General features: G+C 74.1%; 43 protein-coding genes and 1 riboswitch (1 of these 44 cut by a window edge). Of the genes, 30 read left to right on the top strand and 13 right to left on the bottom strand.

Going from position 1 to position 57,671, the window contains the following annotated elements:
- Positions 1–254, bottom strand: partial view of a trypsin-like serine peptidase gene (locus AC07D6_RS11795; protein ID WP_479043525.1) — the 5' end (the start) only. Its footprint begins 925 nt before the window's first position; 254 of the gene's 1,179 nt are visible here — the first part of the coding sequence; it begins with the start codon at positions 252–254; the stop codon falls past the left edge of the window.
- A gap of 415 nt (positions 255–669) precedes the next feature.
- Between AC07D6_RS11795 and AC07D6_RS11790 the strand changes: the two genes are divergently transcribed.
- Together AC07D6_RS11790 and AC07D6_RS11785 are read left to right on the top strand one after the other, a co-directional pair.
- Entirely contained in the window at positions 670–864 is a 195-nt protein-coding gene (locus AC07D6_RS11790) for a hypothetical protein (protein WP_479043523.1), read from the top strand.
- A 142-nt stretch (positions 865–1,006) separates the two neighbouring features.
- A complete protein-coding gene (locus AC07D6_RS11785; protein WP_479043522.1) occupies positions 1,007–2,974 on the top strand; it encodes an ATP-dependent DNA helicase in 1,968 nt (655 codons plus the stop codon).
- A gap of 66 nt (positions 2,975–3,040) precedes the next feature.
- Here the strand turns inward: AC07D6_RS11785 and lexA are convergent, their stop codons facing one another.
- Positions 3,041–3,832 carry a transcriptional repressor LexA gene (gene lexA, locus AC07D6_RS11780; RefSeq protein ID WP_315878859.1) on the bottom strand — a complete coding sequence of 264 codons (792 nt, stop codon included), beginning with the start codon at positions 3,830–3,832 and terminating at the stop codon, positions 3,041–3,043.
- 511 nt (positions 3,833–4,343) lie between these two features.
- Here lexA and nrdR point away from each other — a divergent pair.
- Both nrdR and AC07D6_RS11770 read left to right on the top strand, forming a co-directional pair.
- Positions 4,344–4,853, top strand: coding sequence for a transcriptional regulator NrdR (gene nrdR / locus AC07D6_RS11775; protein ID WP_315878858.1), 510 nt, complete (start codon positions 4,344–4,346; stop codon positions 4,851–4,853).
- 158 nt (positions 4,854–5,011) lie between these two features.
- Complete coding sequence (locus AC07D6_RS11770) at positions 5,012–7,882, top strand: vitamin B12-dependent ribonucleotide reductase (protein WP_479043520.1); 2,871 nt, start codon at positions 5,012–5,014, stop codon at positions 7,880–7,882.
- A 194-nt stretch (positions 7,883–8,076) separates the two neighbouring features.
- Here AC07D6_RS11770 and AC07D6_RS11765 read toward each other — a convergent pair whose 3' ends face one another.
- The gene (locus AC07D6_RS11765) at positions 8,077–8,604 is read right to left on the bottom strand and encodes a TerD family protein (RefSeq protein WP_479043518.1); all 528 of its coding nucleotides are present in this window, start codon (positions 8,602–8,604) and stop codon (positions 8,077–8,079) included.
- Positions 8,605–8,737: 133 nt separating this feature from the next.
- Between AC07D6_RS11765 and AC07D6_RS11760 the strand changes: the two genes are divergently transcribed.
- Complete coding sequence (locus AC07D6_RS11760; protein ID WP_479043517.1) at positions 8,738–9,343, top strand: YdbC family protein; 606 nt, start codon at positions 8,738–8,740, stop codon at positions 9,341–9,343.
- 30 nt (positions 9,344–9,373) lie between these two features.
- Here AC07D6_RS11760 and AC07D6_RS11755 read toward each other — a convergent pair whose 3' ends face one another.
- Positions 9,374–10,036: a TetR/AcrR family transcriptional regulator gene (locus AC07D6_RS11755; protein WP_479043516.1), complete on the bottom strand. Its 663-nt coding sequence runs from the start codon at positions 10,034–10,036 to the stop codon at positions 9,374–9,376.
- 122 nt (positions 10,037–10,158) lie between these two features.
- Here AC07D6_RS11755 and AC07D6_RS11750 point away from each other — a divergent pair, with 122 nt between their 5' ends.
- From AC07D6_RS11750 to AC07D6_RS11735, 4 genes are all read left to right on the top strand, one after another.
- Positions 10,159–11,769, top strand: coding sequence for an ABC-F family ATP-binding cassette domain-containing protein (locus AC07D6_RS11750; protein ID WP_479043515.1), 1,611 nt, complete (start codon positions 10,159–10,161; stop codon positions 11,767–11,769).
- A 41-nt stretch (positions 11,770–11,810) separates the two neighbouring features.
- A complete protein-coding gene (locus AC07D6_RS11745) occupies positions 11,811–12,722 on the top strand; it encodes an ADP-ribosylglycohydrolase family protein (protein ID WP_479043514.1) in 912 nt (303 codons plus the stop codon).
- A gap of 252 nt (positions 12,723–12,974) precedes the next feature.
- Entirely contained in the window at positions 12,975–13,685 is a 711-nt protein-coding gene (locus AC07D6_RS11740) for a ribonuclease HII (RefSeq protein WP_315878851.1), read from the top strand.
- Between the two features lie 91 nt (positions 13,686–13,776).
- Positions 13,777–14,409, top strand: a complete 633-nt coding sequence (locus tag AC07D6_RS11735; protein ID WP_315878850.1) for a hypothetical protein — start codon at positions 13,777–13,779, stop codon at positions 14,407–14,409.
- Positions 14,410–14,501: 92 nt separating this feature from the next.
- On the opposite strand, the gene AC07D6_RS11730 is transcribed toward AC07D6_RS11735, so the two are convergent.
- Positions 14,502–15,131: a hypothetical protein gene (locus AC07D6_RS11730; RefSeq protein ID WP_315878849.1), complete on the bottom strand. Its 630-nt coding sequence runs from the start codon at positions 15,129–15,131 to the stop codon at positions 14,502–14,504.
- Between the two features lie 786 nt (positions 15,132–15,917).
- On the opposite strand from AC07D6_RS11730, the gene AC07D6_RS11725 reads away from it, so the two are divergent.
- The 8 genes from AC07D6_RS11725 to AC07D6_RS11690 all read left to right on the top strand — a co-directional run bounded on the left by AC07D6_RS11725 (position 15,918) and on the right by AC07D6_RS11690 (position 29,506).
- On the top strand, positions 15,918–18,077 hold the full coding sequence (locus AC07D6_RS11725) for a RecQ family ATP-dependent DNA helicase (RefSeq protein ID WP_479043566.1): 2,160 nt from the start codon (positions 15,918–15,920) through the stop codon (positions 18,075–18,077).
- 605 nt (positions 18,078–18,682) lie between these two features.
- A complete protein-coding gene (locus AC07D6_RS11720) occupies positions 18,683–20,152 on the top strand; it encodes a DUF4192 domain-containing protein (RefSeq protein ID WP_479043513.1) in 1,470 nt (489 codons plus the stop codon).
- 115 nt (positions 20,153–20,267) lie between these two features.
- Positions 20,268–22,334: a glycogen debranching N-terminal domain-containing protein gene (locus AC07D6_RS11715; protein WP_479043511.1), complete on the top strand. Its 2,067-nt coding sequence runs from the start codon at positions 20,268–20,270 to the stop codon at positions 22,332–22,334.
- A gap of 133 nt (positions 22,335–22,467) precedes the next feature.
- Positions 22,468–23,235 carry an NUDIX hydrolase gene (locus AC07D6_RS11710; protein ID WP_479043509.1) on the top strand — a complete coding sequence of 256 codons (768 nt, stop codon included), beginning with the start codon at positions 22,468–22,470 and terminating at the stop codon, positions 23,233–23,235.
- A gap of 134 nt (positions 23,236–23,369) precedes the next feature.
- Positions 23,370–25,367, top strand: coding sequence for an ABC transporter ATP-binding protein (locus AC07D6_RS11705; RefSeq protein ID WP_479043508.1), 1,998 nt, complete (start codon positions 23,370–23,372; stop codon positions 25,365–25,367).
- Positions 25,368–25,537: 170 nt separating this feature from the next.
- Complete coding sequence (locus AC07D6_RS11700; protein WP_479043507.1) at positions 25,538–26,425, top strand: FadR/GntR family transcriptional regulator; 888 nt, start codon at positions 25,538–25,540, stop codon at positions 26,423–26,425.
- A 546-nt stretch (positions 26,426–26,971) separates the two neighbouring features.
- Positions 26,972–28,525: an RNA polymerase sigma factor gene (locus AC07D6_RS11695; RefSeq protein WP_479043506.1), complete on the top strand. Its 1,554-nt coding sequence runs from the start codon at positions 26,972–26,974 to the stop codon at positions 28,523–28,525.
- Between the two features lie 150 nt (positions 28,526–28,675).
- A complete protein-coding gene (locus AC07D6_RS11690) occupies positions 28,676–29,506 on the top strand; it encodes a S1 family serine peptidase (RefSeq protein ID WP_315878842.1) in 831 nt (276 codons plus the stop codon).
- A gap of 245 nt (positions 29,507–29,751) precedes the next feature.
- Here AC07D6_RS11690 and AC07D6_RS11685 read toward each other — a convergent pair whose 3' ends face one another.
- On the bottom strand, positions 29,752–29,982 hold the full coding sequence (locus tag AC07D6_RS11685) for a DUF7455 domain-containing protein (RefSeq protein WP_479043505.1): 231 nt from the start codon (positions 29,980–29,982) through the stop codon (positions 29,752–29,754).
- A 437-nt stretch (positions 29,983–30,419) separates the two neighbouring features.
- On the opposite strand from AC07D6_RS11685, the gene AC07D6_RS11680 reads away from it, so the two are divergent.
- Positions 30,420–32,537 (top strand): DNA gyrase/topoisomerase IV subunit B, encoded by a 2,118-nt coding sequence (locus AC07D6_RS11680; protein ID WP_315878841.1) that lies wholly within the window; start codon positions 30,420–30,422, stop codon positions 32,535–32,537.
- 362 nt (positions 32,538–32,899) lie between these two features.
- Here the strand turns inward: AC07D6_RS11680 and AC07D6_RS11675 are convergent, their stop codons facing one another.
- A complete protein-coding gene (locus tag AC07D6_RS11675; RefSeq protein WP_479043504.1) occupies positions 32,900–34,516 on the bottom strand; it encodes a sensor histidine kinase in 1,617 nt (538 codons plus the stop codon).
- 167 nt (positions 34,517–34,683) lie between these two features.
- Here AC07D6_RS11675 and AC07D6_RS11670 point away from each other — a divergent pair, with 167 nt between their 5' ends.
- Positions 34,684–35,853, top strand: a complete 1,170-nt coding sequence (locus AC07D6_RS11670; protein ID WP_479043503.1) for a CobW family GTP-binding protein — start codon at positions 34,684–34,686, stop codon at positions 35,851–35,853.
- A gap of 58 nt (positions 35,854–35,911) precedes the next feature.
- Here the strand turns inward: AC07D6_RS11670 and AC07D6_RS11665 are convergent, their stop codons facing one another.
- Positions 35,912–38,365: a DNA gyrase/topoisomerase IV subunit A gene (locus AC07D6_RS11665; protein ID WP_479043501.1), complete on the bottom strand. Its 2,454-nt coding sequence runs from the start codon at positions 38,363–38,365 to the stop codon at positions 35,912–35,914.
- Positions 38,366–38,552: 187 nt separating this feature from the next.
- Between AC07D6_RS11665 and AC07D6_RS11660 the strand changes: the two genes are divergently transcribed.
- The 4 genes from AC07D6_RS11660 to AC07D6_RS11645 all read left to right on the top strand — a co-directional run bounded on the left by AC07D6_RS11660 (position 38,553) and on the right by AC07D6_RS11645 (position 43,346).
- Positions 38,553–39,902, top strand: a complete 1,350-nt coding sequence (locus AC07D6_RS11660) for a M16 family metallopeptidase (protein ID WP_315878867.1) — start codon at positions 38,553–38,555, stop codon at positions 39,900–39,902.
- 26 nt (positions 39,903–39,928) lie between these two features.
- A complete protein-coding gene (locus tag AC07D6_RS11655) occupies positions 39,929–41,296 on the top strand; it encodes a M16 family metallopeptidase (RefSeq protein ID WP_315878866.1) in 1,368 nt (455 codons plus the stop codon).
- Between the two features lie 200 nt (positions 41,297–41,496).
- Positions 41,497–41,659: riboswitch (cyclic di-AMP (ydaO/yuaA leader) on the top strand.
- A 13-nt stretch (positions 41,660–41,672) separates the two neighbouring features.
- Positions 41,673–42,443 carry a M23 family metallopeptidase gene (locus tag AC07D6_RS11650; protein ID WP_315878838.1) on the top strand — a complete coding sequence of 257 codons (771 nt, stop codon included), beginning with the start codon at positions 41,673–41,675 and terminating at the stop codon, positions 42,441–42,443.
- A 225-nt stretch (positions 42,444–42,668) separates the two neighbouring features.
- Positions 42,669–43,346 carry a GntR family transcriptional regulator gene (locus AC07D6_RS11645; protein WP_315878837.1) on the top strand — a complete coding sequence of 226 codons (678 nt, stop codon included), beginning with the start codon at positions 42,669–42,671 and terminating at the stop codon, positions 43,344–43,346.
- A gap of 188 nt (positions 43,347–43,534) precedes the next feature.
- On the opposite strand, the gene AC07D6_RS11640 is transcribed toward AC07D6_RS11645, so the two are convergent.
- Positions 43,535–43,816, bottom strand: a complete 282-nt coding sequence (locus tag AC07D6_RS11640) for an HPr family phosphocarrier protein (protein ID WP_315878836.1) — start codon at positions 43,814–43,816, stop codon at positions 43,535–43,537.
- Between the two features lie 85 nt (positions 43,817–43,901).
- Here AC07D6_RS11640 and AC07D6_RS11635 point away from each other — a divergent pair, with 85 nt between their 5' ends.
- The 4 genes from AC07D6_RS11635 to AC07D6_RS11620 all read left to right on the top strand — a co-directional run bounded on the left by AC07D6_RS11635 (position 43,902) and on the right by AC07D6_RS11620 (position 49,480).
- Positions 43,902–46,859, top strand: coding sequence for a bifunctional acetate--CoA ligase family protein/GNAT family N-acetyltransferase (locus AC07D6_RS11635; RefSeq protein ID WP_479043499.1), 2,958 nt, complete (start codon positions 43,902–43,904; stop codon positions 46,857–46,859).
- A gap of 67 nt (positions 46,860–46,926) precedes the next feature.
- The gene (locus AC07D6_RS11630; protein ID WP_315878834.1) at positions 46,927–47,511 is read left to right on the top strand and encodes a DUF5998 family protein; all 585 of its coding nucleotides are present in this window, start codon (positions 46,927–46,929) and stop codon (positions 47,509–47,511) included.
- Positions 47,511–48,716 (top strand): alkaline phosphatase family protein, encoded by a 1,206-nt coding sequence (locus AC07D6_RS11625; protein ID WP_479043498.1) that lies wholly within the window; start codon positions 47,511–47,513, stop codon positions 48,714–48,716. Before AC07D6_RS11630 ends, AC07D6_RS11625 begins: the two co-directional genes overlap by 1 nt.
- Before the next feature lie 74 nt (positions 48,717–48,790).
- Positions 48,791–49,480: a thymidine kinase gene (locus AC07D6_RS11620; protein ID WP_479043496.1), complete on the top strand. Its 690-nt coding sequence runs from the start codon at positions 48,791–48,793 to the stop codon at positions 49,478–49,480.
- Here the strand turns inward: AC07D6_RS11620 and AC07D6_RS11615 are convergent.
- A complete protein-coding gene (locus AC07D6_RS11615; RefSeq protein WP_315878831.1) occupies positions 49,452–50,225 on the bottom strand; it encodes a VOC family protein in 774 nt (257 codons plus the stop codon). The genes AC07D6_RS11620 and AC07D6_RS11615 overlap by 29 nt on opposite strands.
- Before the next feature lie 236 nt (positions 50,226–50,461).
- Between AC07D6_RS11615 and AC07D6_RS11610 the strand changes: the two genes are divergently transcribed.
- Entirely contained in the window at positions 50,462–51,325 is an 864-nt protein-coding gene (locus tag AC07D6_RS11610; RefSeq protein ID WP_479043495.1) for a sulfurtransferase, read from the top strand.
- A gap of 86 nt (positions 51,326–51,411) precedes the next feature.
- Here the strand turns inward: AC07D6_RS11610 and sepH are convergent, their stop codons facing one another.
- The 3 genes from sepH to AC07D6_RS11595 form a co-directional block, all read right to left on the bottom strand.
- Positions 51,412–52,458: a septation protein SepH gene (gene sepH / locus AC07D6_RS11605; protein ID WP_315878829.1), complete on the bottom strand. Its 1,047-nt coding sequence runs from the start codon at positions 52,456–52,458 to the stop codon at positions 51,412–51,414.
- Positions 52,459–52,883: 425 nt separating this feature from the next.
- Positions 52,884–54,218 carry a D-arabinono-1,4-lactone oxidase gene (locus tag AC07D6_RS11600; RefSeq protein WP_315878865.1) on the bottom strand — a complete coding sequence of 445 codons (1,335 nt, stop codon included), beginning with the start codon at positions 54,216–54,218 and terminating at the stop codon, positions 52,884–52,886.
- Positions 54,163–55,458 (bottom strand): MFS transporter, encoded by a 1,296-nt coding sequence (locus AC07D6_RS11595; RefSeq protein WP_479043494.1) that lies wholly within the window; start codon positions 55,456–55,458, stop codon positions 54,163–54,165. The genes AC07D6_RS11600 and AC07D6_RS11595 overlap by 56 nt, the downstream gene beginning before the upstream one ends.
- 163 nt (positions 55,459–55,621) lie before the next feature.
- On the opposite strand from AC07D6_RS11595, the gene AC07D6_RS11590 reads away from it, so the two are divergent.
- Complete coding sequence (locus AC07D6_RS11590; RefSeq protein WP_479043564.1) at positions 55,622–56,749, top strand: ferrochelatase; 1,128 nt, start codon at positions 55,622–55,624, stop codon at positions 56,747–56,749.
- Between the two features lie 9 nt (positions 56,750–56,758).
- A complete protein-coding gene (locus AC07D6_RS11585) occupies positions 56,759–57,586 on the top strand; it encodes an inositol monophosphatase family protein (protein ID WP_315878827.1) in 828 nt (275 codons plus the stop codon).
- The last annotated feature ends 85 nt before the right edge of the window (positions 57,587–57,671 follow it).

Genomic DNA, 57,671 nt, shown 5'->3' with positions numbered 1-57,671 from the left:
GCCTCCCGCAGCCACTTGTCCCTGTCCCAGTTCCGCCACTCGCCGTCCCGCCACTTGTCCAGGTCGATCCCGTGCTCCTTGAGCCGGTTCTTCAGGTCGTCCGGGATGGTGATCTTCCCGTTCCCGCCGGGGGTGTGGACCGCGGAGGCGCTGGGAGCGGCGGCCGGGTCCTCCTCGGGGCCGCAGCCCGTGGCGGTCAGCGCCAGCGCCGCCGCGACGGCGGCCGACGCGAGCAACGGACGAATCGTTCGCATGTGAGTGATCCCCCTGGGACTTCGTGAGCCGAGCGCTCTTGCGGAAGCGCTCCTCGAACGCGGAACTTCGTACTGCGGAACTGCGCGCTCCGGCAGCGGCCGGGACGGCGCCGGGCGCCGGAGCGCGGCCCCCACTATGCCGGTGCCCTTGGGGACGGCGTGCGGCAGGGCGGCGGTTCCCCGGCGCGGGGATCTTCGAAATGCCCGTGATCCCCCGTAGATGTCGTCGTTGGTACGGGCGGGACGCGCGGCCCCGGCGCCCGGCTGCCGGCTGCCGGCGCGGCTCGGGGAGCCGGCCGCCGTGCCCCCCGCGTCGGTGGCGTACGCGGCCGGGGCCTCATGACCGGCGTCGAGCCGGTCGACGCCGCGTCCGGCCCGGTGACGCGCCCCGCCCGCCCCGGCCCCCGCGGAAGCCGTGCGGCGGGAGTGCCCGGGCCGGGGCCTCGTCGGTACGGCGGGGCCGCGCTCCGGTGCCGTACGGCTCCTGCCGCCGCCGGCGCTCACCGGCGAGCAGGCCGCTGCCGTCCCCGACCGCTTCGCCGACGCCCTCGCCACCGCCGAACGGGCCCTCCTCCGCCAGGGGTTGGCCCGGCCCGTCAACCCCGTGTGACCGGGGGCGGCCCGGTATCGCCCGTACGGGTGGCGCGCGACCGCTGCCCGGGGCGGCTGCGCCGGGGGAGTGGCCGGAAGCGGGCGGGGAAAACCCGAGGGGTGGTCCGGCTGTCGGTGCGGCGCCGTAGGGTGGACGGGCTATGACGAAGCCATCCCTCCCCGAGCTCCTCCACGCCGCCGTCACCGCCGTCGGCGGCACGGAAAGGCCAGGCCAGGTCGCCATGGCCGAGGCCGTCGCCCAGGCCGTCGACGACGGTACGCACCTGCTCGTCCAGGCCGGCACCGGCACCGGCAAGTCCCTCGGCTACCTGGTGCCCGCCCTGGCCCACGGGGACCGCGTCGTCGTGGCGACGGCCACGCTGGCCCTGCAGCGGCAGCTCGTCGAGCGGGACCTGCCCCGGACGGTGGAGGCGCTGCACCCGCTGCTGCGCCGCCGCCCGGAGTTCGCGATGCTGAAGGGCCGCTCCAACTACCTGTGCCTGCACCGGATCCACGAGGGCGTGCCGAAGGAAGAGGAGGACGGGCTGTTCGACCCGTTCGAGGCGGCCGCCCCGACCAGCAAGCTCGGGCAGGACCTGTTGCGCCTGCGGGACTGGTCGGACGAGACGGAGACGGGGGACCGGGACGACCTGACGCCGGGCGTCTCCGACCGGGCGTGGGCCCAGGTGTCCGTCTCGTCGCGCGAGTGCCTGGGGGCGAGCAAGTGCGCGTACGGAGCCGAGTGCTTCGCGGAGGCCGCGCGCGAGCGCGCCAAGCTCGCCGAGGTCGTGGTGACCAACCACGCGCTCCTCGCGATCGACGCCATCGAGGGCGCCCCGGTCCTGCCGCAGCACGAGGTGCTGATCGTCGACGAGGCGCACGAGCTGGTGTCCCGCGTGACCGGCGTCGCCACCGGTGAGCTCACGCCCGGCCAGGTCAACCGGGCGGTGCGGCGGGCGGCCAAGCTCGTCGACGAGAAGACCGCCGACCAGTTGCAGACCGCGGCGGAGGGGTTCGAGAAGCTGATGGAGCTGGCCCTGCCCGGCCGCCTCCAGGAGGTCCCCGAGGACCTGGCGTACGCGCTGATGGCCCTGCGGGACGCGGCACGCGCGACGATCACGGCGCTGGGCAACACGCGGGACCGCTCCGTCCAGGACGAGGACGCCGTCCGCAAGCAGGCCATGGCCTCCGTGGAGAACGTCCACGCGGTGGCGGAGCGCGTCGCGAACGGCTCCGAGTACGACGTGGTCTGGTACGAGCGGCACGACCGCTTCGGCGCTTCCCTGCGGGTGGCGCCGCTGTCCGTGTCGGGGCTGCTGCGCGACAAGCTGTTCGCGGACCGGTCGGTCGTCCTGACGTCCGCCACGCTGAAGCTGGGCGGGGACTTCAACGGGGTGGGGGCCTCGCTGGGGCTCGCCGCCGAGGGCGTCGAGGGCGAGGACCTCCCGGTGTGGAAGGGCATCGACGTCGGGTCGCCGTTCGACTACCCCAAGCAGGGCATCCTCTACGTGGCCCGCCACCTGGCGACGCCCGGGCGGGAGGGCAGCCGGACGGACATGATGGACGAGCTGGCGGAGCTGATCGAGGCCGCCGGGGGCCGGACGCTCGGCCTGTTCTCCTCCATGCGGGCGGCGCAGGCCGCCGCCGAGGAGCTGCGGGGCCGTCTGGACAAGCCCGTGCTGTTGCAGGGCGAGGACACGCTGGGCGAGCTGATCAAGGCGTTCGCCGGCGATCCGGAGACCTGCCTGTTCGGGACGCTCTCGCTGTGGCAGGGCGTCGACGTGCCGGGGCCGAACTGCCAGCTGGTGGTCATGGACCGCATTCCGTTCCCGCGCCCCGACGATCCGTTGATGAGCGCCCGCCAGAAGGCCGTGGAGGAGGCGGGGGGCAACGGCTTCATGGCCGTCGCCGCGACCCACGCGGCGCTGCTCATGGCGCAGGGCGCGGGCCGCCTGGTGAGGGCGACGGGCGACCGCGGCGTGGTGGCGGTCCTGGACCCGCGCCTGGCGAACGCCCGGTACGGGAGCTTCCTGCGCGCCTCGATGCCGGACTTCTGGTACACGACGGACCGCAACCAGGTCCGCCGCTCCCTGGCGGCCATCGACCGGGCGGCGAAGGCCGCGGTCTAGCCGGACACAGCAGGGCCCCGGGACCGGCGCAGAGGTCCCGGGGCCCGGTCGGGGGCGACGGAGTGTTCAGACCCGCCGCAGAACCGCCACCACCTTGCCGAGGATGGTCGCCTCGTCGCCGGGGATGGGCTGGTAGGCGGCATTGTGCGGAAGCAACCAGACATGGCCGTCCTCCCGCTTGAAGCGCTTGACCGTGGCCTCGCCGTCCAGCATGGCGGCCACGATGTCGCCGTTCTCCGCGACCGGCTGGCGACGGACCGTGACCCAGTCGCCGTCGCAGATCGCGGCCTCGATCATGGAGTCCCCCACGACCTTCAGCACGAACAGCTCGCCGTCGCCCACCAGTTGCCGGGGGAGGGGGAAGACGTCCTCGACCGACTCCTCGGCCAGGATCGGCCCGCCGGCGGCGATCCGGCCGACGAGCGGGACGTACGAGGCGGCGGGCTTGCCGGTCGTGTCCGCGGGCTGAGCGCTCGGCTGGTCGGAGCCCCGCACCTCGTACGCGCGCGGGCGGTGCGGGTCCCGCCGCAGGAAGCCCTTCCGCTCCAGGGCCATCAGCTGGTGCGCCACCGACGACGTGCTGGACAGGCCGACCGCTTGGCCGATCTCCCGCATCGACGGTGGGTACCCGCGTCGCTGCACGGAGTCGCGGATGACCTCGATGACCCTCCGCTGCCGGTCGGTGAGGCCCGAGCTGTCGGCCCGGATGCCGGGAGGTCGGCCGGGGAGCGAGCGCGTGGGCTTGGCGGGCTCGGGAGCCGTGCCCGCCTCGTTCATGGTCACGGCGTGTACCGGCTCGAATCGGCCCTGGGAGCGGCCCTGGGCGGTGATGGTGGCACTGTCTGCGGTGGTGGTCACGTCGGCCCCTCTCGAATGGTCTCCCTGGCTGGCACAACGGTAGTTGCTTTCGAAAGGTTGCGCCAAACACACGTTCGAGTGAAAAAAAGGGGAATGGCTTACATGTGCGTGTGCCTGGGTGTATGTGCGACCTTTCGCCACAGAGGCGATTCGGGTCATCACGGTATCGCCCACCGCCGCCCCGGCGGCGCACGCCCCGCTCCGCGCGGCGTGCCGCGCCGCCCGCCGGAAGCCCGCCGCCGGTCCCTTCTGTCGTGCCCCGGAGTCCTCGGGGGCCGGTCGTGCCGTAGGCTCGTCGCCGGCCCGGAAGACCGGCGCGCGGCGCGACACGCGCCACGCCGCGAATGAGGGTCGGGCCCTACATGTAGTGGTTGCATGGTCACAGGCACCCAGAAGTTGTGGTCCCCGTCCGTCGGGGCGATGGGCATCGCCTATGCTTGTGGCTGCTTCGAGGGGCCCCGGGAGGGCCCTCCGAGGCTGTTCAGTCGTGCTGTGAAGGAGGGTTGGGACCATGCACTGCCCCTTCTGCAGGCACCCCGACAGCCGTGTCGTCGACAGTCGCACCACCGACGACGGGACGTCCATCCGACGCCGCCGCCAGTGCCCCGACTGCTCCCGCCGTTTCACCACGGTGGAGACCTGCTCCCTCATGGTCGTGAAGCGGAGCGGGGTGACCGAGCCCTTCAGCCGGACCAAGGTCATCAACGGCGTGCGCAAGGCGTGCCAGGGGCGGCCCGTCACCGAGGACGCCCTCGCGCAGCTGGGCCAGCGGGTCGAGGAGGCCGTCCGGGCCACCGGCAGCGCGGAACTCACCACGCACGACGTCGGTCTCGCCATACTCGGTCCGCTGCAGGAACTCGACCTCGTCGCGTACCTGCGCTTCGCGTCCGTGTACCGCGCGTTCGACACGCTGGAGGACTTCGAGGCCGCCATCGCGGAACTGCGCGAGCGGCGGCCTCCCGCGGAGGAGCGCGGCACCGGTGCGGCCCCCGGGGTCCCGGTGCCCGCAGCCGCCGACTGAGCGGCCGGCCGGACCCCGCGGTCCGGCGACCGGCCGCCGAGGCGGCCAATCGACCTGCCACGGGCGTTACGAGCGGCGCCCGCGGCGACAGTACAGAGACCGTGCCTTGGGAAGATCTGGGCACATAAGGGCGTTTTTGCCCACATATGGGAGGCGGCATGACAGAGACGACGAGCGGCCCGGCACGAGGCTCCCGCGCCAAGGGGCCCAAGGCGGGCAAGGGCCTGCGCATCGAGCGCATCCACACGACCCCCGGCGTGCACCCGTACGACGAGGTCGCCTGGGAGCGCCGTGACGTCGTCATGACCAACTGGCGCGACGGCTCGGTCAACTTCGAGCAGCGCGGCGTGGAGTTCCCCGACTTCTGGTCGGTGAACGCGGTCAACATCGTCACCAGCAAGTACTTCCGGGGCGCCGTCGGCACCCCCCAGCGCGAGACGAGCCTGAAGCAGCTCATCGACCGCATCGTGAAGACCTACCGCAAGGCCGGCGAGGAGCACGGCTACTTCTCGTCGCCCGCCGACGCGGAGATCTTCGAGCACGAGCTCGCCCACGCCCTCCTGCACCAGATCTTCAGCTTCAACTCGCCGGTGTGGTTCAACGTCGGCACGCCGCAGCCCCAGCAGGTCTCCGCCTGCTTCATCCTGTCCGTCGACGACTCCATGGAGTCGATCCTCGACTGGTACAAGGAAGAGGGCATGATCTTCAAGGGCGGTTCCGGCGCCGGCCTGAACCTCTCCCGCATCCGCTCCTCCAAGGAGCTGCTGTCCTCCGGCGGAAACGCCTCCGGCCCGGTCTCCTTCATGCGCGGCGCCGACGCCTCCGCAGGAACGATCAAGTCCGGCGGTGCCACGCGCCGCGCGGCCAAGATGGTCATCCTGGACGTCGACCACCCCGACATCGAGGACTTCATCGAGACCAAGGTCAAGGAGGAGGAGAAGATCCGCGCCCTGCGCGACGCGGGCTTCGACATGGACCTGGGCGGCGACGACATCACGTCCGTCCAGTACCAGAACGCCAACAACTCGGTCCGCGTGAACGACGAGTTCATGAAGGCCGTGGAGACCGGCGGCACGTTCGGCCTGCGCGCCCGCATGACCGGCGAGGTCATCGAGGAGGTCGACGCCCGGTCGCTGTTCCGCAAGATGGCCCAGGCCGCCTGGGCCTGCGCCGACCCGGGCATCCAGTACGACGACACCATCAACCACTGGCACACCTGCCCCGAGTCCGGCCGCATCAACGGCTCGAACCCGTGCAGCGAGTACATGCACCTGGACAACACGTCCTGCAACCTGGCCTCGCTGAACCTGATGAAGTTCCTGAAGGACGACGGCAAGGGCCACCAGTCCTTCGACGTCGAGCGCTTCTCGAAGGTCGTCGAGCTGGTCATCACCGCGATGGACATCTCCATCTGCTTCGCGGACTTCCCGACCCAGAAGATCGGCGAGAACACCCGCGCCTTCCGTCAGCTCGGCATCGGCTACGCCAACCTCGGCGCCCTGCTCATGGCGACCGGCCACGCGTACGACTCCGACGGCGGCCGCGCCCTGGCCGGCGCGATCACCTCGCTGATGACCAGCACCTCGTACCGCCGCTCCGCCGAGCTGGCCGCGGTCGTCGGCCCGTACGACGGCTACGCCCGCAACGCCGAGGCGCACAAGCGCGTCATGAAGCAGCACGCCGACGCCAACACCACCGCCGTCCGCATGGACGACCTGGACACGCCGATCTGGGCCGCCGCCACGGAGGCCTGGCAGGACGTGCTCCGCCTCGGCGAGAAGAACGGCTTCCGCAACTCCCAGGCGTCCGTCATCGCCCCGACCGGCACGATCGGTCTCGCGATGTCCTGCGACACCACCGGCCTCGAGCCCGACCTCGCCCTGGTCAAGTTCAAGAAGCTGGTCGGCGGCGGCTCGATGCAGATCGTCAACGGCACGGTCCCGCAGGCCCTGCGCCGCCTGGGCTACCAGGAGGAGCAGATCGAGGCGATCGTCGCCCACATCGCCGAGCACGGCAACGTGATCGACGCCCCGGGCCTCAAGCAGGAGCACTACGAGGTCTTCGACTGCGCCATGGGCGAGCGCGCCATCTCCCCGATGGGCCACGTCCGCATGATGGCCGCGATCCAGCCGTGGATCTCCGGCGCGCTCTCCAAGACGGTCAACATGCCGGAGACGGCGACCGTCGAGGAGGTCGAGGAGATCTACTTCGAGGCGTGGAAGATGGGCGTCAAGGCGCTCGCGATCTACCGCGACAACTGCAAGGTCGGCCAGCCGCTCTCCGCCAAGAAGAAGGAGGAGAAGAAGGCCGAGGTCGAGCCCGCGAAGGTCGAGAAGGTCGTCGAGTACCGCCCGGTCCGCAAGCGCCTGCCGAAGGGCCGCCCGGGGATCACCACCTCCTTCACGGTCGGCGGCGCCGAGGGCTACATGACCGCCAACTCCTACCCGGACGACGGTCTCGGCGAGGTCTTCCTGAAGATGTCCAAGCAGGGTTCGACCCTCGCGGGCATGATGGACGCCTTCTCCATCGCCGTCTCGGTCGGCCTGCAGTACGGCGTGCCGCTGGAGACGTACGTCTCGAAGTTCACCAACATGCGCTTCGAGCCGGCCGGCATGACGGACGACCCGGACGTGCGGATGGCCCAGTCGATCGTCGACTACATCTTCCGCCGCCTGGCGCTGGACTTCCTGCCGTTCGAAACCCGCTCGGCGCTCGGCATCCACTCCGCCGAGGAGCGCCAGCGCCACCTGGAGACCGGTTCGTACGAGCCGGCCGAGGACGAGGTGGACGTCGAGGGCCTCGCCCAGTCCGCCCCGCTCCAGCAGGAGCCGAAGGCCGTCGCCCCCGCCCCGAAGGCGGAGACCCCGGCCCCCGCTCCGAAGCAGGCGCACACGTCCGCGGAGCTCGTCGAGATGCAGCTCGGCATCCAGGCCGACGCCCCGCTGTGCTTCTCCTGCGGCACGAAGATGCAGCGCGCCGGTTCCTGCTACATCTGCGAGGGCTGCGGCTCCACCAGCGGTTGCAGCTGACCCGGGACCGGGCCGCGTCGGACGTCACGTCCGGCGCGGCCCGCGCGGGCGGCTGACGCGCGATCCACCGAGGGGGACCGGCCGACGGCCGGTCCCCCTCGGCCGTACCCGTGACGGGTCGGAGTCACGGACGCCGTGCGCCCGCTCCGCCGGCGGGCGCGCCGGTCCGCGGCCCCCGCCAGCCTCCCGGTCCCTTACCGGGGGGTGCCCATCAGGCGGGTGAAGGCGTCCGGGTCGGAGTCGAAGCCGTGGACGGCGGGCCTGTACGTCCAGGTGCTCGGAGTCTCGCGGGTGAACTCCACGACGGTCGCCGAGGTGGCGTCCCGCACGGCGGTGAAGTCGTCGCGGAACAGCTCGTCGTAGCCCTCCTTGACGATCACGCCGGTGTTCGCCACGTCGCCGAAGGTGACCCGGCCGCCGCCCTGCTGGATGGCGACGCCCACCACCACGCGCGCGTAGGCGGGGGCGAGCCGGTCGAGCTCCAGCGTCATGGACTCGTCGATGCCCAGGCCCTGCCCCGTACGGCTGTCCCTGTTCAGCGTGATCGTGCCGTCCGGCGAACGGCTGTCGAAGTGGACCAGGTACGCCGGTGCGCCGGTCGGGTCCTGGGCGCCGTAGACGGCGGCGATGATGTCGAGGTCGTGGACCGGGCCGCCGCCGGTGCTCGGGTCCCACCTGAGGGCCACTTCGACCTTCTCGACACCCTTGTTGAGACTGCTCACAGCTTCCCCCTCTCCGGGTACCGGTGCCGCGGAGGGGCAACTCCCCTCCGCGCCGGATCCGTTGTCCATGGTGTCACGGAGCGTCAGTGGAGAATGCCATATGGGCCGGTTCCCCGCGCCGTACGATGGCGCGGTGCTGGTCAAGTGGACTCGCTGCACCGTGGTGGACCGTCGGGGGTTCGAGCGGGGGCAGCGGAAGTGGGCGGGACTGCTGGGGGAACCCGGCTTCCGGGGGCAGGGCGGCGGATGGAGCCGGCTGCGCCCCGGTGTGGCCCACGTCTTCTCCTTCTGGGAGAGCCGGCCCTTCTACGACTCCTTCATGGCGCGGTCACACGGCAGGCTGGCCGCCTCGCAGTCCGGCACCTTCAAGGACGCCCGGGTCAAGCTGTTCGACTACCGCTTCGACGTGAAGACCGGCTTCGAGCCGCGCTTCACCGACGCCGACGTCGTACGGGTCGCGCACAGCCGCATCCGCGAGGACCGGGTCGAGCACTACGCCCTGATGCAGGAGAAGGTGTGGAACCCCGCGATGGCCGGGTCCCCCGGCATGCTGCGCGGCCTGTTCGGGGAGGCCCCGGGCAACGAGTTCCTGGTCCTGTCGATGTGGCGGTCGGCGGCCGAGCACGGCAAGTACCGGGCCGAGCGGGTGGAGCGGCTCGCCCTGCGCGCCCAACTGGCGACGGACGTCGTCGCCCTGACCGGGGACGTCGTGGACCTCGACGCGGCCTGGACGGTGTGAGCGGGCCGGCGCCGCGGCGCGCGCCGGGCGTCAGCGGCCGGCGGCGGGGGAGGCCGGGCCCGCCGCCGTGTCCGTGTCGGCTTCCGTCGTGAACGCCCCCGCCCGCACCGCCGCGACGGCCGCCGCGGCCGCCTGGTCGGCCAGCGCCGCGTCGACCGGCTCCCGCGTGACGAACAGCCGGAGGAACAGCGGCGCCGACACGGCGCGCACCACCGCGCCCGCGTCCGTGCCGGCCGGTGCCTCGCCGCGTGCCACCGCGCGCTCGACGACGGCCTCGCAGCGCGCGAACCGCTCCGCGTAGAAGGCCCGCAGCGCATCGGCCGCGCGCTCCGACTGGAACGCCGCCGCGACGAAGGCCGTGGGCGCCGCGGCCGCCGCGGGGTCGGCGAAGGAGTCGCGCACCTCGCGCGCGAGGGCCCGCAGGTCGCCCTCCAGCGTCCCCGTGTCCGGCGGCGCCCAGCCGTCCTCGCCCGCGAGGTCCAGGGCGTCCGCCACCAGCCCTTCGACCCCGCCCCACCTGCGGTACAGCGTCGTCTTGTGCACGCCCGACCGCTCGGCCACGTACTCGACGGTGAGGCCCGGGTAGCCGTGCTCGGTCAGGCCCGTCAGCACGGCGTCGCGCACGGCCGCGCGGGTCCGCGCCGTACGGCCGCCGGGGCGGCGGGTGCCGGGTGGGGGAGTCCGCTGCTCCATGTCGCCAACCAATCGCCACTTCCGTTGCGTTAGACAGGATGAGTGTGTCACACTCTCGGTAACGCGACAAGAGTTGTGTTAATCCCTGCTCGTCCTCCGTCCGCCGGTCATGGAGGTGGCCTTTGCCCACGCAGATCTCCCTTCACCACGTGACCAGGTCCCGCGGCGAGCGACTGCTGCTCGACGACGTCTCCCTCACCGTGCGCCCCGGCGAGCGGGTCGGCATCGTCGGGGAGAACGGCGCGGGCAAGTCCACGCTGCTGCACCTCCTGGCCGGTGCGGAGGCCCCCGACGACGGCGAGGTGATCACCGTCGCCGAGGGCGGCGCCGGCCTGCTCACCCAGACCCCCCGGCTCCCGCCGGACCGCACGGTCGGGGAGGCCGTCGACGCGGCCCTGCGCGAACTGCGGGCCATGGAGTCCCGCCTCCGCGACCTCGAAGCGGCCCTCGGCGACGCGGACGACACCGCCCTCACCGCGTACGGCGAGCTGCTCACCGCGTACGAACTGCGCGGCGGGTACGAGGCGGACGCCCGGATCGACAAGGCCCTGCACGGCGTCGGCCTGGCCGGTGTCGGCCGGGACCGGCTCCTCGGCAGCCTCTCCGGCGGCGAGCAGGCCCGCCTGGGCCTCGCCTGCCTGATCGCCGCCGCGCCCGAGGTGATGCTGCTCGACGAGCCCACCAACCACCTGGACGAGAAGGCCCTCTCCTGGCTGGAGGACGCCCTCCTCGCGCACCGCGGCACGGTCGTCGCCGTGTCCCACGACCGGACCTTCCTGGAGCGCGTCGCCACCACCGTGCTCGACGTGGACGCCGACCGCCGCACCGTCGTGCGCCACGGCAACGGCTACGCCGGCTACCGGGAGGAGCGCGCCGCCGCCCGCCGCCGCTGGGAGCAGGCGTACGCCGACTGGCGCGACGAGACCGCCCGGCTGGAGGCGTACGCCGCCACCACCGCCCACGGCGTCGCCGCCGGCCGCGCGATCAGGGACAACAACAAGATGGCCTACGACCGCGCGGCCGGACGCGTCCAGGCGTCGGTCTCCGGACGCGTCCGCGCCGCGCGCGAACGGCTGCGCCGCCTCCACGAGGACCCCGTGCCACCGCCCCCGCGGCCCCTCGCCTTCACCGCCCGGCCCCTCACCGGCACGGTCGACGGCGACCTGGTGACCCTCGTGGACGTACGCGTGGGAGACCGGCTCGCCGTCGACCGCCTCACCGTCGCGGCGGGGGAGAAGCTGCTGGTCCACGGCGACAACGGCGCCGGGAAGACCACCCTGCTCCGCGTCATGGCCGGACTGCTCACCCCGGACAGCGGCTCCGTCACCCGGCGCGGCGCCATCGGGTTCCTCGCCCAGGAGATACCCGTCAGCCGCCCGGCGGAGCGGCTGCGCACCGCGTTCGGCCGCGGCCTGGCGGGCACCGAGGACGAGAAGGAGGGGCTCCTCCTGTCGTACGGACTGTTCCGCCCCCGGGACCTCGACACGCCCGTGGGCTCCCTCTCCGCCGGACAGCGCCGCCGCCTCGCCCTCGCCCGGCTCCTCGCCCGCCCCGCCGATCTGCTGCTCCTCGACGAACCCGCCAACCACCTCGCGCCCGACCTGGTGGAGGAGGTGGAGGAGGCCCTCGACCGCTGGACCGGCGCCCTCGTCGTCGTCTCCCACGACCGGCTGCTCCGCCGCCGCTTCACCGGCCGCACCCGGCGGCTGGAGGCCGGACGCCTCGTCCGCTGAGCCCGGAGCGGAGAGGCACCACCGGATAGAGTGGCCGGGCGATGACCGCTGACTTCTCTCCCGACCGGCGCTTCGAACGCGCTCTCGCCAGCCTCCGCGGACTGGCCGTGGGGGACGCCCTGGGCTCCCAGTTCTTCGTCCCCGCCCACTACCCCCTGCTGAAGCGGTGCGAGCTGCCGCCCGACCCCTGGCAGTGGACCGACGACACGGAGATGGCCTGCTCCGTCCTGGCCGTCCTCGCCGGACACGGCCGTATCGACCAGGACGCGCTCGCCCGGTCCTTCGCAGTGCACCACGACTTCGACCGGGGCTACGGTCCCGCCGTCAACCGCATGCTCCGGCTGGTCAGGGAGGGCGGCGACTGGCGCGAACTCGCCGCGGACCTCTTCCAGGGCCAGGGCTCGTGGGGCAACGGCGCGGCCATGCGGATCGCACCCCTCGGGGCCTGGTACGCCGACGACCCCGAACAGGCCACCCACCAGGCGGAGATCTCCTCCTACACCACGCACCAGCACCGGGAGGCGGTCGTCGGCTGCATGGCGGTCGCGGCGGCCGCCGCACTCGCCGCGGCGCCGCAGGGACCGCCCAAGGCCACCGACTTCCTCGACGCCGTCGTCGCCCTGGTGCCGCGCAGCGCCGTCGGCGCCGGACTGCGGCGCGCCCGCGACATGCTCGACTACGACGACACGCAGACGGTCGCCGCCGTCCTCGGCTGCGGCCGGCGGACCAGCGCCCACGACACCGTGCCGTTCGCCCTGTGGTCCGCGGCCCGCTCCCTCGACGACTACGAGCGGGCCTTCTGGACGACCGCGCAGGCCGGTGGTGACGTCGACACGACGTGTGCCATCGTCGGCGGTGTGGTCGCCGCCACATCGGCCGGTGCGCCGCCCGCCGACTGGCTGGCCCGCACCGAGGACCTCCCCGACTGGGTGCCGACCGGTCCCGGCTACTGACGCCCCGCCCCGCGCCCGCGCGCACCGCCCGCCCCACCCGTTCCCGCCCAGGTCAGACGGCCGCCCGGCGGCTTCCCCGGCGCGCCCGTGGCGGTGCCGGGAAGACGGCGGCGAGCCCCGCCCCGCCGCCGTCCCGCCACCGCCGCGCCCTCCACCGCCCCGGTCCGCCGGGCCGTCCCCGGGAGGAGGAGGGCACCGGATGCCCCTCCGGGTGTCGCGGGAGGGGACGGGCGGCGTAACCTGTCAGGCGCCATGCCGTACGAACCACCCACACACACCGTCGAGCGCTCGATCCGAGCGACAACCGGCGCCAAGGTCATCGCCGGAGTCGACGAAGTCGGCCGCGGTGCGTGGGCGGGGCCCGTCACGGTCTGTGCCGCCGTCACCGGACTGCGCCGGCCCCCGGCCGGACTCACCGACTCCAAGCTCATCACCCCCAGGCGCCGGGCCGAGTTGGCCGCGGAGTTGGAACGGTGGGTCACGGCCCACGCCCTGGGACACGCCTCGCCCGAGGAGATCGACGAGCACGGGATGACGGCGGCGCTGCGGCTGGCCGCCGTACGCGCGCTGGACGCGCTCCCGGTGCGTCCCGACGCGGTCATCCTCGACGGCAAGCACGACTACCTGGGAGACCCCTGGCAGGTCCGTACGGTGATCAAGGGCGACCGGTCCTGTGTCGCCGTGGCGGCGGCGTCGGTGATCGCCAAGGTGCGACGGGACGCGATGATGGCCGAACTGGAGTCGCAGGACGACACGTATGCGCCGTTCGCGTTCGCGGCCAACGCGGGTTACCCCTCGCCGGTGCACAGGGCCGCGCTCGCCGAGCTGGGTCCCACCCCGCACCACCGCATGACCTGGGCGTACCTGGATGCGCTGCCCCGGTGGCGGCACTTGAGGAAGGTCCGTGTGCCCGCGGAGACGACCGAACTGGAAGGCGGGGGCCAGCTCGGCTTCGACTTCTGACCGGTCACCAGGTGCGCGGCCGTACCGCCGGACCGCGCATACCAGCCACCCGCCGATGCCACTCGCACCGGCGTTTGATAAACATCCGATTATGCCTCTCACCCCCGAGGAGCCTCAGATTCACGAGAGTGCCCAGGGTCCCCGCGCCACGCCGGCCGCAGGCCGCCCCGCGCCGACCCCCAGACCCGTACCCGGCCCGCGTACCGCGGCCTCACCCCGCCCCGGTCGTCCGGGTGCCGGACCGGTCAGGCCCACGCCGCCGGTGCCGCGCCCGCACACCGCGGGCGGACAGCCGGCCCGCCGGCCGGAGAATCGTTCCGGGGGGTCCCGGAACGAACCTCAGGTCCAGCTGATCCCGGCTCCGCCGGCCGGTGCCCTCGACGCCGCCGAGGAGGCGGTCGACCTCCTGCTGGAGAACGGCCGCGCCCCCGGCGACATCCTGGTGCTCACCACCGGTGAGAAGCACCCGTGGGCGGCGCACGAGCTGTCGTTCGGCGAGGCCTCCTACTGGGCCCAGCACGACGCCGGTGACGACGTGTTCTTCGCCGACGCCTCCGCCGTGGACCGCGCTTCGGCCCGGCCCGTGGTGGTCGTCGCGGTCAACGGCGGCGACGACGCCGCCACCGCCCGGGCCCTGCCCGCCGCGATGAACCGCGCCGGTGCGCTGCTCATCGTCTGCGGCGATCCGAAGCGGATCAACACCGTGCTCGGCACCGCCCTCTGACGGAGGCTCACTCCACGGCCGGACGGCACCGCCGTCCGGCCCGGTGAGCCCCTGGCGGACCCGGTGAGCCCCGTCCGGGTCGGTGCGGGAGGCTAGCGTGCCGCCGTCCGGCGCAGGGCCTCGGCGGCACCGCTCGCCCTGCGCGGCGCGGACGGCCCCTCGTCCGCGCCGGCGTCCGACAGGTCGGTCGGCGGTGATGCCGCGTGCGGGCTCCGGCCTCCGCGGCCCTCGCCCAGCACCTGCCAGCCGTCGCCGGTCAGGGTGATGTACGCGCCGCAGCGGAGCCCGTGGAGCGTGCAGGCGTCCCGCAGGCCCCACATCCACGCCCCGTCCTCCTCCGTCCAGCGCGCGTCGCCCTCCCGGCAGTAGAGCAGGACGGCCGTACGCACCGGGGTGCGGCGCCGCAGATCGTGCGGGATCACCCGGCGCAGGTGCGCGAGCAGCGCGTTGCGGAAGTCCCACCCGTCCGCCGGCAGCGGCCCCGGCGTGAACGAAGCGCTGGCGATGAGCCGTTCCTCGTGGTCGAGGACGGCGACCACGGCGCTCCCCGGCCGCGGCCGGTGACGGGCGTGCAGTCCCGTGACGACGTCACGGGGGTTGCGCAGCAAGGGAATCCCGGCCGCCGCCCACTCGGCGGGCTCGAGCATACGGGCGAGACGGCTGGCGGAACCGGCCGGCGAGGTCAGCGAACTGGCTGCGGACGGAGCGAATCCGAAGGTCACGGTCCTCCCTTCGCATACGCGCCCACAGAGCGGGCAGGGGTCGGGTGAGGGCCCGCCGCGGCACGGCCCTCCCGGACTGCGAACGGACCGTGCAGGGGCGGATCCCAATTCTCGCTGGCCGCACGGGTGGGCGGCAACGAGCAATTGCGGCGCCTGCCGGGTATGGGATGTTATGACCCACAATTCCCGGCCGTGACGCTCCTTCCCACCGTCACGGGTCGGCCCGTGACCGCGAGGACCAGCGGAAACACCTCCGCCGTTCCCGCCGGGCGGGGCGACCGCGCCGGCCACGGCCGGTGTCCGGCCGCTGCCGGAGGAGCCGTCGACCGGAGCAGCCGCGGGGCCCCCGGCGGCAGCCGACCGGCGGGTCCGGGCGGAACCGCCGACGCCCCGCGCGCACCAGGGGCACGCCGCGCGCCGCCGACCCGAGAGGTTCCACCCCCAGCCCCCCAGACCCTGCGTCGGCCCGTTCCGCCCCTCCGCATCGAGGACCCCGCCCGCCGCCCCGGCCCGGACGTGCCGCCGCCCGACCGGAGGCTCCGGCGCGGGCGGCCCCCGGCCGTGGACGCCCCGGTCGCCCGGCCGCTCGGGCCGCACGACGGGAAAGGCGTACGCACTCCCCGCAGAAACAGACCCTGACCTGCGCGGACGCCATGATCGCGAGTGATCGCGGCCGGGCACTCCGCCCTGGTCGCGATCGGCGTGAGGCCAGGGCGCCCTTCCGCGATCCGACCGTCACACCGGGTGAAGTGGCCGTTCGTCCTCGCCATCGGGTTGCATGGGGGCATGGACAACCTGGAGCTCCGCACCGAAGCCGACGCCATCCTCGCCGAGCTCGTCGGTGATCCGGGGGGTTCGGCGCGGTTGCGGGAGGACCAGTGGCAGGCGGTGGCGGCCCTGGTGGAGGAGCGCCGGCGCGCGCTGGTGGTGCAGCGCACCGGGTGGGGCAAGTCGGCGGTGTACTTCGTCGCCACCGCCCTGCTGCGCCGGCGCGGCTCCGGCCCGACGGTGATCGTCTCGCCGCTGCTGGCGCTGATGCGCAACCAGGTCGAGTCGGCGGCGCGGGCCGGTATCCGGGCGCGCACCATCAACTCGGCCAACCCGGAGGAGTGGGACACGATCCACGAGGAGGTCGAGCGCGGCGAGACCGACGTCCTCCTCGTCAGTCCGGAGCGCCTCAACTCCGTGGACTTCCGCGAGCAGATGCTGCCCAAGCTCGCGGCCACGACCGGCCTGCTGGTGGTCGACGAGGCGCACTGCATCTCCGACTGGGGCCACGACTTCCGCCCCGACTACCGCCGGCTGCGGGCGATGCTCGCCGAGCTGGCGCCCGGCGTGCCGGTGCTGGCCACCACCGCGACCGCCAACGCGCGGGTCACAGCCGACGTGGCCGAGCAGTTGGGCACCGGCGCCGGCGAGGCCCTGGTGCTGCGCGGCCCGCTGGAGAGGGAGAGCCTGCGGCTGGGCGTGGTGCGGCTGCCGGACGCCGCGCACCGCCTGGCCTGGCTCGCCGAGCACCTGGACGAGCTGCCGGGCTCCGGGATCGTCTACGCCCTCACGGTCGCCGCCGCCGAGGAGGGGACCGCCTTCCTGCGGCAGCGCGGCTTCGCGGTGGCCTCCTACACGGGACGCACGGAGAACGCCGACCGGCTGCAGGCCGAGGCCGACCTGCTGGAGAACCGGGTCAAGGCGCTGGTGGCGACCTCGGCGCTCGGGATGGGCTTCGACAAGCCGGACCTGGGCTTCGTGGTGCACCTCGGCTCGCCGTCCTCGCCGATCGCCTACTACCAGCAGGTGGGACGTGCGGGGCGCGGGGTGGCCCACGCCGACGTGCTGCTGCTGCCGGGCAAGGAGGACGAGGCCATCTGGCGTTACTTCGCCGACACCGCCTTCCCTCCCGAGGCGCAGGTCCGCCAGACCCTCGCCGCCCTCGCCGACGCGGGACGGCCGCTGTCCGTACCGGCCCTGGAAGCGGCGGTCGACCTCCGGCGCACCCGCCTGGAGACCATGCTCAAGGTGCTCGACGTGGACGGCGCGGTCAAGCGGGTGAAGGGCGGCTGGATCTCCACCGGCGAACCGTGGGTCTACGACTCCGAGCGGTACGCCCGGGTCGCTCGGCAGCGGGCCGCCGAGCAGCAGGCCATGCGCGACTACGTGAGCACGGACCGGTGCCGGATGGAGTTCCTGCGCCGGCAGCTGGACGACGAGGAGGCGGCCCCGTGCGGCCGCTGCGACAACTGCGCGGGTGCCTGGGCCGACCCCTCCGTCTCGGCGGAGACGTTGACGGGCGCGGTGAAGGAGCTGGACCGCCCGGGGGTGGAGGTCGAGCCGCGCCGCATGTGGCCGACGGGGATGCCCGCGCTGGGCGTCGACCTCAAGGGGCGCATCCCGGCCAAGGAGCAGTGCTCCACCGGGCGCGCCCTGGGACGGCTCTCGGACATCGGCTGGGGCAACCGGCTGCGCCCGCTGCTGGCCGAGAACGCGCCCGACGGGTCGGTCCCCGACGACGTCCTGCGGGCCGCGGTGGCGGTCCTCGCCGACTGGGCCCGCTCCCCGGGCGGCTGGGCGCCGAACGTCCCGGACGCCTCCGCCCGGCCGGTCGGAGTCGTCGCCGTACCGTCCCTGACCCGCCCGCAGCTGGTCGGTACCCTCGCCCGGGGCATCGCGGAGGTCGGCCGCCTCCCCTACCTGGGCGCCCTGGCGTACACCGGGCCGGACGGCGCGCACGCGGCACGCCGCAGCAACTCCGCCCAGCGCCTCAGGGCGCTGTCCGGCGCCTTCGCCGTCCCCGAGGACCTGGCCGCCGCCCTGGCCCGCACTCCCGGCCCCGTCCTGCTCGTCGACGACCACACCGACTCCGGCTGGACCCTCGCGGTCGCCGCCCGCCTCCTCCGCCGGGCGGGCAGCGACCAGGTCCTCCCGCTGGTCCTCGCCACGACGGGCTGAACCCCTCCGCCCCCGCGTGCGACCGCTCGCCGTCCCGGCGGCGGTCTCGTACGGCCCTCCCGTGGGCCCCGCCGCGGGGACGTTCCGTGCTCGGCTCAGCAGGGGCGCGGAACGGGCCGGACGGGCGCGCGCCGTCGCGCTCGGGGACGGCCGACGACGCTCAGGACCGTCCGGCGATGTCACGGGACGATCGGAGACGCTACGGGGCGAGCGGATCACGGCCCCCGGTTCGTGCCCCGAGCCCGCGTCCAGGACGGGTACCGCCCGCCACGCGCTCCGGCTTGCCGGGTCCTCGGGCGCGTGCGCGACGACGACGTGGCGGTGGGGTGCCATGACCAGCCACCTGTCGGGGAGGGCGGCCACGTACGCCCGGTGCGCGGACCGGGGGACACGCCGTCGCCCCGAGGGGGTAGGCCACCAGCCGTGGAGGCTCCGGGTCCTCGGCCAGGAACACCGCCGCGGGCCGCGGGTCCCGGTCGTTCGTGTGCTTCATACCCCACAGGGAACAACAGGGCACCGACAACGGGCGAACGGGCCGCCGCACCTGTGGACAACGGTTATCCACAGGGGTCGACGGATCGGTGGGAGGGCGGGACCGTCGAGCCATGAACGCACACAACGACCCCACCGGTCCCCAGAGCGCCTCCGCGTCCGGCGGCGCGCTGCCCGTCAGCACCACGGGGTTCACCGACGAACCCCGGATCACCCTGCGCGGCCCCGCCGAACTGGCCGACGCGCTTCCCTACACACTCGGCTTCCATCCGACCGACTCCGTGGTTCTGCTCGCCCTGCACGGCGAGCGCGGCCGCTTCGGCGGGCGGCTCAGGCTGGGCATCCCGAGCTCGCCCCGCGAATGGGCGCCCGTCGCCGAGCAGCTCGCCGAGTGCCTCGTCGAGGGGTGCGAGCGACGCGGCGCCCGCCCGGACGGCGTCGTCGTCTTCCTCTGCCAGGACCCCGCCGAGGGCGAGAGCGGCAGAAGGGTGATGGAGCGGCTGCGGCCCTTCGCCCAGAAGCTGCGCACGGCGTGCGGAGCCCTCGACGTCCCCGTGTACGAGGCGCTGTGCCTCTCCGACGGCAGGTTCTGGTCGTACTGCTGCCCCGACAGCGACTGCTGCCCGCCCGACGGCACCGCCCTCGCCCCGCCCGGCACCTCGGTCATGGCGGCGGCCGCCGCCTACGCCGGCATCCACGTCCGCGGCTCGCTGCGCGACATGGAGGCCAGGCTCAGGCCCCGCACGGCCCGCGCCACCGTGGCCGAGCAGGAGCGCGCACTGGACACCGCCAGCGCCGCACTCGTCCGCCGCATCCTCGACACCGAGGCGCGCAAGGACGTACGGGACGACACGATCCGGCTGGCGCGGCGGCTCGTCGACCGGCTCGCCGAGCATCCGCCCCTCGCCGACCAGGACACCTCGGACACCAGGGACGACGCGCTGATCACCCACGAGGAGGCCGCCGAACTGATCGTCGGCCTGCAGGACCGCCGCACCCGGGACCGCGCCGCCGAGTGGATGGAAGGTTCCGAGGCGGACCACGCGCTCCGCCTCTGGCGCGCCCTGGCCCGCCGCTGCGTCGGCGTCTACGGCGAACACGCCGCCGCGCCCCTCACCCTCGCCGGATGGGTCTCCTGGTCGACCGCCGACGAGCCCGCCGCCCGTGTCGCGTTGGGCCTGGCGCTCGAAGCCGACCCCGAGTACGTCTTCGCCCGGCTGCTGCACCAGGCGTGCAACGAGCAACTGGACCCGGAGACGCTCCGCGAGTGCCTGCGCGGCGAGCGCGACGCCCGTACGAAGGCCGAGGCCCGGCGCGGGTCCGGTACGCGGCCGGCCGGGCGGGGAACGGGAGCGCGCGGGGTACGGCGCCGGCTGCGCGCCCGGGTCGGCAGGCCCCGGGGCACCGCTCAGGGCGCCCCGGCCACGGGCCCCGGCCCCGTCCGCCCCGCCGATGCGGCCGGCCCCGGCACCGGGACGCGCGCGGACCGGCGCACCGGCCTCCGGGAGCCGTGCGGCACGCGTGAGGGCGGCCCGTCCGGCGCCGCGGAAGCGGACGGGAGCGATCGGGGGAGCGCCCGATGACAGCCGTGACCCCCGCCCCGGTACGGCCGTTCACGAGGGTGGCGGAGTCGCCCGACCCGTGCCGCCGTACCTCCAGCGGCTGTCCGGAGCGCACAGAAGGCTCAGCAGACGACCCATGGACCCCACCGTCCCCACCCCGGCCTCCCACCAGGCCGCGTCCGCACCCGGCCGGGCCCCCCGGGAGCGGACTCGGCACCCCTCCGCCGCCGGCCACGTCCCCCCGCCCGGCGGACGCCCCGGCGAACTGCCGCCCGTGCACCACGCCCTCGTCTGCGTCGCCCTCCCCGGACTGGCCGTCTCGGCCGGACACGGCCAGCTCACCGGGCAGGGCCTGGAAGGCGTCTACCAGTCCGGGCGCCGTCTGCTCTCCCGCTGCCGGCTACGGGTCTTCGGCCACGACCCGCTCACGGTCCAGGGCCGGCTCGCCTCGGCCGGCCGGGCCCGGTTCGTCGCCGTCGTCCGCACCCCGGCCGACCCCGGCCCCGACCCGGGTGTCGCCGTCGAACGCTCACGGGACGCCGACGGCTCCGAACGGATCACGCTGCGCAACACGACGGCCCACCCGCTCCGCCTCCCCGTGGAGCTGTCCCTCGGCACGGACCTCGCCGCGCTCGGCGCCGTCGTCTCCGGCCGGCCCGGGCCCGAGCTCCCGGCCACCGTCCACGGCTCGGGACTCCACTGGACGGCACCCGACGGCACCCGGGCCGCCGTCACGGCCGACCCCCCGCCCCAGGACGCCCTCGCGTCGGCCGGACTCCTGCGCTGGGAGCTGGACGTCGCCCCCGGCGCCGCCCGCACCATCGCCCTGTCCGTCCGCGGGGGACGCCCCCTCAGGCCGGCGGGCCGCGCCGGTGGCCCGCACCTCCCGGACGCCCGCGCCGAAGCCGACGACCCGCGGGTCGGAAAGTTCCTCAAGACCGCCCTCGACGACCTGCGCGGCCTGCTCGTCCGCGACCCCGCACACCCGTCCGACCTCCACCTGGCGGCGGGCGTGCCGTGGCGGACGGGTCCCGCACCGGCCGAGGCCCTCTGGGCCGCCCGTATGCTCCTCCCCCTCGGGACCCGGCTCGCCGCCGACACCTTGCGCGGTGTCGCCCGCTCGCTGGAGGCCGGACCCGGAGCGGCCGGGCACGTCCCCGGGCCGCTCCGCGACGCGGGCCCCCACCTGCCGCCCGCCTGCACCGGTGTGGAGGCCACCCTCGCCTTTCCGGCCGTACTCGCCGAGGCCCGCCTCTGGGGGCTTCCCGAGCAGGACCTCGCGGCGCTGCTGCCCACCGCCGAGCGCTGCCTTGACTGGCTGCGCACCGCCGTGGACGACGAGGGGCTGGTGGCCGAGCCCGGCCCCGACGGCCCCGTCCGGCGCGCCGAGACGCAGGCCCACGGCCACCGGGCCGCCCTGCTCGGTGCCGAGCTCCTGGAGGCGTGCGACCGGCCCGGCGCCGACGAGTGGCGCGACCGGGCGCGGGCCATGCGGCGCCGGTTCCGGCAGGACTTCTGGCTGGACGACCCCGCGGGCGGCCGGCCCGCGGCCGCCCTCACCGCGGACGGCCGACGCCTGCCGCACCTGGGCGGTGCCATGGCACACCTGCTCGACACCGGTCTGCTCGGAGCCGGCCGCCACGCCGACGGGCTGCTCGATGAGGTGCGGGCCGAGCAGGTGGCCAGACTGCTCGGCAGCCCGGCGCTGGACACCGGCTGGGGCCTGCGCAGCCTCGGCGCCAAGGAGCTCGGGCACAATCCGTTCGGGCACCGGGCCGGGGCGGTCCGCGTCCACGAGACGGCCGTCGCCGTGTCGGGGCTCGCCGCCATCGGGCGGGAGAAGGAAGCGTCCGGGTTGCTGCGCGGTCTGCTGGACGCCGCGGACGCCTTCGCGTACCGGCTGCCCGAGATGTACGCGGGGGTGCAGCGGACCGAGGACGGCGTTCCGGTGCCGCACCCCTCGGCGTGCCGCCCCGCCGCCGTGGCCGCGGCCGCCGCCGTCCACGTCCTCACCGCTCTCGTGGGCATCCGCCCCGACGCCCCGGCCCGCACGGTCGCGCTGCACCCGGTACGCTGCGCCCCCTTGGGGGCGGTCCGGCTCTCCGGGCTCAGCGTCGCGGGGCAGCCGTTCGCGGCGCGCGTGAGCAGGCTGGGCCTCGGCATGGTCGAGGAGGCCGCCGACGGACTTCAGTTGGGGGTGTGACCACATGCGGACCGCTGCCGGGGAGCGGGCGGAGGGACGAGCGGACGGGCGAACGGGCGGAAACGCGCCGGACGCCGAGGCCGGGGGTCGCGGCGAGCGTGTTTATCGTCAGGAAGACGACTATGATCGCGGCATGTCCCCCTACGACCCTTCGGCCTATCCGCCCTTCGCCGTGACCGTCGACCTGGTCGTCCTCACCGTGCGCCGCCACGCCCTGTGCGCACTGGTCGTCCGGCGCGGAGAGCCGCCGTTCCAGGGCCGCTGGGCGCTGCCCGGGGGATTCGTACGGGCCGACGAGGACCTCGGCGCCGCCGCGGCGCGGGAGCTGGCCGAGGAGACCGGGCTGTGCGCGCACGACCCGGGGGACCCGACGCCCGCGCCCGGTGCCGGCGCCCATCTGGAGCAGCTCGCCACCTACGGCGACCCGGAACGGGATCCCCGCATGCGGGTCGTCAGCGTCGCGCACCTCGCCCTCGCGCCCGATCTGCCCGCGCCCCGGCCGGGCGGCGACGCCAACAGCGTCCGCTGGGCGCCCGTCGAGGAACTGCTCAGCCCCGATGCGGGCTTCGGTGGCGACGAGCCGCCCCTGCCGCTCGCGTTCGACCACGCGCGGATCCTCGCGGACGGCGTCGAGCGCGCCCGCTCCAAGATCGAGTACTCCTCGCTGGCCACGGCCTTCTGTCCGCCGGAGTTCACGGTCGGCGAGTTGCGGCGGGTGTACGAGGCGGTGTGGGGCGTGGCGCTCGACCCGCGCAACTTCCACCGGAAGGTGACCGGGACGCCGGGTTTCCTGGTGCCCGCAGGCGGCACCACCACCCGCCAGGGCGGCCGTCCGGCGCAGCTGTTCCGTGCGGGCGGTGCCACGCTGCTCAATCCGCCGATGCTCCGCCCCGAAGTCTGAGGCACCTCCCGCGGGTGGCACCGGGATCCGGCGCCCCGCGGCCCCCACCCTGCACGGAAAGTCCGAAATGCCGGGTTATCGTGCTGCGGTACCCGCCCTGCCGCCGAGCGGTCTCACCTACCGCGAGAGAAGCGATGCTCCAGGCAATCGGACTCACCAGTACGCCGCGCCGGAACCGCCCACCCGCCGTGGACGACCTCACCTTCGAGGCGAGGCCCGGGCAGGTCACCGCCCTCCTCGGCCCCGCCGGAGCGGGCAAGACCACCGCCCTGCGCCTGATGCTCGGCCTCGAACGGGGCCGGGGCGTCACCTACTTCCGCGGCCGGCCCCTCCGCCGCGTCGCCCACCCGCCGCGCGAGGTCGGCGCCCTCCTCGGCGACGTGCCCGGGCACCCCGCGCGCACCGTGCGCGGCCAGCTCAGGATGGTCTGCGCCGTCGCGGGCGTCCCCGCATCCCGCGCCGACGACCTGATCCACACCGTCGGCCTCGAAGAGTTCGCCGACCAGCGGCTCGGCGCCCTCTCCCGCGGCGTGGACCGCCGACTCGGCATCGCCGCGGCCCTGTTGGGCGACCCGCACGCGCTGGTCCTGGACGAGCCGGCCGCCGGGCTCCCGCCCCACGAGGCCGCCTGGCTGTACGGCGTGCTGCGCGCCCATGCCGCCCGGGGCGGCACCGTCCTGTACACCACCGCCGACCCCAAGGCGGCCGCCCGCACCGCCGACCGCGTCGTCGCCATCCGGGCCGGGCGCCTCGTCGCCGACCAGGACGCCGCCGCCTTCGCCCGTACGCGGCTCCGCCCCCGCGTCGCCGTCCGCACTCCGCACGCCGCCCGCCTCGCCGCGCAGCTCATCCGCGAGGCCCGGGCCGCCCGCCGCTCCGTCGAGGCCGTCACCGAGCGGGGCAACCGGCTGTACGTGTACGGCAGCGACTGCGCCGAAGTCGGCGAGACCGCCTTCCGCCACGGCATCCTCCTCCACCGCCTCGCCGAGGAGACCGGCCCCGGCCCCGAGCCGGAACCCGCCACCGACCTCCAGCCCGCCGACCTCCAGCCCACTGAGCCGCACCACTCCGGGCTCCAGCCTTCCGAGTTCTGGTCCACCGGGCCGCAGCTCTTCGACTCCCAGTCCACCGGACCGCAGTCCACCGGGCCCCAGCTCCCCGAACCCCGGCCCACCGAACCGCAGCAGCCCACCGGACCCCAGCCCACCGGACCGCAGCAGCCCGTCGAACCCCGGACCACCGAACCCCGGCCCACCGAACCGCAGGCGGCCGGCGCCGGGCTCCGGGCCGCCGTCCGCGCCACCCCGGGCCACCCCACCCCCGCCCCCCGCGCGGCACGGCGGCGCGGTGGGAGACGGCGCCGGGGGCCGCTGCGGCCCTTCCGCTACGAGCTGCGGCGCCTCACGGGAGTGCCCTCGACGGCGATCGCGCTCGGCGGCGCCGTCGCCTGCTCCGCCGTGCTCGCCGTCCTGCTGGGACGCCACGCCGCCACGCCGCCGCCCGTCGCCGTCGCCGCCTGGCCGGAGCTGCTGCCACTGCCGCCCGCCGCGCTCGGGGCCGGACTCGTCGGTGCCTTCTCGTTCGGCGACGAGTACCGCCATCCCGTGCTCCCCGCCTCCCCGGGTGCCACCCCCCGCCAGCTCGGCCTGGTGCTGGCCAAGCTCGTCGTCACGGCCGCCACCGCGCTGCTGCTCGCCGTCGCCGTGGCCGTCGTCGACCTGGAGGCGCTGCGACTCGTCTACGGTGGTTCGTTGATCCCCGTTCCGGGCAACTGGCCGACTCTGTGCGTCAGTTGGATCGCCCTCGTCGTCGGATGCGCCTGGGCCGGTCTGCTGGCGGCCGGGGTGTTCCGGGCCGCCGCCGCGGGGATCGCCGCCGTCCTCGCCGTACCCGTGGTCATCGCGCCGGTCGTCGAGGACGCGCTCCTCGGCCCGGCCGTCCGCACCGTCGCCGGGCTGCCCGCCCGCCTGCGCGAAATGGCCTGGCCCCGCTGGCCCCACGAGGCGGACCGCTGGCTCGACGGCGCCTTGCGCGTCGTGGCCCAACCCGTCGGTGTGGCGCTGGCCTTGTCCCTGGCCGTGCTCCTCTGCGCGTTTCTGTTCATGGGACTACGGCACGACACTCGCTGGTGACTGGTTGTCAACCGTGGGGCGGTGGTTGTGCGTCAATCGGTCACAAGCCCTTGGAATTTGCCCGCTTCCTTCCGATAAGGCGTCAATTGCGGTGTGGGCGCCGATCACCCTTTCGTGTGCTTTTCACCAAAGACCTCAAGAGGTTCGGAAACGGCGCCGACAAAGGATGCGTGAGTACCCTTGCGCACACCATGATGACCGCCGCCCGCGCCGCCGAGGCCGGCCTCCCCGCCCCGGGCGGTCTCGACCGCTACCCGTACGGGGAGGCCCCCACGGCCGATCGCGTCGGCCCCCCTGCCTGGGACGCCGGTGAAACGGAGTTGGGCCGGATGGGCCGCCGGTCGACGAGCAACCGCGGCCGCGGACTCCACGGCCAACTCGTCCAGCAACTCGGCCAGATGATCGTCTCCGGCGACCTCGGCGCCGACCGCCCGCTCGTCCCCGAGGAGATCGGCCAGCGCTTCGAGGTCTCCCGCACCGTCGTGCGCGAGTCCCTCCGCGTCCTGGAGGCCAAGGGCCTCGTCAGCGCGCGCCCCAACGTCGGCACGCGGGTCCGCCCGGTCAGCGACTGGAACCTCCTGGATCCCGACATCATCGAATGGCGCGCCTTCGGGCCGCAGCGCGACGACCAGCGCCGCGAGCTCGCCGAGCTCCGCTGGACCATCGAGCCCCTCGCCGCCTGCCTCGCCGCCGGCCACGGGCGCGAGGACGCCCAGCAGCGCCTCGCCGACATGGTCGAGATCATGGGCCACGCCCTGGCCCAGGGTGACGCCCTCACCTTCTCCCGCGCCGACACCGAGTTCCACTCCCTCCTCATCCAGCTCGCCGGCAACCGCATGCTGGAGCACCTCTCCGGCATCGTCTCCGCCGCGCTCCAGGTCTCCGGCGCCCCGGCGATCAGCTGTGACCGCCCCGGCGATTCCTGCCTCGCCCACCACGCCCACATCGTCGAGGCCCTCGCCACCGGCGACGGCCCCGCCGCCGAGGCCGCCATGCGGCAGCTCCTCACCATCCAGCCCGATGTGGAACGGGTCGTCCCCGCTCCGCGCGAGCACTGACCGCGGACCGTGCCCGAGGGCCGCGCGCCGTGGAGCACGGAATCCGAGGCCGTACGGAACGCGGAGGCGCCGCACCCCACCGGCGTACCCAGACCGGGGTACCCGGACCCACCGGGGCACCCGGGCCACCGGGGCGCCCGGATCCGGTCCGGCCCCGGGACCCGGCGGCACGGCCCGACCGGCGCCGCTCAGCGGTACGGTCCGGCGGCGCCGCCCAGCGGTGCGGCCCGGCGGTGCGGTCCGGGCGGCGGGGCGACGGCGGACGCGGTGGCGCGGACGCGCTTGAGATGGGAAAGTCCATCTTTGCCCCTGTTCTCACCGCTTTGCGGTGTGACCCGGGCCACGTGGATTGGGCGTAACGCTCCTCGAAGCACGGCGATGACCTAAGAGGTGACAGCCGAAGAGGGAATACAGCCGCCGTCCACGGCGCTGTGCACCTCCGAGGTTCAGCCCGCGTCGTCGGCTCATTCCCCGCCGGCGGTCGTCGGCTCCGGTCCGATCATGGGCGGGGCCGGAAGCCGTTTCCATCGTTCCGAGAGGTTGTTCGTGTCGGCCAGCACATCCCGTACGCTCCCGCCGGAGATCGCCGAGTCCGAGTCTGTGATGGCGCTCATCGAGCGGGGAAAGGCTGATGGGCAGATCGCGGGCGATGACGTGCGTCGGGCCTTCGAGGCTGACCAGATCCCGCCAACCCAGTGGAAGAATGTTCTGCGCAGCCTCAATCAGATCCTCGAGGAAGAGGGTGTGACGCTGATGGTCAGTGCAGCGGAGTCGCCGAAGCGCGCCCGCAAGAGCGTCGCAGCGAAGAGCCCGGCAAAGCGCACCGCCACCAAGACCGTCACCGCCAGGACGACCGCGACGAGGACGGCCGCGGCTTCCCCGGCGGTCCCGGCGGCCCAGAGCGCGGACGCTCCGGCCGACGAGGCCGGCGCCCCCGCCAAGAAGGCCGCCGCGAAGAAGACGGCCGCGGTGAAGAAGACGGCCGCGAAGAAGACCGCGGCCAAGAAGACCACGGCCAAGAAGACGACCACCAAGAAGGACGCCGACGAGCTCCTCGAGGGCGAGGAACTGCTCGACGACGTCGCGGTCGTCAAGGGCGAGGAGGAAGAGGCCGAGGGCGAGGCCAAGGGCTTCGTCCTGTCCGACGAGGACGAGGACGACGCGCCGGCCCAGCAGGTCGCCGTCGCCGGTGCCACCGCCGACCCGGTCAAGGACTACCTGAAGCAGATCGGCAAGGTTCCCCTGCTCAACGCCGAGCAGGAGGTCGAGCTCGCCAAGCGCATCGAGGCCGGCCTGTTCGCCGAGGACAAGCTGGCGAACGCCGACAAGCTGGCCCCCAAGCTCAAGCGCGAGCTGGAGATCATCGCCGAGGACGGCCGCCGCGCCAAGAACCACCTGCTGGAGGCCAACCTCCGCCTGGTCGTCTCCCTCGCCAAGCGCTACACCGGCCGCGGCATGCTGTTCCTGGACCTGATCCAGGAGGGCAACCTCGGTCTGATCCGCGCCGTCGAGAAGTTCGACTACACCAAGGGCTACAAGTTCTCCACGTACGCCACGTGGTGGATCCGCCAGGCGATCACCCGCGCCATGGCCGACCAGGCCCGCACCATCCGCATCCCGGTGCACATGGTCGAGGTCATCAACAAGCTCGCGCGCGTCCAGCGCCAGATGCTCCAGGACCTGGGCCGCGAGCCCACCCCGGAGGAGCTGGCCAAGGAGCTCGACATGACCCCCGAGAAGGTCATCGAGGTCCAGAAGTACGGCCGCGAGCCGATCTCGCTGCACACCCCGCTCGGCGAGGACGGCGACAGCGAGTTCGGCGACCTGATCGAGGACTCCGAGGCGGTCGTGCCGGCCGACGCGGTGAGCTTCACGCTCCTGCAGGAGCAGCTGCACTCCGTCCTCGACACGCTCTCCGAGCGCGAGGCGGGCGTCGTCTCCATGCGCTTCGGCCTCACCGACGGCCAGCCGAAGACGCTGGACGAGATCGGCAAGGTCTACGGCGTGACCCGTGAGCGGATCCGCCAGATCGAGTCCAAGACCATGTCGAAGCTGCGTCACCCCTCGCGCTCGCAGGTCCTTCGGGACTACCTCGACTGAGCGAAGCTCGAACGCATTTGCCCGTATACAGCACCCCGGAGGGCCCGGTTCCATCAAAGGAGCCGGGCCCTCCGGCGTTGCGGAGATGCGGCCGATCCCCGCGTGATTGACGCTGAGTAAGCGATATGCACCCCTGAGTCAGGAGGCCGAATGCGCGGTACGCGTCATCCCATCAGCAGGAAGCGGGCGGCCCTCGTGGCCCTGGCCGCCGCGGCGGCCGTCGCGCCACTCGTCGCGCCCGCTCCGGCGGCGGCCGACAGCGGGGTCGTCGGCGGGCGGACGGCGAACGCGCCCGACACCCCGTGGGTCGTGGCGCTCTCCAGCCGTGACCGGTTCGGACGTATGCGGTCGGGCCAGTTCTGCGGGGGCGTCGCCATCGCCCCGACGAAGGTGGCGACCGCCGCGCACTGCCTGCGGGAGGACGTGCTGGGCGTACGGCCCGAGGAACTGCGGGACCTCAAGGTCATCGCCGGTCGCAGCGACCTCGGCGGGAGCGGCGGGCACGAGGTCGCCGTCAAGGAGATGTGGATCAATCCCGCGTACGACGCGGGGACCAACGCGGGCGACGCCGCCGTACTGACGCTGGCCCGGCCGCTGCCGCGCGGTTACGCGATCCCGGTGGCGCCCGCCGGCGACTCCGCGTACGCCCCGGGTACGAACGCGACCGTGTACGGGTGGGGGGACACCACGGGCATGGGGACGTACGCGGACGTGCTGCACGCCGCCGATGTGTCCGTCCTGCCCGACGAGGACTGCGCCCGCGCCTATCCGGCGGGGCTGGGCAAGCCCCGCTACCTCCCCGCCACGATGCTGTGCGCCGGCACGCGGGAAGGCGGGCGGGACGCCTGCCAGGGCGACAGCGGCGGCCCGCTGATCGCGCGGGGCAAGCTCATCGGCCTGGTGTCCTGGGGCAGCGGCTGCGGGCTGGCGGGAAGCCCCGGCGTCTACACCCGGGTCTCGGCGGTGCTTCCCCGGTCGTGACCACCACGTCGCCGCCCGTGCGCACTCCCGCCCGGCGCGAGCCCGGCCGGTGCGGTGGAGGGCGGCCGTACGACACGGGGGGCACTCGTACGACGGAGGGCGGCACCCCGCCGTCACACGGGGTGCCGCCCTCCGCCGTACGGCTGCGCGTACGGGAAACGGCGGGCGGCCGGGACCCCGCGGTGACGGGGGCGGCCGCCCGATGGCCGGTCCTGGACCGGTTCGCTCGTCGTGGATTGCGCGTGTCAGCGGTCCTCGTCGGCTGCTCCGGCCGGCGCCGTGGTGAGCCGGTCCGTCTCATCCTGTATCTCCGCGGCGATCTTCTTCAGTTCCGGCTCGAACTTGCGGCCGTGGTGGGCGCAGAAGAGCAGTTCGCCACCGCTGGTCAGCACGACGCGCAGATATGCCTGGGCGCCGCAGCGATCGCAGCGGTCGGCGGCCGTCAGCGGGCTCGCGGGGGTCAGAACAGTAGTCACGTCGCCTCTTCTCTAGCTCGACGAGCTGTCGTACCAGGGTCAACATCCAACCAGGCCGAAAACGTTCCCGCTCGCGGCTTTTCCTCGAAACTTTTTCCAAGTGGCTGTCTGCTGCCGGTTGGCGGCGAATGAGCCGTATTGCTGTGTAGCTGTGCGTTACGGGTTTCGCGTTGCTTGTGTCGTATGTCCCCCCGGCTGGGTTGCCGGTTGTTCAGGAGGACGTGCCCGGAGCCTAAATGGTTCATGCCTGGAAGGGAACGTGATGTCCACGTCACCCGGCGGAGTGATCGAACATCTATGCGACGCTGGACTAGCATGGCTCTTCCCGAGGGTGGCGTTACAACCGCTCTACCTGGGCTCTGTACGCTCGGACCGGCACAGAAGCCGACCCCTCACCCCCATGGGCAAGATCTCAAATTCAGCGAGGAGCGAACCGCGTGACCGCCGAGACGTCCGTTCCGTCCAGTGCGCTGCTGACCGCAGACCGTGACGGTTCCAACTACACCGCGCGGCACCTGCTCGTACTCGAGGGGCTCGAAGCGGTTCGGAAGCGCCCCGGCATGTACATCGGGTCCACCGACAGCCGTGGCCTGATGCACTGCCTCTGGGAGATCATCGACAACTCGGTCGACGAGGCCCTCGGCGGCTACTGCGACCACATCGAGGTCGTCCTCCACGACGACGGCTCCGTGGAGGTCCAGGACAACGGCCGCGGCATCCCCGTCGACGTCGAGCCCAAGACCGGCCTGTCCGGCGTCGAGGTCGTCATGACCAAGCTCCACGCCGGCGGCAAGTTCGGCGGTGGCTCGTACGCGGCCTCCGGCGGCCTCCACGGCGTGGGCGCCTCCGTGGTGAACGCGCTGTCGGCCCGCCTGGACGTGGAGGTCGACCGGAACGGCGCCACGCACGCGATCAGCTTCCGCCGCGGCGTCCCCGGCGTCTTCACCGAGTCCGGGCCCGACGCCCCCTTCGACCCGGCCAACGGCCTGCGCAAGGCCAAGCGCGTCCCGAAGACCCGCACGGGCACGCGGGTGCGGTACTGGGCGGACCGGCAGATCTTCCTCAAGGACGCCAAGCTCTCCCTGGAGACGCTGCACCAGCGCGCCCGGCAGACCGCGTTCCTCGTCCCCGGCCTGACCATCGTCGTCCGCGACGACCGCGACCTGGACGGCGTCGGCAAGAGCCAGGAGATCTTCCGCTTCGACGGCGGCATCAGCGAGTTCTGCGAGTTCCTCGCCCCGGACAAGCCGGTCTGCGACGTGCTCCGCCTCACCGGCCAGGGCACGTTCAAGGAGACCGTCCCGGTCCTCGACGAACGCGGCCACATGACGCCCACCGAGGTCACCCGCGAACTCGGCGTCGACGTGGCGCTGCGCTGGGGCACGGGGTACGACGCGACGGTCAAGTCGTTCGTCAACATCATCGCCACGCCCAAGGGCGGCACCCACGTCACCGGCTTCGAGCGCGCGGTCACCAAGACCGTCAACGAGGCCCTGCGCGCCGCGAAGCTGCTGCGCGTCGCCGAGGACGACATCGTCAAGGACGACGCCCTGGAGGGCCTCACCGCCGTCGTGACCGTCCGGCTGGCCGAGCCGCAGTTCGAGGGCCAGACCAAGGAGGTCCTCGGCACGTCCGCCGCGAACCGGATCGTCGCCAACGTCGTCGCCAAGGAGCTGAAGGCGTTCCTGACGTCCACCAAGCGCGACGCCAAGGCCCAGGCCCGCGCCGTGTTGGAGAAGGCCGTCGCCGCCGCCCGTACGCGCGTCGCGGCCCGGCAGCACAAGGAGGCCCAGCGGCGCAAGACCGCCCTGGAGACCTCGTCCCTGCCGGCCAAGCTCGCCGACTGCCGCAGCGACGACGTCGAGCGCAGCGAGCTGTTCATCGTCGAGGGCGACTCCGCGCTCGGTACGGCGAAGCTCGCCCGGAACAGCGAGTTCCAGGCGCTCCTGCCGATTCGCGGCAAGATCCTCAACGTCCAGAAGTCGTCCGTGTCGGACATGCTGAAGAACGCCGAGTGCGGCGCGATCATCCAGGTCATAGGGGCCGGGTCCGGCCGGACCTTCGACATCGACGCCGCCCGTTACGGCAAGATCGTCCTCCTCGTCGACGCCGACGTGGACGGCGCGCACATCCGCTGCCTGCTGCTCACCCTGTTCCAGCGGTACATGCGCCCCATGGTCGAGGCCGGCCGCGTCTTCGCCGCGGTGCCGCCGCTGCACCGCATCGAGCTCGTCCAGCCGAAGCGGGGCCAGGACAAGTACGTGTACACGTACTCGGACAACGAGCTGCGGCAGACACTGCTGGAGTTCCAGCGCAAGGGCATCCGGTACAAGGACTCCATCCAGCGCTACAAGGGCCTCGGCGAGATGGACGCCGACCAGCTGGCGGAGACCACCATGGACCCGCGCCACCGCACGCTGCGCCGGATCAACATCGGCGACCTGGATGCGGCGGAGCAGGTCTTCGACCTGCTGATGGGCAACGACGTGGCGCCCCGCAAGGAGTTCATCACCAGCTCGGCGGCGACGCTGGACCGCTCGCGCATCGACGCCTGAGCCCCGCGCCCCCGCGTGGGGCACGCGCGCCCGGGCCCCGGCCGGAACGTGTTCCGGCCGGGGCCCTCGGCCGCGGGGCCACCCGGCGGGGGTGAAGCCCCCGGCGAAGGGGCCTTCGCCCGCGCCGGCGCCACGGCCCCGCCGAGGGGCCCCACCGGGTCCCTCCACCGGGGGGCTGTCCCCGCCCGTGGAGAACGGCTCCGCTCCCGGCGACCACCTCCACCTGCTCGCCCTGCCCGCCGCCCCCTCGCCCTCCTCCGCGTCCGGGGCTGATTGCGCAGAGGCTGCGACGGCACGCCGTGCGCGGAGGCGGAGGTACGGGCCCGACCGGCCCGCCGCGCACCCCCGGTGCGCGCCCGCGCTCAGTGCCGGGCGCCGCCCGGGCCCACCGGGTCCCCGTCGGGCGCGGGGACCGGCGGCGGCTCCGTCAGGGCCTCCGGGAGGACCACCGTGAACTCGGCGCCGCCGTTCGCCGCCGTGCCCACCTCGACCCGGCCGCCGTGCCGCTCCGCGAGGCGGCGGACCAGGGGCAGGCCCAGGCCGCGTCCCGCACCGTGGGACGGGCGGCGCTTGGTCGTCCAACCCTCGGTGAACACCGCCTCCCGCTGCTCCGCCGGTACGCCGGGCCCGCTGTCCGCGACCCGCAGCACCGCCGTACGGCCCCGCACGCCCAGCTCCACCTCGACGGCGGCGTCCCGCGAGCCGGCCGCCGCGTCCACGGCGTTGTCGACCAGGTTGCCCACCACCGTGACCAGCTCGCTCGGCGCGACCAGCCGGTCCGGCAGCAGCGAACCGGGCGCGATCCGCAGGGCCACGCCCCGCTCCGCGGCCACCGTCGCCTTCCCCACCAGCAACGCCGCCACCAGCGGGTCGTGCACCTTCTCCGCGACCTGCTCGGCGGTCGTGCGGTGCACCCCCACGACCTCGGTGAGGTACTCCACCGCCTCCTCGTGCAGCTCCAGCTGGAGCAGCCCCAGGAGGGTGTGCATCCGGTTGGCGTGCTCGTGGTCCTGCGCCCGCAGCGCGTCGATCAGCCCGCGCGTCGCGTCCAGTTCGCGCCCGAGCCGTTCCAGCTCCGTACGGTCCCGCAGGGTCACCACCGCACCACCGTCGTGCGTCGGCATCCGGTTGGCGACCAGCACGCGCCGGCCGTGCACGGTCACCAGGTCCGCGCCCCTGACCCGCCCAGCCAGCACGTCCGCCGTCCGCCCGCCGCCCAGCACCTCGTCCAGCGGCCGTCCCGTGACCCGGGGCCCCAGCTCCAGCAGCCGCTGCGCCTCGTCGTTGACCAGCCGGACGCGCCCCGCCCCGTCCAGCGCCACCACGCCCTCGCGGATGCCGTGCAGCATCGCCTCCCGCTCCGCCAGCAGGGCCGCGATGTCGGAGAACGCGAGGTCGCGCGTCTGCCGCTGGATGCGCCGGGAGATCAGCCACGCGGCCAGCGCGCCCGCCGCCAGTGCCCCGCCCGCGTACGCGAGCAGCCCGGGGATCGCCGCCAGGAACCGGGCGCGCACGCTGTCGTACGCGATGCCGACGGACACCGCGCCGACGATCCTCCCGTCGCCGTCGCGCAGCGGCACCTTGCCGCGCGCCGACCGCCCCAGCGTGCCGTTGTCGATCTCCAGCACGTCCCGGCCCGCGAGCGCTCCGCTCGGGTCGGTCGACACCACCCCGCCGATCCTGGCCGGGTTCGGGTGTGACCAGCGCACCCCGCGCACGTCCATCACGACGACGTACTCGGAGCCCGTCGCCCGCCGGATGCGCTCCGCCTCCGCCTGTACGGGGCCGTCCGGCGCCGGGCGGGAGGCCAGCAGGTCGCCGGCCAACCGGGACGACGCCGTGGTCTGTGCGACGGCCAGGGCCCGCCGCATCGCCTGGTCGTCCAGCTGCCCGCTCAGCGGCGCCAGGAACAGACCCGTGACCAGCACCGTCACCCCGGCCGCCACCGCCACCTGGATCAGCAGCAACTGCGAGAACATCCGCCTCGGCCACCCCAGGGACGGCCACGGCCGCCGGCCGGTCGTACGGCCACCGGGGGCGGAAGCGGTGGAAGGGGCGGAAACCGGTCTCATGGCCGGAAACGGTAGACGCCCCCGCCTATCCTGAGGAACCCCGACCGTCGGCCGCCCCACGAGAAAGGTGCCTCTTGAGCGCGCAGCAGATTCCCGTCGTCGTCCTCGCGGGTTTCCTCGGTTCCGGCAAGACCACCCTGCTCAACCACCTCCTGCGCACCGCCCGGGGCACCCGCGTCGGCGTGCTGGTCAACGACTTCGGGTCCATCGAGATCGACGCCATGACGGTCGCCGGCCAGGTCGGCTCGACGGTCTCCCTCGGGAACGGCTGCCTGTGCTGCGCCGTCGACGCCAGCGAGCTCGACACCTACCTGGAGGACCTCACCCGCCCCGCGGCCCGGCTCGACGTCATCGTCATCGAGGCCAGCGGCCTGGCCGAGCCGCAGGAACTGGTGCGGATGGTCCTCGCCAGCGACAACGAGCGGATCGTGTACGGCGGGCTCGTCGAGGTCGTCGACGCCGCCGAGTTCGACGCGACGCGCGCCCGCCACCCCGAGACGGACCGGCACCTCGGCATCGCCGACCTCGTCGTCGTCAACAAGGCCGACCGCGTACCGGAGGACGAACTGCGGCGCGTGCGGGACGCCGTCACGGGGCTCGCGGGCCGCGCCGCGGTGGTCACGGCGGCGTACGGGCGCGTCGACCCGGAACTGCTCTTCGACCGGGCCGCCCGCGCCGACGACACGGCCGGCGCCCGGCAGCTGTCCTTCGAGGACCTGTACGCCGACGCGTACGAGCGCGACCACCACGACCACCCGCACGCCGCCTACGAGACCGTGTCGTTCACGGCCGGGGAACCGCTGCACCCGCGCCGCCTCATGGACTTCCTCGACTCACGGCCCGAAGGGCTGTACCGGATCAAGGGGTTCGTCGACTTCGGCGCCGCCGACCCGGACAACCGGTACGCCGTGCACGCCGTCGGCCGCTTCCTGCGGTTCTACCCGGAGCCCTGGCCGCCCGGCGGGCAGCGGCTCACCCAGCTCGTCCTCATCGGCTCCGGCACGGACGGGGAGGCCCTGCTCCGGGCGCTCGACGGCTGCCGGGTGGCGGGCCCGCACGACACGCCGGAGGACCACGCCCTGTGGGGCGTCCTGCGGTACGTCCCCGACCCGCGCGAGGAGGCCGAACCGGAACCCGACCCGGACGGCACCACGGCGTACGGCACCGACCCGGACGACACCGCCGCGTACGGCACCGACCCGTACGACGCCGCCGCGTACGGTGAGGCGGCCGACCGCGCCTGACGGGCCGCGGGGGCGCGCCCACCACCCGGCGGGCCCGCCCCGCGCGCGTCGCGTCCCGCTACGCCGGCGGGCCCGCCAGCACCGCCACCGGCTTGACCAGCGGCGTACCCGACCCGTCCCGGCGCGGATCCGGGTCCGGCAGCTCCACGGGCGCGCCGTTCTTCTGGGCCGCCATGGCCGGCGCACCGCCCGCCCAGGCCAGCACCAGCACGTCCTCGCCCTTCAGGAACCGGTGGCAGCGCACACCGCCCGTGGCCCGGCCCTTGCGGGGGAACTGGTCGAACGGCGTCAGCTTCGCCGACGTACCGACGGAGGCGTCCAACTGGCCCGTGGCGCCCGCGACCGTGAACACGACCGCGTCGGACGCCGGGTCGACGGCGGTGAACGAGATCACCTCGGCGCCCGCCGACAGCTTGACGCCCGCCACACCGCCCGCCGGGCGGCCCTGCGGGCGCACCTGGGACGCCGGGTAGCGCAGCAGCTGCGCGTCGGACGTGATGAAGACCAGGTCCTCCTCGCCCGTCCGCAGCTCCGCCGCGCCGACGATCCGGTCGCCCTCCTTGAGCGTGATGACTTCCAGCTCGTCCTTGTTCGCCGGATAGTCGGGCACCACCCGCTTCACGACGCCCTGCAGCGTGCCCAGCGCGAGGCCCGGCGACGACTCGTCGAGCGTCGTCAGGCAGACGACCTCCTCGTCCTTCTCCAGCGTCAGGAACTCCGACAGCGGCGCCCCGCCCGACAGGTTCGGCGCCGCCGCCGTGTCCGGCAGCTGCGGCAGGTCGATCACCGAGATGCGCAGCAGCCGCCCCGCGGACGTCACCGCGCCGACCGTGCCGCGCTGCGTCGCCGCGACCGCCGACACGACCACGTCGTGCTTGGCGCGCTTCCCGCCGCTCTCCGGCAGCGGGTCGCCGCTCGCCGTACGGGCCAGCAGCCCCGTCGAGGACAGCAGCACCCGGCACGGGTCGTCGGCGACCTCCAGCGGCACCGCGGCGGCCGGGGAACCGGCCGACTCCAGCAGCACCGTGCGCCGCTCGGTGCCGAACTTCTTCGCCACCGTGGCCAGCTCGGACGACACGAGCTTGCGCAGCTCGGCGTCCGACTCCAGGATCTTCGTCAGCTCCTCGATCTCGCTGTTCAGCCGGTCCCGCTCGCCCTCCAGCTCCAGCCGGTCGAACTTGGTGAGCCGCCGCAGCGGCGTGTCCAGGATGTACTGGGTCTGGATGTCGCTCAGGGAGAACCGCTCGATCAGCCGCTCCTTGGCCTGCGCCGAGTTCTCACTCGACCGGATCAGCCGGATCACCTCGTCGATGTCGACGAGGGCCACCAGCAGGCCCTCCACCAGGTGGAGCCGGTCCCGCTTCTTGCCGCGCCGGAACTCGCTGCGCCGCCGCACCACCTCGAAGCGGTGGTCGAGGTAGACCTCCAGCAGCTCCTTCAGGCCCAGCGTGACCGGCTGGCCGTCCACCAGCGCCACGTTGTTGATGCCGAAGGACTCCTCCATCGGCGTCAGCTTGTACAGCTGCTCCAGCACCGCCTCGGGCACGAAGCCGTTCTTGACCTCGATGACCAGGCGCAGGCCGTGCTCCCGGTCCGTGAGGTCCTTGACGTCCGCGATGCCCTGGAGCTTCTTCGCGCCGACCAGGTCCTTGATCTTGGCGATGACCTTCTCGGGGCCGACCGCGAACGGCAGCTCCGTGACGACCAGGCCCTTGCGGCGCGCCGTCACGTTCTCCACCGCCACCGTCGCGCGGATCTTGAACGTGCCGCGGCCGGACTCGTACGCGTCCCTGATGCCGGACAGGCCGACGATCCGGCCGCCGGTCGGCAGGTCCGGGCCGGGGACGAACCGCATGAGCGTCTCGAGGTCGGCGCCCGGGTGCCTGATCAGGTGCCGGGCGGCCGCGACGACCTCGCCCAGGTTGTGCGGGGGCATGTTGGTGGCCATACCGACCGCGATGCCCGACGCGCCGTTGACCAGCAGGTTCGGGAAGGCGGCCGGGAGGGCGGCCGGCTCGCGCTCCTGCCCGTCGTAGTTCGGCACGAAGTCGACGGTGTCCTCGTCGATCGACTCCGTCATCAGGGACGTCGCGTCGGCCATCCGGCACTCCGTGTACCGCATGGCGGCCGGCGGGTCGTCGTTGCCCAGCGAGCCGAAGTTGCCGTGGCCGTCGACCAGCGGCAGGCGCATCGAGAAGGGCTGCGCCATGCGCACCAGCGCGTCGTAGATCGACGCGTCGCCGTGCGGGTGGAGCTTGCCCATCACCTCGCCGACGACGCGGGCGCACTTCACGAACCCGCGCTCGGGGCGCAGGCCCATCTCGTTCATCTGGTACACGATCCGGCGGTGCACCGGTTTCATGCCGTCCCGCGCGTCGGGCAGGGCTCGGGAGTAGATCACCGAGTACGCGTACTCGAGGAAGGAGCCCTGCATCTCGTCGACGACGTCGATGTCGAGGATCCGCTCCTCGAAGTCGTCGGGCGGCGGGGTCTTCGTGCTGCGGCGGGCCATCGCTGCTGCGGCTCCTTCACCAACAAGGTTGATCTGACGCCGACCATTGTGGACCGTCCCACTGACAGGACCGACCGCGACCCGGAAGAGGGACGCCGCAGCTTGCCGGGAACTTCGCAGGGCGCCGGTGCGCTTGCATACAGTGGCAGGACTTTTCCATGACGCGATCGAAGGGACGTACATGCCCATGGGTCACACGGCCACAGCCCAGGCCGGCTCCGGCGGCCTGACAGCGACCGAGCACCGGCTGGCCAACGGCCTGCGCGTGGTGCTCTCGGAGGACCACCTGACCCCGGTCGCCGCGGTGTGCCTCTGGTACGACGTCGGCTCCCGCCACGAGGTCAAGGGCCGCACCGGCCTCGCCCACCTCTTCGAGCACCTGATGTTCCAGGGCTCCCAGCAGGTCCGGGGCAACGGCCACTTCGAGCTGGTGCAGGGTGCCGGCGGCTCCCTCAACGGCACCACGAGCTTCGAGCGCACCAACTACTTCGAGACCATGCCCGCCCACCAGCTGGAGCTCGCCCTCTGGCTGGAGGCCGACCGCATGGGATCCCTCCTCGCCGCCCTCGACGACGAGTCGATGGAGAACCAGCGGGACGTCGTCAAGAACGAGCGCCGCCAGCGCTACGACAACGTGCCGTACGGCACGGCGTTCGAGAAGCTGACCGCCCTCGTCTTCCCGGACGGGCACCCCTACCACCACACGCCGATCGGTTCCATGGCGGACCTGGACGCGGCCACGCTGGAGGACGCCCGGGACTTCTTCCGCACGTACTACGCGCCGAACAACGCCGTCCTGTCCGTCGTCGGCGACATCGACCCCGAGCAGACGCTCGCCTGGGTCGAGAAGTACTTCGGCTCCATCCCGTCCCACGACGGCAAGCCCGCGCCGCGCGACGGGACGCTCCCGGACGTCATCGGCGAGCAGCTCCGCGAGGTCGTCGAGGAGGACGTCCCGGCCCGCGCCCTGATGGCCGCCTACCGCCTCCCGGCCGACGGCACGCGCGCGTGCGACGCCGCCGACATCGCCCTCACCGTCCTCGGCGGCGGCGAGTCGTCCCGGCTGCACAACCGGCTGGTCCGGCGCGACCGCACCGCCGTGGCCGCCGGCTTCGGGATGCTGCGGCTGGCCGGCGCGCCCTCGATGGGGTGGCTGGACGTGAAGACCTCCGCCGGGGTCGAGGTGCCGGACATCGAGGCCGCCGTCGACGAGGAGCTGGCCCGGTTCGCCGCCGAGGGGCCCACCGCCGAGGAGATGGAGCGCGCCCAGGCCCAACTGGAGCGCGAGTGGCTGGACCGGCTGGGCACGGTCGCGGGCCGCGCCGACGAGCTGTGCCGGTTCGCCGTCCTGTTCGGCGACCCGCAGCTCGCCCTCACGGCCGTCCAGCGGGTCCTGGACGTCACCGCCGACGAGGTGCGCGAGGTCGCGGCAGAGCGGCTGCGCCCGGACAACCGCGCGGTCCTCGTCTACGAACCCACCAAGGCCGACGACGGCGACCGGACCGACAGCGACGAGGAAGAGGGGGCGGACCAGTGAGCGACGCTGCCGTGTCTCTGACGACCATGGAGTTCCACCCGCGGCCGAAGCCGGGCACGCCCCGCGTGTGGGCCTTCCCCGCTCCCGAGCGGGGCGAGCTGGGCAACGGCCTGACGGTGCTGCGCTGCCACCGCCCCGGCCAGCAGGTCGTCGCCGTCGAGATCGTCCTCGACGCCCCGCTGGACGCCGAGCCGGAGGGCCTCGACGGCGTCGCCACCATCATGGCGCGCGCCCTGTCGGAGGGCACGGACAAACACACCGCCGAGGAGTTCGCCGCCGAGCTGGAGCGGTGCGGCGCCACCCTGGACGCGCACGCGGACCACCCCGCCGTGCGGGTCTCCCTGGAGGTGCCGGCCTCCCGGCTGCACAAGGCCCTCGGGCTCCTCTCCGACGCGCTGCGGGCGCCGGCCTTCGCGGACGACGAGATCGACCGCCTCGTCCGCAACCGCCTCGACGAGATCCCGCACGAGACGGCCAACCCCGCCCGCCGCGCCGCCAAGCAGCTCTCCGCCGAGCTGTTCCCGGCCTCCTCGCGCATGTCCCGGCCCCGCCAGGGCACGGAGGAGACCGTCGCCCGGATCGACTCCGCGGCCGTACGGGCCTTCTACGAGGCCCACGTCCGCCCCGCGTCGGCCACCGCGGTCGTCGTCGGCGACCTGACCGGCATCGACCTGGACGCGCTCCTCGACGACACGCTCGGCGCGTGGACGGGCGGCGCGCCCCGCCCGCGCACGGCGTCGCCCGTCACCGCCGACGACACCGGTCGCGTCGTCATCGTGGACCGGCCGGGCGCCGTGCAGACGCAGCTCCTCATCGGCCGCGTCGGTCCCGACCGGCACGACAGCGTGTGGCCCGCGCAGGTCGTCGGCACGTACTGCCTGGGCGGCACGCTCACCTCCCGCCTGGACCGCGTCCTGCGCGAGGAGAAGGGCTACACGTACGGCGTGCGGGCCTTCGGGCAGGTCCTGCGGTCCCTGCCGGACGGCACGGGCGCGGCGATGCTCGCCATCAGCGGCTCCGTCGACACGCCCAACACCGGCCCGGCGCTGGACGACCTGTGGAAGGTGCTGCGCACCCTCGCGGCGGAGGGGCTCACCGACGCCGAGCGCGACGCCGCCGTGCACAACCTGGTGGGCGTGGCCCCGCTCAAGTACGAGACGGCGGCGTCCGTCGCCGGCACCCTCGCCGACCAGGTCGAGCAGCACCTGCCGGACGACTTCCAGGCACGGCTGTACCGGCTCCTGGACGCGACGGGCACGGTGGAGGCGACGGCGGCCGTCGTCAGCGCCTTCCCGCCGGACCGCCTCGTCACCGTCCTCGTCGGGGACGCGGCGCAGATCAAGGCGCCGGTGGAGGCGCTGGGCATCGGCGAAGTGACCGTCGTCACCGGCTGATTGACGAGGCGGAACCCCGTCGTCCACCCGGACGGCGGGGTTCCGTTCTCGCTCGGACTTATGTCCGTTTTGTTGGAGAGGTTGGGTGTCTGTTCTGTGGCGTGCGCTACAAAAAAGCGTGTCTGTTTGGTGATTGAAAGATCAGCCGCATAGCGTCTTAGGCGCTGTCCGCCCCCCGTACCCGCCGCACCCGCGGCACCGGGCAGCGATCGCCGAATCCCCGTCGGGCGTGAGCCCGGGGAGCCGGGGACCCATGTCCCCTGGGGTGAATCGGACGCCTTCGCCACCGCGCGGAGGGGTCCGTAGGAGACCTTCCTGCTCCGAACCCGTCAGCTAACCCGGTAGGCGAGAGGGAAGGAAAGGACACGTTCCCTTCATGGCGTTCACCCGTTCCACCGGGAAGCACCGTGCCCCGAGCCGAGTGAGCCGCAGGAGCGCCCACGTCGCCGGCGCCGCCGCCCTCGCCACCTCCGGCGTCATCGGAACCCTCGCCTCCCCGGCGTTCGCCGCGGACGCGGAGCGCGCCTCCCTGGAGGACACCGGCCTCAACCAGGCCATCGCCGGCTACGAGCTGGCCGACGAGGTCGAGGACCAGGCCGCCGCCCAGGAGCTGGCCGCCGAGGTGGCCGAGCGCCAGGCGCAGGCCGAAGCGGCGGCCGAACGCCAGGCCGAGGCCCGGGTCCAGGCCGCCCGCGAGGCCCAGGAGCGCGCCTCCCGCGAGGCCGAGCGCAAGCGCCTCAACTCCTTCCAGCTCCCCGTGGCCGGCTCGTACGTCTCCACCCCCTACCGGGCGGGCGGCTCGCTGTGGTCCTCCGGCAGCCACTCGGGCGTCGACTTCCACGCCCCGTACGGCTCCGCCGTCGTCTCCGTGGGCCTCGGCACGGTCGTCGAGGCCGGCTGGGGCGGCGCGTACGGCAACAACGTGGTGATCCGGATGCACGACGGCACCTACACGCAGTACGGCCACCTCGCCTCGATCGGCGTCGCGGTCGGCCAGACGGTCATGCCGGGCCAGCAGATCGGCATCTCCGGCTCGACCGGCAACTCCACGGGCCCCCACCTCCACTTCGAGGCCCGCACCTCCGCCGAGTACGGCTCCGACGTCGACCCGGTCTCCTACCTCCGGGCGCGCGGCGTCGACGTCTGACCCGCCCCGCTCCGCGAAGGCCCCGGCTCGGTCACCGAGCCGGGGCCTTCGCGTCGCCCCTCCGCCTCTCCGCCGCCCGCAGTCCACCGCCCCGGCCAAAAATTCACCATGGATTACGGCCCGGGATCGGAAAATGCCCTTCGTTGCAATAGAGTCACCGAACAGCGTCGAACTATTGGGTGTCGCGCGGATTAAACGGTGGGCGGAGCGATTCGGAGGTTCGGTATGCGCATTCCCGCGCACTCGGTGTGTACGGCGATCCGGGCGGACATCGTCTCCGGGGTGCTGCCGCGCGGCAGCCGCCTCGCCGAGGAGCAGCTCGCCCGCCGCTACGGCGTCTCCCGCGTCCCCGTCCGCGAGGCGCTGCGGACCCTGGAGTCGGAGGGCTTCGTCGTCTCGCGCCGCCACGTCGGCGCCTGCGTGGCGGAGCCGACCGAGCAGGACGCCGCCGACCTGCTGGAGATGCGCACGCTGCTGGAGCCGCTGGGCGCCGCCCGCGCCGCCCAGCGCCGCACCGAGGCCCACCTCAAGGTGCTGCGCGGCCTCGTCCGCCTGGGTCGGGAGGGGGCTCGCCGCGGCCAGGGGGAGGACCTGCGCCCGCTGGGCGACTGGTTCCACGAGACGCTCGCCCAGGCGTCGGCCAGCCCCGGCCTGACCTCGCTGCTCACCCAGCTGCGCCACAAGACCGCCTGGATGTACGCGGTCGAGGAGCCGGCCAGGCCGGCCGAGGCGTGGGCGGAGCGCGGCGCGATCGTCGACGCCGTCGCCCGGAGCGACGCGGAGCGGGCCCGGATGCTCACCGCCCAGCACGTCGAGCGGTGGCGCGGCACCCACCGGCTGCGCCGCACGGGCCGCGTGAGGGGTTCGCAACCTCCCGTAAACACCGCCGGAGCGCGGAATTAACAGCGGGACCGTATACAAAGGAAGGGAGAAATGACGGGGTCCTTTTCGGCTGCCCGCGAAAAGCACTGCCCGGAAAATCGGGGAATCCACGAGACCGGCGGGAACCGGAAATCCGGCGCGTCCCGGAAGAAGGAGAGCCGCACCCCCGAATTCCGGGCGGTGCGGCTCCGTGGTGCTGCCGGTCGTCGTCAGACGGTCTCGGGAAGCTCCTCAAGACCCTCGGCGACCAGCTTCGCCAGACGGTCCAGCGCCGCGTCCGCGCCCTCGGCGTCGGAGGCGAGGACGATCTCCTCGCCGCCCTGCGCGCCCAGGCCGAGCACCGCGAGCATCGACGCGGCGTTGACCGGGGTGCCGCCGGCCTTGGCGATGGTCACGGGGACGCCGGAGGCCGTGGCGGCACGGACGAAGATGGAGGCGGGGCGGGCGTGCAGGCCCTCGGCCCAACCGACGTTGACGCGGCGCTCAGCCATGGTGTTGCCCTTCAAGTGCTAGTGGTTGTCTAGACCAGTCTCTCATGTCCGGCGGAGTGCCGGAACGGCGCCGTACCCTTGGCCCATGCTGAACCCGTCCGATCAGTCGGCGCACGCGTACCCCGACCACTGGGAGGCCGACGTGGTGCTGCGCGACGGCGGCACCGCGCGGATCAGACCGATCACCGCGGACGACGCCGAGCGCCTGGTCAGCTTCTACGAGCAGGTCTCGGATGAGTCGAAGTACTACCGGTTCTTCGCACCTTACCCCCGGCTCTCCGCCAAGGACGTGCACCACTTCACCCACCACGACTACGTGGACCGGGTGGGCCTGGCCGCGACCGTCGGCGGCGAGTTCATCGCGACGGTCCGCTACGACCGGATCGACGCCGCGGGCCGCCCCGCCGCCGCCCCCGCCGACGAGGCCGAGGTCGCCTTCCTCGTCCAGGACGCCCACCAGGGCCGCGGCGTCGCCTCCGCCCTGCTGGAGCACATCGCCGCCGTCGCCCGCGAACGCGGCATCAGGCGGTTCGCCGCGGAGGTGCTGCCCGCCAACACCAAGATGATCAAGGTGTTCACGGACGCCGGGTACACCCAGAAGCGCAGCTTCGAGGACGGCGCCGTCCGCCTCCACCTCGACCTGGAGCCCACCGACCGCTCCCTCGCCGTCCAGCGCGCCCGCGAGCAGCGCGCCGAGGCACGGTCCGTGCAGCGCCTCCTCGCCCCCGGCTCCGTCGCCGTCGTCGGCGCGGGCCGCGCCCCCGGCGGCGTCGGCCGCACCGTCCTGCGCAACCTCGTCGACGCCGGGTTCACCGGCCCCGTGTACGCCGTGAACCGCGCGCTCCCCGCAGGGCCGGCCGCCCTGGACGGCGTCCCCGCCCACCGCTCCGTCGGCGAGATCGGCGAGCCCGTCGACCTGGCCGTCGTCGCCGTGCCCGCCGAACACGTCCCGGACGCCGTCGCGGACTGCGGCGAGCACGGCGTGCGCGGGCTCGTCGTCCTGACCGCCGGCTACGCCGAGAGCGGCCCGGCCGGGCGGGAGCGCCAGCGGGCCCTGGTGCGGCAGGCCCGCTCGTACGGGATGCGCGTCATCGGCCCCAACGCCTTCGGCGTGATCAACACCGCGGACGGCGCCCGGCTCAACGCCTCCCTCGCCCCGCAACTGCCCGCCGCCGGGCGCATCGGCCTGTTCACCCAGTCCGGCGCGATCGGCATCGCCCTGCTCTCCGGGCTGCACCGGCGGGGCGCGGGCGTGTCGTCGTTCGTCTCGGCCGGCAACCGGGCCGACGTCTCCGGCAACGACATCCTCCAGTACTGGTACGAGGACCCCGACACCGACGTGGTCCTGCTGTACCTGGAGTCCATCGGCAACCCCCGCAAGTTCACCCGGCTCGCCCGCCGCACCGCCGCGGTCAAGCCGGTCGTCGTCGTCAAGGGCGCCCGGCACAGCGGCAGCGCACCCCCCGGCCACGCGGTGCCCGCCACCCGCATCCCGCACGCCACGGTGTCCGCGCTGCTCCGCCAGGCCGGGGTCATCCGCGTCGACACGGTCACCGAGCTCGTCGACGCGGGCCTGCTGCTCGCCGGGCAGCCCCTGCCCGAGGGGCCGCGCGTCGCCATCCTCGGCAACTCCGAGTCGCTGGGCCTCCTCACGTACGACGCCTGCCTCACCGAGGGCCTGCGACCGCTGCCGCCCCGCGACCTGACCACCGCCGCCACCCCCGAGGACTTCCGGGCGGCGCTCGCCGGGGCCCTGCACGACGACGCGTGCGACGCGGTGGTCGTCACCGCGATCCCGCGGGTCGGCCTGCGGGGGACGGCGGAACCGGCCGGCGAGGGCGAGGTGCTGGCGACCGCCCTGCGCGAGGCGTGCGCCACCTCCCCGGCGAAGCCGGTCGTGGTCGTCCACGTCGAACTGGGCGCCCTGGCGGACGCCCTGGCGGCCGCGACCAGCACGGCCCCCGCCCCGGAGCACCCGGCCCCGGCCGGCCGGGCGGAACCCGCGGGCGCCGCGCCGACGCTGGGCGCGGCGGCGGACCGGACGCCGTACGGGGGGACCGCGACCGCCCCCCGTCCGCCCGGCGCGCCGCCGGAGCCCGGGCGCGCCCCCGCCGACGGTCCCGTGCCGCCCGGCGCCCCCGCCGGGAACATCCCCGCCTACCCCGCCGCCGAGCGGGCCGTGCGGGCGCTGGCCGCGGCCGTCACGTACGCCGAGTGGCGGCGCAAGGCCGCCGAGCCGGGCCGGGTGCCCGAGTACGAGGGCGTCGACGAGAGGGGAGCCGCCGCACGGATCGAACGGCTCCTCGGCACGGGCGGTACGGGCAGTGCGAGCGGTACGGGCGGCGTGGGGGAGCGCGGCATCACCCTCGCGCCGGACGACACCCGCGAGCTGCTCGCCTGCTACGGCATCGCCGTACGGCCCGTCCTCCCCGCACCCGACCCCGACACCGCCGTACGCGCCGCCGCCCGCCTCGGCTATCCGGTCGCCCTCAAGACCACCGCGCCGCACCTGCGCCACCGCCCCGACCTCGGCGGCGTACGGCTCGACCTGGCGACCGAGGAGCAGTTGCGCACCGCGTACGCCGAGCTCACCGAGGCCCTCGGCGGGCCCGCCGAGCTCCAGCCGGTGGTCCAGGCCATGGTGCCGCGCGGCGTCGACACCGTCGTCCGCGCCGCGATCGACCCGGCGGTCGGTGCCGTCCTGTCCTTCGGCCTCGCCGGCGCCCCGTCCGAGCTGCTCGGCGACATGGCGCACCGCCTCGTTCCGGCCACCGACCGCGACGTCGCCGAGCAGGTCCGCTCCATCCGGACGGCCCCCCTCCTCTTCGGCTGGCGGGGCTCCGCGCCCGTCGACACGGCCGCCCTGGAGGAGCTGCTGCTGCGCGTGTCGCGGCTGGTCGACGACCACCCGGAGGTCGTCGCCGTCGGGCTGGAACCGGTCGTCGTCGCCCCGCGGGGCCTCGCCGTCCTGGGCGCGACCGTACGGCTCGCCCCGCCCCCCGCCCGCACCGACCTCGGCCCCCGCCGCCTGCCCAGCTACTGAGCGGGGCGGCCCGGGGCGGTTTCCACAGCCGTCACCGGGGCTCCGGGCGCCCCGTAGGATGGAGTCCATGGCGAAGACCGGTACGACGACCCAGGGGCTGCGCGCGGCGATCGAGCGCAGCGGCTACTACCCGGCCCTCGTGGCCGAGGCGGTGGAGGCCGCCGTCGGCGGAGAGCCGATCGCGTCGTACCTCGTCCACCAGGAGACCACGTTCGACGCCAACGAGGTCCGGCGCCACGTCACGGTCCTCGTGCTCACGGCGACGCGCTTCATCGTCAGCCACACCGACGAGCAGAACGCCGACACGACCTCCCCGACCCCGTACGCGACCACGTCCACCGAGTCCGTGAAGCTCGGCCGGATCTCGTCGGTCGTCGTCAGCCGCGTCGTCGCCAACCCGGAGTCGTACGAGCCCGGCGCGCTCCCGCGCGAGATCGTCCTCACGGTCGGCTGGGGCGCCGTCTCCCGGATCGACCTGGAGCCCGCCGCCTGCGGCGACCCGAACTGCGACGCCGACCACGGTTACACGGGCAGCTCCACCGCCGACGACCTGAGCCTGCGCGTCAGCGAGGCCGGCGACGGCCCGGAGACGGTCCGCCAGGCCCTCCACTTCGCCCAGGCCCTCTCCGAAGCCACCGCGGCCACGCGCTGATGGTCCAGCCGACGACCACGGCCTCCGCCTGGCCCGACGACCCGGTGCCGCTGTCCCTCGACACGGCGCCCGTACCGGCGTACGGCTCCGGTTCCCTCGCCGATCTGCTGCCGACGCTGGCGGCGGGGCTGGGCGTGCCGGGCTTCGAGCCCCGCATCGCCGAGCTGGCGCCGGCCGACCGGGTCTGCGTCTTCCTGATCGACGGGCTCGGCTGGGAGCAGGTCAAGGCGCACCCGGCGGAGGCCCCGTTCCTCGCCTCGCTCCTCGGCTCCTCGCGCGGGGGCACGGGCCGCCCCCTCACGTCCGGTTTCCCCGCCACGACCGCGACCTCGCTCGCCTCGGTCGGCACGGGCCTGCCCCCCGGCGCCCACGGCCTCGCCGGGTACACGGTGCGCGACCCGGACGCGGGCGAGCTGATGAACCAACTGCGCTGGCGCCCCTGGACCCCGCCGAGCGTCTGGCAGCCGTACCCGACGGTCTTCCAGCTGGCCGACGCCGCGGGCGTCCACACGGCCCAGGTCTCGTCCCCGGCCTTCCAGGACACCCCGCTCACGAAGGTCGCGCTCAGCGGCGGCACGTTCCACGGGCGGCTCTCCGGCGAGGACCGCATGGACTTCGCCGCCGACCAGCTGGCGGGCGCCGACCGCGCGCTCGTCTACACGTACTACAGCGAGGTCGACGGCGCCGGCCACCGCTTCGGCGTGGACTCCGACGCCTGGCGCGGCCAGCTCATGCACGCCGACCAGCTCGTCCAGCGCCTCGCCGAGCAGCTCCCGGCGCGCTCCGCGCTGTACGTCACGGCGGACCACGGCATGGTGGACATCCCGTTCGACGAGGAGTCCCGCATCGACTTCGACGAGGACTGGGAGCTGCGCGCCGGCGTCGCCCTGCTGGGCGGCGAGGGCCGCGCGCGCCACGTGTACGCCGTGCCGGGCGCCGAGGCGGACGTGCTGGCGTGCTGGCGCGAGGTGCTCGGCGACCGCTTCTGGGTCGCGGGGCGCGACGAGGCGATCGCCGCGGGCTGGTTCGGCCCGCACGTCGACGAGCGGGTCCTCGGCCGGATCGGCGACGTGGTCGCCGCCGCGCACGACGACGTGGCCCTGACGGCGTCCCTCGCCGAGCCGCACGAGTCGGCGATGGCGGGGATGCACGGCTCGATGACCGCCGCCGAACAGCTCGTCCCGCTGCTGGAAGTCCGCACGTAGCGCACGCCCCGCACCGCATCGCCCGCCCCCACGCCCCGGCCCGCGCCGCAGACCCGAAAGGTCGTCACTTCCCCATGCCCGAGCTCGTGTTCTTCTCCGGAACGATGGACTGCGGAAAGAGCACCCTCGCTCTGCAGATCGAGCACAACCGGTCCGCGCGCGGCCTCCAGGGCATGATCTTCACCCGCAACGACCGGGCGGGCGAGGGCAAGCTCTCCTCCCGCCTCGGGCTGGTCACCGAGGCCGTCGAGGCGGCCGAGGAGTTCGACTTCTACGCGTACCTCGTCGATCACCTCTCGCGCGGAGGCCGCTGCGACTACGTGATCGCGGACGAGGCGCAGTTCCTCGCCCCGGAGCAGATCGACCAGCTCGCGCGGGTCGTCGACGACCTGGAGCTGGACGTGTTCGCGTTCGGCATCACCACCGACTTCCGCTCCAAGCTGTTCCCGGGCTCCCAGCGGCTGGTGGAGCTGGCGGACCGCGTGGAGGTGCTCCAGGTGGAGGCGCTGTGCTGGTGCGGCGCGCGGGCGACGCACAATGCGCGCACGGTCGGCGGCGTGATGGTCGTCGAGGGGGCCCAGGTCGTCGTCGGGGACGTCGACAGCGGTGACGAGGTCGGGTACGAGGTGCTGTGCAGACGCCACCACCGGCGCAGGATGACGGCCGCCACCGCCCGCGCGGCCGCGCTGTCGCCGGACGTCCTGCCCGTCGAGCCGGCCGCGGCCGAGCCGCCTGTCAGCGCCCGGACGACCGTACGATCGTGAAGACGGCGCCCTCCGGGTCCGCGACCGTCGCCGTCCGCCCCTCCACGCCGTCCCGCGGCGCGCGCAGCACCTTCCCGCCCAGCTCCTCGACCCGCCGCGCGGCCGCGTCCGGGTCGGCCACCTCGAACCACGTCGTCCAGTGCGCGCCCCGGTCCCGCGGCAGGTCGGCGCCGACCCCGCGCACCGACGCCGCGGGCCGCCCCTTCGCGAGGAGGGTCACGCGGTCCTGGTCGTCCGGGCCCAGCGGGTCGGGCTCGTAGCCGAAAACCGTGCGGTAGAACTTCACGACGGGCTCGCACTCGTGCGTCAGCAGCTCGTTCCACACCGGCGTGCCCGGGGCGCCCGCCACCGCGGTCCCCTGGAACGCGGCCGCCTGCCACACCCCGAAGACCGCGCCCGCCGGGTCGGAGCAGATCAGGAGCCGCCCGGCGTCGCCCGAGTCCAGCGGCCCCACGGCGACCGTCCCGCCGCCGCAGCGGACCGACTCGGCCGTGCCGTCGGCGTCGTCGGAGGCCAGGTACGCCGTCCAGGCGCCCGGCAGGTCGCGGTCGGCGGGCAGCCGGCCGATCCCCGCGACCTCCCGGCCGTCGAGCAGCGCCCGCACGTACGGGCCGAGCTGCGACGGGCCCGGCTGGAACTCCCAGCCGAACAGCTCCCCGTAGAACTCCTCCGCCGCGTCAAGGCCGCGCACCATCAAGCTCACCCAGCAGGGTGTACCCGGCTCGCGCCGGGTCGCCTCGGTCATCGTCACATTCTCCTTGGACCATCGTCGCGGCCGTGCGGGGGGACCGGGCGCGGACCGCGCCGGTGCAGCGGCTTCACGCCCCGTCAGATGCTGGCACCGCGGGCCGGGCGGTGCGCCCGGGCCGCGCCGGGGTTTGGCGCGATCCGGCAGGAGGATGCCCGAAATTCCGACTCCCATCCGCGCTTTCCACCGTCAGTCCTCCCGGCAGGTCCCGTATCTGCGCGAGGATGGCACGTATGAACCGCAACGCAAGCACCGACTCGCACCCCCTAGTCTCCGCCGCGGACCTCGCGGCGGAGATGGCGTCCCCGGCGCCCGGCGGGCCCCGCCTCGTCCTGCTGGACGTCCGCTGGGAGTTGGGCGGCCCGCCCGGCCGCCCCGCGTACGAGGCGGGGCACATCCCCGGCGCCGTGTACGTGGACCTCGACGCCGAGCTGGCCGGCGCGCCCGGCGCCGGGGGCCGCCATCCGCTGCCGGACCTCGGCGTGTTCGGCGCGGCGATGCGCGCGGCCGGGGTGTCGTCGGGATCGCGGGTGGTCGTGTACGACGGCGGCCGGGGCTGGGGGGCGGCGCGGGCCTGGTGGCTGCTGCGCTGGGCGGGCCACGCCGACGTGCGGGTCCTGGACGGCGGGCTCGCCGCGTGGCGGGGCGGGCTGTCGACGGCGGTGCCGGAGCCGGTGCCGGGCGACTTCGTTCCCGTACCGGGAGGGCTGCCGCTGCTGGACGCGGACGGGGCGGCGGCGCTGGCCCGTGCCGGGCTGCTGCTGGACGCGCGGGCGGGGGAGCGGTACCGGGGCGAGGTGGAGCCGATCGACCCGGTCGCCGGGCACATCCCGGGCGCCGTGTCGGCCCCGACGACGGAGAACGCCGCCGAGGACGGCCGCTTCCTGCCGCCGGAGGCGCTGGCGGCGCGGTTCGAGGAACTGGGCGCCCTGGACGCCCCCGAGGTGGGCGTCTACTGCGGCTCCGGTGTTTCGGCGGCCCACGAGGTCCTGGCCCTGGAGGCGGCGGGCGTCCGGGCGGCGCTCTACGTCGGATCCTGGTCCGAGTGGAGCCGGGACCCGAACCGCCCCGTGGCCACGGGCCCCGACCGGGGCTGAGCCTCCCCGCGCGCACCGGATCCACCCCGGTACGGGTCCCGCCGCGGCGGGGCCCGCGCGGGTCCGGTGCGCGGGGCGGGCCCCGGCTACTCCTGCTTCTTGCGGCGCGTGCCGAAGACGATCTCGTCCCAGCTCGGGACCGCCGCCCGGCGGCCCGGGCGGACGCCGTCGGCCTCCGCCTGGCGGTCCGTCGTGCCGATCAGGCGGTCGCGGTGGCCGCTCACCGAGCGGGGCATCAGGACGTCCGCGTACGCCGAGCCGGCGCCGGCCGACGCGGCGGGGGCCGGGGGCTCCTCGGCGTCCGGCTCGCTGTCGGGCTCGGCCGCCGCCCCGTCCGTCCCGGTCGGCAGGTCGGGGACGACCATGTCGCCGCGGAAGTTGGGCACCGCCTCCAGGAGACTGGTCAGCGAGTCCCGCTCGGACTCCTCCGCGGGCTCGGCGCTCGGCGCGGGCGGCGCGGACCGCTCGCGCGGCAGCCGCGCGATGCGCGGGACGAACGGGAAGCTCGGCTCCGGCACGGCCACCGCGTCGTCGGTCTCGCCGATCAGCGCGCGGGCCTCGGCGTCCACGGCCTGGACGAGCCGCCGCGGCGGGTCGTACGTCCAGCTCGCCGTGTGGACCTCGCCGGCGACCCGGTAGACGAGCAGCACCTCCCACGTGCCGTCGTCGCGGCGCCAGGAATCCCACGCCACGGTGTCCTTCTCGGCGCCGCGCAGCAGCAGCCGCTCCTGCACCGCCTCGCCGAGCTGCGGACCCGCGTTCTCGCCGGGGCGGCGGACGGGGGTCTTCCGGGCCCGCTCCGCCATGAAGGCGCGCTCCGCGAGCACGGGCCCCTCGAAGCGGCGGACGCGCTCGACGGGGATGCCCGCGAGCTGGGCGACCTCCTCGGCGGAGGCACCGGCCCGTATCCGCGCCTGGATGTCCCGGGGCCGCAGGTGGCTCTCCACCTCGATCTCGATCTGGCCGAGTCGGGGACGGTCGTTGCGGACGGCGGCGCGCAGCCGCTCGTCAATCGGAAGCGTGTACTCCGTGTTGTCCGCAGCCTTCAGCACCAGTCGTGTGCCGTCGTTGGAGACGGCCACGACACGCAGTTCGGGCATGGGGACCTCCCGGGTGGTGCCTGCCGACGTCACGTGCGTCGCTGCTTCCGCTAGTCGAGTGTGGCCTGCCCGGGTGCAGCCTGCCACAACCTTGCCGAGTTGACCGGCGTGTCGGGCGTGGGCCCTGGAACGCCGTCATGGCACGGTAACCCATTCCGCAACTGGACGTGACCGATCCGTCACGCTCCGTCGCGGGCTCCCGTGCGGTATGGCGGCGCCGCCGGATCGAGTGCCATTTTCGGCCCCTCCCGTCGATCCTGGGCATCCGTGAGGGACCGATGCCCAGGGTTCGCCACAGTACTCCATTCGGGCCATGTCGGTGGACCGGCGCGCCGCCGAAGTTCTCGCGGTGTCCGGTGATCGACCCTCCGACAGGGTCTCGCCGACGAGGGCGTGACGGGAGGAAACGGTCGAAAGGGAGCTAGGTGCGGCTCCCTCGGGCGGTGCCGTGCGCGGTGTCAGTCACCCAGCACCCGCCGCAGATAGGGGTTGCCGAAGAGACGGTCGGGATCCAGCCGGTCGCGCAGCGCCACGAACTCCCCGAACCGGGGGTACGCCTCCGCCAGGTACGCCGCGTCGCGCGTGTGCACCTTGCCCCAGTGCGGCCGGCCCCCGTGCGCCGTCATGATCCGCTCCGCCGCCGTGAAGTACGCCCGATAGGGGGTGCCCCGGTACATGTGGACCGCGATGTACGCGGTGTCCCGTCCCGACGCCGTCGACAGCGTGATGTCGTCGGCCGGCGCCGTCCGCACCTCCACCGGGAAACTCACCCGCAGCGGCGAGCGGTCCACCACCGCCTTCAGCTCCCGCAGGGCGGCCACCGCCGCCTCCCGCGGAACGGCGTACTCCATCTCCACGAACCGCACCCGGCGCGGACTGGTGAAGACCTTGTACGGGATGTCCGTGTACGTCCGCGCCGACAGCGCCCGGCTGGACAGCCGCGCGATCGCCGGGACCGCCGCGGGCAGGGCCCGCCCGAAGGAGTTGGCCACCTGGAACACGCCGTTGGACAGGAACTCGTCCTCGAACCAGCCGCTCACCGCGCCCGGCGGGTCCGCGGGGCCCAGGCTGCGGTTGTTCCGCTTGGTGTTGCAGTTGCCCGTGTGGGGGAACCAGTAGAACTCGAAGTGCTCGTTCTCCGCGTACAACTGCTCGAACTCGGCCGTGACCCGGTCGAAGCCCATCGGCTCCTCGCGCGCGGTGAGCAGGAACATCGGCTCCACCGCGAAGGTGACCGCCGAGACGACGCCCAGCGCGCCCAGGCCGACCCGGGCGGCGGCAAAGACCTCCGGCTCCACCTCCTCGGAGCAGGCCGTCACCCGCCCGTCCGCCGTCACCAGCTCCAGCTCCCGGACCTGCGCGGCGAGCGACGCCGAGTCCCGGCCCGTCCCGTGGGTCCCGGTGCTGATCGCGCCCGCGACCGTCTGCTCCATGATGTCGCCCATGTTGGCGAGCGACAGGCCCTCCCGGGCCAGCGCCGCGTTCAGCCGCTTCAGCGGCGTACCCGACTCCACGGTCACGGTCATCGAGGCGCGGTCGATCCGCCGGATCCCGGTGAGCAGGTCGGGACGGATCAGCAGCCCGTCCGTCGCGGCTATCGACGTGAACGAGTGGCCCGTCCCCACCGTCTTGACCCGCAGGCCGTCGTCGGCGGCGCTCCGCACCGCGTCCGCCAGCTCCCCCACGGACGCCGGCCGCGCCTCCCGCGCGGGCCGGACGGAGACGTTCCCCGCCCAGTTACGCCAGGTGCCGCTCGCCCTGCTCCGGCCGCCCCTCCTGCCGAGACCGCCCAGGTTGCTCAGACTGCTCAGGGTCCTGCTGCGCACGCTGCCCCTCCCGCGTCGGCACCGGCCTGTTCAGCCGGCGGTACCCCAGGAACGCCACCGCGGCCGCCAGCACCCCCGCCAGACCGGGCACCGCGTACCCCGCGTCCGCTCCGTGCACGGCGACCACCCATCCCGAGATCGACGTGCCGAGCGCCACACCGACCGCGAGCCCGGTTCCGGTCCAGGTCATGCCCTCGGTGAGCTTGCCGCGCGGTACGTGCGCCTCCACCAGGGCCATGGTGGTCACCATCGTCGGCGCGATGGCGAGGCCCGCGGCGAAGAGCGCCACGGCCAGCAACGGAAGGTTCCCGGCCAGTTGGAGGGGGATCATACTCACGGCCATCGCGAGCACACCCACGACCCAGCGGCGGGCGGGGGCGCCCTTCAGCCGCAGCATCCCGAACACGGCGCCCGCCAGGCACGAACCGCCCGCGTACACCGCGAGCACCAGGCTCGACGCCGTCTTGTGGCCCTGCTCCTCGGCGAACGCCACCGTCACCACGTCGACCGCGCCGAAGATCGCGCCGGTCGCGACGAACGCCACCACCAGCACCTGCAGACCGGGGGAGCGCAGCGCGCTCGTCCGCGCCGCCCCGTGCTTCTCGACCGGGTGGGGCGCCGGCTCGGTGGCCCGCTGCGCGGTCAGCCACCACGCGCCGACCAGTAGGAACATCCCGGCCAGCAGCGGGCCCGCCGCCGGGAACCAGATCGTCGACAGGCCGATCGAGAGGGGTGGGCCCAGGATGAAGCACACCTCGTCGACGATGGACTCCAGCGAGTACGCCGTGTGCAGCTCCTGCGGCCTGCCCCGGTAGATCTCCGCCCACCGCGCGCGGGTCATGGCACCGATGCTCGGCACGCAGCCCGCGGCCAGCGCGCACACGAACAGCGTCCAGTCCGGCAGCTCCCACTGCGCGCAGAGCACCAGCGCGCCGATGGCCACCACGGACACCAGCGTCGCCGGCCGCAGCACGCGGCGCTGCCCGTACCGGTCGACGAGCCGGGACACCTGCGGGCCCAGCACCGCCGCCGACAGCGCCAGCGTGCCGGTCAGCAGGCCGGCGAGCCCGTACCGGCCCGACAGCTCCGTGACCATCGTCAGGACGCCCACGCCCGTCATGGCGAGCGGCATCCGGCCGATGAGGCCGGCGGCGGAGAACCCCAGGGTGCCGGGGACGGCGAAGATCGCACGATAGGGACTGGGCAAGGGGCACTCCGGAGCGGGGGGTGGGACACGGCCGGCGGGGGCGGCCGGCGAGGTAAGGCGCATGGACAGCCTTGACAGGTTACGGCCGAATGGAGGAGCGCGCACAGCGGTTTCCCCGCTGTCAGTGCCGGGTGGCAGGATCGGAGCCATGTCCGATCAGCGTGTGCCCGACCAGCGTGACCCCTCCCCGTACGACGCCCTGCTGCTGCTCTCCTTCGGCGGCCCGGAGGGACCCGAGGACGTGGTCCCGTTCCTGGAGAACGTGACGAGGGGTCGGGGCATCCCCAAGGAGCGCCTCAAGGAGGTCGGACAGCACTACTTCCTGTTCGGCGGCGTCAGCCCCATCAACGACCAGTGCCGGGCGCTGCTCGCCGCCCTCCGCGAGGACTTCGCCGCCGCCGGCCTCGACCTGCCGGTCTACTGGGGCAACCGCAACTGGGCGCCGTACCTGACGGACACGCTCCGCGAGATGGTCCGCGACGGGCGGCGCCGCATCGCCGTCCTCGCCACCAGCGCCTACGCCTCGTACTCCGGCTGCCGGCAGTACCGGGAGAACCTCGCCGACGCGCTCGCCGCGCTGGAGGCGGAGGGCCTGCCGCTGCCGAAGGTCGACAAGCTGCGGCACTACTTCAACCACCCCGGCTTCGTCGAGCCCATGGTCGAGGGCGTCCTGAACTCCCTCGCCGAGCTGGACGAACCGGTCCGCGCCGGCGCCCACCTCGCCTTCACCACGCACTCGATCCCCGACTCCGCCGCCGACACGTCCGGCCCGGTCGGGGAACACGGCGAGGGCGGCGCGTACGTCAGGCAGCACCTCGACGTGGCCCGCCTCATCGCCGGGGCCGTACGGGAGCGCACCGGCGTCGACCACCCCTGGAAGCTCGTGTACCAGTCCCGCAGCGGCGCCCCGCACGTCCCGTGGCTGGAGCCGGACATCTGCGACCACCTGGAGGAGCTGCACGAGGCGGGCGCCCCGGCCGCCGTGATGGTGCCCATCGGCTTCGTCTCGGACCACATGGAGGTCCTGTACGACCTGGACACGGAGGCCACCGCGAAGGCCGCCGAGCTGGGCCTGCCCGTGCGCCGCTCGGCCACCGTGGGCGCCGACCCGCGCTTCGCCGCCGCCGTCCGGGACCTGCTCCTGGAGCGGGCCGCCACCGAACGCGGCGCCGCCGTCGAGCGGTGCGCCCTGGGCGCGCTGGGACCCTCGCACGACCTGTGCCCCGTCGGCTGCTGCCCCGCCCGCGCCAAGCGGCCCGCCGCGGCCGGCGCCGACAGCCCGTACGCCTGAGGAGGCCCCGTGACCGATCCGCTGCCGCACGATCCGGCCGACGACCCGCTGCTGGACGAGCTCCTGGCCGTCGCCCTGGAGGCCGCGCGCCGCGCGGGCGCCCTGCTGCGCGACGGGCGCCCGGCCGACCTGGGCGTCGCCGCGACCAAGTCGAGCCCCATCGACGTGGTCACCGAGATGGACATCGCCGCCGAGAAGCTGATCACCGACCACCTCGCGGAGCACCGCCCGCACGACGGCCTGCTCGGCGAGGAGGGCGGCGCAGCGGAGGGCACCAGCGGCATCCGCTGGGTCGTCGACCCGCTGGACGGCACGGTGAACTACCTCTACGGCCTGCCGACGTGGGCGGTGTCCATCGCCGCCGAGCGGGACGGCGAGGCGCTCGTCGGCGTCGTGGAGGTCCCGATGCGGGGGGAGACGTTCCGGGCCGTACGGGGCCGGGGCGCCCGTCTGGGGGAGCGGCGGCTGCGCTGCCGGCCGGCCCCGCCCCTGGACCAGGCCCTCGTGTCGACCGGGTTCAACTACGTCACGACGGTCCGCGCCCACCAGGCGGAGGTGGCCCACCGGCTGGTCCCCCTCGTGCGGGACATCCGCCGCAGCGGCTCGGCCGCCGTCGACCTGGCCGACGTGGCCGCCGGCCGGCTGGACGGCTACTACGAGCGGGGGCTCCGCCCCTGGGACCGGGCGGCGGGGGCGCTCATCGCGCGCGAGGCGGGCGCCCTGACCGGCGGTCGCCCCGGCGGGCCGGAGACCGACGACCTCACGGTGGCGGCGGTACCGGGCGTCTTCGAGCCGCTCCAGGCCCTCCTGGAGGACTTCGGCGCCTGGCACGACTGACGGGGCCCGGGCCCGCGCCCGGTCGCCGCGCCCGACCCGCCGCCGGATCCGGCGTCCCCGATCCGCCGCCGGGTCGCACCGGTCC

The sequence above is a fragment of the Streptomyces sp. NPDC045287 genome (assembly GCF_056432325.1).
This window is presented reverse-complemented; position numbering and strand designations above follow the sequence as displayed.

Excerpts from the sequence above, each read along its gene's own strand:
- AC07D6_RS11785 (WP_479043522.1), top strand. The coding sequence starts at position 1,007 with ATGACGAAGCCATCCCTCCCCGAGCTCCTCCACGCCGCCGTCACCGCC.
- nrdR (WP_315878858.1), top strand. The coding sequence starts at position 4,344 with ATGCACTGCCCCTTCTGCAGGCACCCCGACAGCCGTGTCGTCGACAGT.
- AC07D6_RS11770 (WP_479043520.1), top strand. The coding sequence starts at position 5,012 with ATGACAGAGACGACGAGCGGCCCGGCACGAGGCTCCCGCGCCAAGGGG.
- AC07D6_RS11755 (WP_479043516.1), bottom strand. The coding sequence starts at position 10,036 with ATGGAGCAGCGGACTCCCCCACCCGGCACCCGCCGCCCCGGCGGCCGT.
- AC07D6_RS11745 (WP_479043514.1), top strand. The coding sequence starts at position 11,811 with ATGACCGCTGACTTCTCTCCCGACCGGCGCTTCGAACGCGCTCTCGCC.
- AC07D6_RS11740 (WP_315878851.1), top strand. The coding sequence starts at position 12,975 with ATGCCGTACGAACCACCCACACACACCGTCGAGCGCTCGATCCGAGCG.
- AC07D6_RS11735 (WP_315878850.1), top strand. The coding sequence starts at position 13,777 with ATGCCTCTCACCCCCGAGGAGCCTCAGATTCACGAGAGTGCCCAGGGT.
- AC07D6_RS11725 (WP_479043566.1), top strand. The coding sequence starts at position 15,918 with ATGGACAACCTGGAGCTCCGCACCGAAGCCGACGCCATCCTCGCCGAG.
- AC07D6_RS11720 (WP_479043513.1), top strand. The coding sequence starts at position 18,683 with ATGAACGCACACAACGACCCCACCGGTCCCCAGAGCGCCTCCGCGTCC.
- AC07D6_RS11715 (WP_479043511.1), top strand. The coding sequence starts at position 20,268 with ATGGACCCCACCGTCCCCACCCCGGCCTCCCACCAGGCCGCGTCCGCA.
- AC07D6_RS11710 (WP_479043509.1), top strand. The coding sequence starts at position 22,468 with ATGTCCCCCTACGACCCTTCGGCCTATCCGCCCTTCGCCGTGACCGTC.
- AC07D6_RS11705 (WP_479043508.1), top strand. The coding sequence starts at position 23,370 with ATGCTCCAGGCAATCGGACTCACCAGTACGCCGCGCCGGAACCGCCCA.
- AC07D6_RS11690 (WP_315878842.1), top strand. The coding sequence starts at position 28,676 with ATGCGCGGTACGCGTCATCCCATCAGCAGGAAGCGGGCGGCCCTCGTG.
- AC07D6_RS11675 (WP_479043504.1), bottom strand. The coding sequence starts at position 34,516 with ATGTTCTCGCAGTTGCTGCTGATCCAGGTGGCGGTGGCGGCCGGGGTG.
- AC07D6_RS11665 (WP_479043501.1), bottom strand. The coding sequence starts at position 38,365 with ATGGCCCGCCGCAGCACGAAGACCCCGCCGCCCGACGACTTCGAGGAG.
- AC07D6_RS11660 (WP_315878867.1), top strand. The coding sequence starts at position 38,553 with ATGGGTCACACGGCCACAGCCCAGGCCGGCTCCGGCGGCCTGACAGCG.
- AC07D6_RS11655 (WP_315878866.1), top strand. The coding sequence starts at position 39,929 with ATGGAGTTCCACCCGCGGCCGAAGCCGGGCACGCCCCGCGTGTGGGCC.
- AC07D6_RS11650 (WP_315878838.1), top strand. The coding sequence starts at position 41,673 with ATGGCGTTCACCCGTTCCACCGGGAAGCACCGTGCCCCGAGCCGAGTG.
- AC07D6_RS11645 (WP_315878837.1), top strand. The coding sequence starts at position 42,669 with ATGCGCATTCCCGCGCACTCGGTGTGTACGGCGATCCGGGCGGACATC.
- AC07D6_RS11640 (WP_315878836.1), bottom strand. The coding sequence starts at position 43,816 with ATGGCTGAGCGCCGCGTCAACGTCGGTTGGGCCGAGGGCCTGCACGCC.
- AC07D6_RS11635 (WP_479043499.1), top strand. The coding sequence starts at position 43,902 with ATGCTGAACCCGTCCGATCAGTCGGCGCACGCGTACCCCGACCACTGG.
- AC07D6_RS11630 (WP_315878834.1), top strand. The coding sequence starts at position 46,927 with ATGGCGAAGACCGGTACGACGACCCAGGGGCTGCGCGCGGCGATCGAG.
- AC07D6_RS11625 (WP_479043498.1), top strand. The coding sequence starts at position 47,511 with ATGGTCCAGCCGACGACCACGGCCTCCGCCTGGCCCGACGACCCGGTG.
- AC07D6_RS11620 (WP_479043496.1), top strand. The coding sequence starts at position 48,791 with ATGCCCGAGCTCGTGTTCTTCTCCGGAACGATGGACTGCGGAAAGAGC.
- AC07D6_RS11615 (WP_315878831.1), bottom strand. The coding sequence starts at position 50,225 with ATGACCGAGGCGACCCGGCGCGAGCCGGGTACACCCTGCTGGGTGAGC.
- AC07D6_RS11610 (WP_479043495.1), top strand. The coding sequence starts at position 50,462 with ATGAACCGCAACGCAAGCACCGACTCGCACCCCCTAGTCTCCGCCGCG.